Raw genomic sequence first — 55925 nt, forward strand, 5'->3', positions numbered from 1 at the left:
GTTTCAACCGCCACTGTGGTGGAGCTCCGCATCTGCGAGGGCACGACCCGCGGCGTCGCCGATCTCGCGGGAGTCGAGCCAGCCGTCGGGCAGGGCCGGGCGCTTGGGCGTGCCGGCGCGACCTCGCTGGCCCTCGGCGGCCTCGCCGGGGTAAGGCGCGTCGAGGTCCAGCGTGGAGAGCAGGTCGTCGATCTCTTCCAGAGTCGAGGCGGTGGCGAGGCTGGCGCGCAGCTCACCGCCGACCGGGTACCCCTTGAAGTACCAGGCGACGTGCTTGCGGATGTCACGGCATCCGCGACCCTCGTCCTCGAAGAACTCGACCAGCAACTCCGCGTGCCGACGGAACGCGCGCGCGACGAATCCGAGCGTCGCATCGACGGGTTCACCCGACGCGGCACCGGGGCGGCCGAGAGCGCGCGCCAGGTCTCCGAACAGCCACGGGCGGCCGAGGCAGCCGCGGCCGACCACGACGCCGTCGCAGCCGGTCTCGTCCATCATGCGGACCGCATCCGACGCCGACCAGATGTCGCCGTTACCGAGGACCGGAACGCTCGTGACCGTCTCTTTGAGCTTCGTGATCGCGCTCCAGTCGGCGGTCCCGGAGTAGAACTCGGATGCCGTGCGCGCGTGCAGCGCGATCGAGGCGACACCCGCACCCTCCGCGATGCGGCCGGCCTCGAGGTAGGTGAGATGGTCGGCGTCGATGCCCTTGCGCATCTTGATCGTGAGTGGGAGGTCACCCGCGGCGCGCACCGCGCGCTCGACGATCTCGCGGAAGAGAGTGAGCTTCCACGGCAGCGCGGCCCCGCCGCCGCGCCGCGTCACCTTCGGCACGGGGCAGCCGAAATTGAGGTCGATGTGGTCGGCGTGGTCTTCCGCGACGATCATCTGCACGGCGGCCTCGACGGTCGCCGGGTCAACGCCGTACAGCTGGATCGAGCGGGGCGTCTCCGACTCGTGGTGGCGGATCAAGCGCATCGTCGTGTCGTTGCGTTCGACGAGCGCACGCGTCGTGATCATCTCGCTGACATAGAGCCCGGCGCCGTATTCACGGCACAGCCGTCGGAACGCCGTATTGGTGATGCCGGCCATGGGCGCGAGCACGACGGGCGCGTCGAGTTCGATGGGGCCGATGCGCAGCGCACGCGCCGGGGCCAATGCCGTGGTCATCGTTCCATTCTCCCAGACCCCGCGCCCGTGCGGTGTCGCGGCGGGCGCGGGGCGGTCTGGGGAGGAGGGGTCACGCCTGCGCGGTCTCCGGCTCGCTGGCCGCCGCGCGACGCTCGCCCCACACCTGACGGGCGATCTGCGTGAAGGCCTCGACCGGCTGCGCGCCGCTGACGCCGTACTTGCCGTCGATCACGAAGAACGGCACGCCGCTGATGCCGTAGGCCTGCGCCTGTGCCTGGTCGGCGCGCACCGCGTCGCGGAAGCGACCGGACGTGAGCGCCTCACGGGCGAGCTCGGCGTCCAGGCCGATCTCGACCGCGAGCTCGATGAGGTCGTCGTCGCGGCCGACGTGCTTGCCCTCGAGGAAGTACGCCGCCATGAGGCGCTCGGACAGGTCGAGCTGGCGACCCTGCTCCTTGGCGAAGTGGAGGAGCTCGTGCGCCTTCACGGTGTTGGTGTGCTGCAGGATGTCGAAGCGGTACTCGAGACCCGCCTCCGCGGCGACACCGGTCACGCGGTCGAGCATCTCCCGCGCCTGCGAGGGCGAGATGCCCTTGTGCTGCGACAGGTAGTCCACCTCGCCGCCGACGAAGTCGACGGGAGTGTCGGGCGAGAGTTCGAACGAGTGGTACTCGATCTCGACGACGGGCGCGTCGTCGTCATCGGCGGTGGCGGCGAGGCCGTTCTCGAGGTTGCGCTTCCCGATGAAGCACCAGGGGCAGGCGATGTCGCTCCACACGTCGATCTTGATGGCATCCGTCATGTCGTGAGAAACCTTTCGGGTGACGGGCTTATTCCGAAAGCGGCATTCACTTCGTGTCGGGTGTGTCGACGGCGCCGCCGAACCGTCGATCGCGGGAGAGGTACAGGCCGATCGCGTCCCACAGGTGCGTGCGACGGAAGTCGGGCCACAGGGTGTCGAGGAACACCATCTCGGCGTACGCAGACTCCCACAAGAGGAAGTTCGAGGTGCGCTGCTCGCCGCTCGAACGCACGAACAGATCCACGTCGGGCATGTCGGGCTGGTACAGGTTCCGGCGGATCAGCTTCTCGGTGACGGCCGACGGCTTGAGCCTCCCGGCGGCGATCTCCTCGCCGATCCGGCGGACCGCGTCCACGATCTCGACTCGTCCGCCGTAGTTGACGCACATCGTCAGGGTGAGGCCATCGTTGCCCGCGGTGAGTCGCTCGGCCGCCTGCAGCTCGTTGATGACCGAACCCCACAGGCGCGGCCTGCGGCCGGCCCAGCGGATGCGCACGTTCCACTCGTTCAATTGGTCGCGGCGGCGGTGGAGGACCTCGCGGTTGAAACCCATGAGGAAGCGCACCTCGTCGGGCGAGCGCGACCAGTTCTCGGTGGAGAAGGCGTACACGGACAGGTGCTTCACGCCCGCCTGGATGGCTCCGGCAGCGACGTCGAGGAGGGCGGCCTCGCCTTCGCGGTGCCCCTCGATGCGGGTCAAGCCCCGCCGGTTGGCCCACCGGCCGTTGCCGTCCATGACGATCGCGACGTGTTCGGGTACCGAACCCTTGGGGAAGGTCGGGGGGTACTCCCCCGTCCAGTCGAGCGGGCGGTACGGGACGGCGTCGCGGTGCGTGTACGGCTTCGGGGTCATCGACTCGATTCCAGGTGCGAGAGGGAGCGGATACCCCGCTCCAGATGGAATTGGGTGTAGGCCGCGACGAGACCGGAGGCGGAGGCCGTGGTGCGGTCGGGGGCGGCATCCACGACGTCCCACTCCCCCGCGATCAACGCGCGCATCAGGTCGACGGTCTCGCGGGCGACGCGCGGCGAACCCGCCGGCGCGCACGCGGAGCACACGACACCGCCGAGCTGGGCGAGGAAGTAGGCGTGGTCGCCCACCGTGCCGCAGCGCGCGCACTCGCCCAGGCCGGGCGCCCACCCCGACAGCGCCATCGCGCGCAGAAGGTAGGAGTCGAGCACGCTGCGCGCGGCGTGATCGCCGCGCGCGAGGGCGCGGAGTCCCCCGACCAGGAGCAGATACTGCTGCGGGGTCGCCTCGGCCTCGTTCAGTCGGTCTGCCGTCTCGACCATCGCACTGGCGGTGGTGTAGCGGTCGTAATGCTGCGCGATCTCGGCACCGTACGCCCCGAGGGACTCGGCCTGCTGGACGATGTCGAGGGTACGGCCCTGGTAGAGCTGCACGTCGGCGACCATGAACGGCTCGAGCCGCGACCCGAACCGCGATGAGGTGCGCCGGACGCCCTTCGCCACCGCGCGGATCTTGCCGTGGCGACGGCTGAGGAGGGTGACGATGCGGTCCGCCTCCCCGAGTTTGTGGGTACGCAGGACCACGACTTCGTCGCGGTAGGTGGGCACAGTCCATTATCGTCCCGCGACCCCGGGAGTCGGCGGTGCGCCGCGCGCGGGCCTGCGCCGGCGGGGCGGGAGAATGGATGCCGTGAACCCGCCCGTCTTCATCATCCCGCTGTGGGCCGACCTCACCGCCGTGGCCCTGGGCGGAGTGCAGGGCGCGCTCTTCGCCTCCGGCTTCCAGGGACAGCGCCGCCTCGATCTCCTCGGCGTGGCGATCATCGGCATCCTGCTCGGGATGGGCGGCGGACTCATCCGCGATCTCCTTCTCGGGCTGACCCCCGCGACCCTGCAGAACAACTGGTATCTGCTCACGGCGATCGCCGCATCGCTCGTGGGCATGTTGCTGTCGGGGATCTTCCAGCGCCTGAACCGCGCGATCATCATGCTCGACGCCGTCGTGATCGGCCTGTTCGGAGCGTTCGGCACGTCGAAGGCGCTCGCGCTCGGTCTTCCCGCGGTGCCCGCGGTGTTCGTCGGCGTCGTGGCGGCGGCGGGTGGGAGCGTGTTGCGCGACGTGCTGATGGGGCTTCCGGTCGCCATCATGCACGTCGGTTCGCTCTACGCGGTCGCGGCCGGTGGTGGATGCGCGGTGCTCGCGACGGCCGCGGCTTTCGGTGTGCCTCTGCCCGTCGCGGCGGTGATCGGTGTCGTGGTCACGACGGTGATCCGCATCCTCGCCGTGCTGTTCGATCTCTCGCTGCCCGAGCAGCGCAAGCTCCACCGCCGCAAGGTCGCGGTCGAGACGACGGGCATCCCGATCATCCGGATCGACGACCCGGACGTGTGAGGGGCCACGCTCTGTCGCTTCGGAGGCCCGCAGATGACCGATAGTGACCTCTCACGCGCGCGGTTCGAGCAGCGCGCCGAGGATGTGCGCGGCCTGATCGCCGTCGACATCGCGGAGCGCGGGAAGGTCGAGGAAGTGGCGTGCGATGGTGACCCCCAGGATGCTCGAGACCAGAATCGCGGCGCGCGTCCGCCCCTCGTCACCACGACCGTCGGCGAGTGCCTCTGCACGGTTTTCGAGGTGGGCGCGCAGAGCCTGAGCCGCGTCCGGCGACGTCAGCATCGATCGCAACAGGGCTCGTGTGGCGGGATCGAGTACGCGGAGGCGCACGTCGAGCACGTCGCTGAGGTGGGACTCGACGTCCCTGTCGCCGAGGTCGGCCACCGGTTCGACCGCGAGCGCGAACAGTGCGGCCTTCGAGCCGTAGTGCTGGAGCACCAGGGACGGGTCGATGCCTGCGCGCGCCGCGATCCCCCGGATCGTCGCGCCCTCCATCCCGCGGTCGCCGAACTCGTCGCGGGCCGCCCGGAGAATGCGTTCCGCCGTCGCCGCCCGCTTCTCGGCGCGTGATCCTGAGACGTTCATGTGTTCACTCTACAACTGATGAGCGAAGGCGTAGAGTTCCACTCATCGCTTGTTGAGTGGAGGATGCCATGACACACACGCCCCTGTTCCACCGGTCGGTTCTCGTGGTCGGTGCCTCGCGCGGTCTCGGCCTCGCGATCGCCCGGGCTTACGTCGATCGCGGCGCACACGTCGTCGCGACCGTGCGCGGCGATGTTCCTGAACCGCTCCGGGCGGTGCGGGATGCCGCGTCCGACCGCGTCGAGTTCGAGCACGTGGACATCGCCGACGGCGCTCAGATCGCCGCTCTGGCGAGCCGTCTGCGCGGCCGCACCTTCGACCTGCTGTTCGTTGTCGCCGGAATCTCGCTCGCGCCTCGAACCCAGGCGGCCGCCGACATCGACGACGACGACTTCGCCCGGACTCTCGCCACCAATGCGCTCGGGGCGATGCGTGTCGTCGAGAGGCTGCACCCGCTGGTCGCTGAGACGGGAACGATCGCGGTCCTGTCGTCGGGCCAGGGCAGCATCACGAACAACACCTCAGGGGGATTCGAGGTCTACCGCGCCTCGAAGGCGGCGTTGAACCAGCTCATGCGCAGTTTCGCCGCCCGTCACGCGGACGACGCGCGCGCCCTGCTGCTCCTCGCCCCCGGTTGGATCCGCACCGACATGGGTGGTGCCGGCGCGGGCCTCGAGATCGACGAGGCGATTCCGCCCCTTATCGACACCGTCGAGGAGCAGCGCGGCACGCCCGGCCTCCGCTTCCTGGATCGAACCGGCACCCCGGTCTCCTGGTGACCGGACGCGCGAGGGGTCACTTTCTGTCGCTTCGAGCGCGCCCAGGCGACAGAAAGTGACCCCCTCAGGCGAGTCAGGAGCGGGCCAGGATCTCGCCGTGGGGCATCAGGAACCAGCCGTCGGGATGCTCGGCCCACTCGCGCCACGCGTCGGAGATGCGCTGAAGCAAGGCGTGGTCGGCGAGACCCAGGCGCAGCGCGTGCCCGGCGAACGCCGAAGCCAGGATGCGGTCCGCCCACATCCCGCCCCACCAGGCGCGCTTCTCCGGCGTGTCGAACACCCACACGCTCGCGCTCGCGTCGATGCGCGTGAAGCCCGCCTCGCGCGCCCACGCCTTGAGCACGCGTCCGGCGTTCGGCTCGCCCGACACCCCGCGGTGCACCGCGTCATAGAGCACGAGCCACTCGTCGAGAGCGGGGATCCGCGGATGCCAGATCACGCCGCCGTAGTCGACGTCGCGCGCCGCGACGAGGCCGTGGGGTCCGGCGACACGTCGGAACTCCCGCAGCGCGTCCACCGGGCGAGCCAGGTGCTGGAGGGTCTGATGCGCGTGGACGATGTCGAACGAGCCGTCCGGAAGGTCCAGCGCGTACGCGTCGCCGACGCGGAACTCGACGTTCGTGCGGTCCCCCACCGCGGCGCGCGCGATCTCGATGACGTCGGGCGCGGCATCCATCCCGACGACGAGTCCCGGGGAGACCCGGTCGGCGATGTCGACGGTGATGGTGCCGGGGCCGGCGCCCACGTCGAGGACGCGGGCGCCGGCGAACAGCGAGGACACCAGGTAGGCCGCCGAATCGGCGACGGTCCGTGCGGCGTGGGAACGCAGCACGCTCTCGTGGTGTCCGTGGGCGTAGGCCACGGCCGGGGGCTCAGACGCCGGCGAGGGCGCCGGAGCGCTGACGCGTGCGGATGGCGCGGTTGACGCCGGACACGATCGCCTTGAGCGACGCGGTGGAGATGTCGTTGTCGATCCCGACACCCCACAGGCGCTGATCGTCGACCTGCAGCTCGACGTAGGCCGCGGCCTGCGCGTCGCCGCCGGAGCTGAGCGCGTGCTCGACGTAGTCGTACAGCGTGACCTCGAAGCCCTGCGCCCGAACGATCTCGAGGAACGCCGCCACGGGGCCGTTGCCGACCGCCGAAGCCGCCTGGATCGACTCACCGTCGCGCAGCGTCACCTCGAGCGAGACATCGCCCGACATGTCGCTCGACGACCGCGTCGAGAGGAGCTCGAAGCGGCCCCAGCGCTGATCGTCGTCGGTGGTGGGCAGGTACTCGTCGGTGAAGATGTCCCAGATCTGCGCGCTCGAGACCTCGCCGCCCTCGGCGTCGGTGCGGGCCTGCACGACGCCGGAGAACTCGATCTGCAGCTTGCGGGGCAGGTCGAGCGCGTGGTCGGCCTTCAGCAGGTAGGCCACGCCACCCTTGCCCGACTGCGAGTTGACGCGGATGACGGCCTCGTAGGAACGTCCGAGGTCCTTCGGATCGATCGGCAGGTACGGCACCGCCCACTCGATCTCGTCGATGGTCTTGCCCTCGGCCTCCGCGCGGGCCTCCATCGCTTCGAAGCCCTTCTTGATGGCATCCTGATGCGATCCGCTGAAGGCGGTGAAGACCAGGTCTCCCGCCCACGGGCTGCGCTCGGGCACGGGCAGCTGGTTGCAGTACTCGACAGTGCGCTTGACCTGGTCGATGTCGCTGAAGTCGATCTGGGGGTCGATGCCCTGCGTCAGCAGGTTCACGCCCAGCGCGACGAGGTCGACGTTGCCGGTCCGCTCGCCGTTGCCGAACAGGCAGCCCTCGATGCGGTCGGCGCCGGCCATGTAGCCGAGCTCCGCCGCCGCGACCGCGGTGCCGCGGTCGTTGTGGGGGTGCAGCGACAGGATGACGTTCTCGCGGTGGTTCAGGTTCCGCGACATCCACTCGATCGAGTCGGCGTAGACGTTGGGCGTCGCCATCTCGACGGTGGCGGGCAGGTTCAGGATGACCTTGCGCTCGGGCGTCGGCTGGAAGACCTCCAGCACCTCGTTGCAGATGCGCAGCGCGAATTCCAGCTCGGTGCCGGTGTAGCTCTCGGGCGAGTACTCGTAGTAGACCTGCGTCTCGGGAATCGTCGCCTCGAACTTCTTGCACAGGCGCGCGCCCTCGAGCGCGATGTCGACGATGCCCTGCTGGTCGGTGCGGAAGACGACCTCGCGCTGGAGCACGGACGTGGAGTTGTACAGGTGGACGATGGCCTGCTTGGCGCCGGCGATCGCCTCGTAGGTGCGGGAGATGAGGTGCTCACGGGCCTGGGTCAGGACCTGGATCGTCACGTCGTCGGGGATGAGGTCTTCCTCGATCAGCTGACGGACGAAGTCGAAATCGGTCTGGCTGGCGCTCGGGAACCCGACCTCGATCTCCTTGTAGCCCATCTGCACGAGCAGGTCGAACATGACCCGCTTGCGCTCGGGGCTCATCGGGTCGATGAGGGCCTGGTTGCCGTCGCGCAGGTCGACCGCGCACCAGCGGGGTGCGGTCTCGATGCGCGTGCTCGGCCACGTGCGGTCGGGCAGATCGACGCGGATCTGCTCGTGGAACGGACGGTACTTGTGGACCGGAGCGGACGTGGGCTTCTGCGTGTTCTTCATGACGGGGTCGCTTCTCTTGTCTGTCTGGAGGGGCCGACGACGAGCTCCGCGACGAGGAAGGCCCTTAGAACGAGGACTCGTCGCGGCAGCTAAGAAGAAGCAGGCCACGGAAGCGCATTCTGCGATGTTAGCACTCGCACGAGCCGCGGCTCACTCCCCCGGCATCCATTCGCGCGCGAGGATGGCGTAGTCGACCTCGTCGCTCCATCGACCCTTGAACCATTCGTTCTCGATCAGGTGCGCTTCCCGACGCATCCCGAGGCGTTCGGCGAGGGCGACCGAGCGGGCGTTGTCGGCGTCGATGCGGGCGACGAGGCGGCGCAGCCCGTACACCGAGAACGCCGTGTCGATCAGTGCGCGAACGGCTTCCGTCGCGAGGCCGCGTCCGGCGGCGACGGGGCTCACGACCCAGCCGATCTCGGCGGAGCCGGCGTCGGCATCCAGGTGAAACAGCACCAGATCGCCGATCACCGTGGCGTCCTCCACCCGCTCCACCGCGAGGACGACGCCTCCGCGCTCCCCCTCGAGGCTCGTCCCGCCGAAGAGGTGGCCGATGCGCTCGCGGATGTCGTCGGCGCTCTGCGGCTCGAACGGCAGGAAACGGCACACCGCGGGATCGCCGCGGTACGTGACCATCGCGCCGAGGTCGGAGTCGACGACGGGGCGCAGTCGGACGCGCTCGCGCACGACGTCCAGACGGGCCGGAGCCGGGGGCAGCACGAACGGCGAATCGCTCACGGAAGCAGCGCGACCTTGCCGCCCGGGTGGCCGTCCATCACGAACTGCACCGCTTCGACCGCGTCGGCGAGAGGGAACGTGCGAGCGATGGGGACCTCGAGCACCCCGGATGCCGCGAGCTCCAGGATGTGCGCGCGAGCGATGTCGCGGAAGCGGGTGCTTTCGGGTCGGGCCCCGGCGATCCAGAGGAACCCGTCGGATTCCGCGCGCTGCGGCGCCACGATCGTGACGATGCGGTCGCGCTCGGCGACGAGCGCGAGCGAGACGTCGATCGCCTCATCGGTTCCGGCCGCGTCCCACGCGGCGACGATCGGTTCACCGCCGGCCGCCTCGATGGCACGTTCGCGCAGGCCATCCCCGTAGGCGACGGGGATGCCGCCGAACCGACGCACGCGCGCGGCGGACTCCTCGCCATCCGGGCCGACGGTGCCGATCACCCGGATGCCGAGCTCGCGGGCCTGCTGCAGCAGGCTCACGCCGACGGCGCCGGAGGCGGCGTGCAGCAGGACGGTCTCGCCGGCCGTTGCACGCGTGACCTGGATCATCTCGGCGGCGGTGGTGCCGGCCAGGAGCAGGTTCGCCGCCTCGGCGTGCGACAGCGTCGCGGGCTTGGCGAACACGTCGCGCGCGGGGACCGTGACGTCGGTGGCGTACGCCCCCTGGACACGGAACGCGACGACCTCGTCCCCCACCGAGAGCGGTCCCGTCCCGCCGAGGGCGTCGGGGCCCACCGCCGTGACCTCGCCCGACAGCTCGTAGCCGATGGGCGTCGGGAACGAGGCACCCGGTCGTGCGGCGGCGACGTGCTTGGCATCCGCGGGGTTGATCCCGGCCGCGTGGACGCGGATCGTCACTTCTCCGGGGCCCGGGGCCGGTACCTCGACGTCGTCGAACGTCCAGTCCTCGACCGGACCGGGCTGATGTGCGCGCCACTGCTTGGCCATGATCGTCGTCCTCTCGTCGCGGTCGGCCGGCTCAGAAACCGAGTCGCCCGAGCTGTTTGGGGTCGCGCTGCCATTCCTTGGCCACGCGCACGTGCAGGGACAGATACACCCGGCCGCCGACGAGGGGCTCGATGCCCTTGCGTGCGCGTGCGCCCACGTCGGCGAGGCGCGAGCCCTTGTGGCCGATGATGATCGCCTTCTGGCTGTCGCGCTCGACGACGATGTTCGCGTACACGTCGGTCAGATCACTGTCTTCACGCGCCGCCACGTCATCGACGGTGACCGCGATCGAGTGCGGCAGCTCGTCGCGGACGCCCGCGAGGGCCGCCTCGCGGATGATCTCGGCGATCCGGTCCTCGAGCGACTCGTCGGTCGCCACGTCGTCGGGGTACAGCGCGGGACCCTCGGGCATGAGCGCGAGGAGTTCATCGCTGAGCACGTCGAGCTGCTCGCGGGTGACCGCGGACAGCGGGATCACGGCCGCCCAGTCCTCGCGCAGCGCGTCGACCTCGATCAGGCGCTCCGTGATCTGCTCGCGCGCGGCCGCATCGGTCTTGGTGACCAGTGCGACCTTCTTCGCACGAGGATAGCCCGAGAGCGACTCCGCGATGCGGCGGTCACCGGGACCGACCTTCTCGTTGGCGGGCACGCAGAACGCGATCACATCGACGTCACCGAGCACTTGCTCGACCAGGTCGTTCAGTCGCTGCCCGAGCAGCGTGCGCGGACGATGGATGCCGGGAGTGTCGACGACGACGAGCTGACCGGCGGGCCGGTTGACGATGCCGCGGATCGCGCGGCGTGTCGTCTGCGGCTTGTCGCTCGTGATGGCGACCTTCTCGCCCACGAGAGCGTTCGTGAGCGTGGACTTCCCCACGTTCGGGCGGCCGACGAAGGTCACGAAGCCGGATCGGTTGTCGCTCATCTGTCGTTCCTCTCGCGGCCGGTGCCCGCGGGCGCCGACTCGTCGTCTTCGTCGTCGTTCGCGGCCCGCTCCACGATCACGGTCGCGATGCCGCGGTTGCGCCCGCGCGACGCTCCCCCGGTCATCACGAGGCCGGAGTGCTCTGCCGTGGCTCCGGGTTGCGGGATGCGACCCAGCGCCTTGCCCAGCAGGCCCCCGATGGAGTCGACGTCCTCGTCATCCAGTTCGAGACCGAACAGGTCGCCGACCTCGTCGAGGCCGAGACGCGCGCTCACGCGGAATCGGCCGTCGTCGAGCGGTACGACCTCCGTCGAGGGGGCGTCGTATTCGTCGGAGATGTCACCGACCAGTTCCTCGATCAGGTCTTCGAGCGTCACGAGCCCCGAGACGCCGCCGTACTCGTCGATCGCGAGGCACACGTGCACGGCATCCCTCTTCATCTGCTGAAGCAGGGTCTCGGCCTTCATCGACTCCGGCACGAAGACCGCGGGACGCGCGATTCGGCGGATCGGCGCGTCGCGCCACCCCTCCTCCTCGCGGAACCCGAACTGCACGAGGTCTTTCAGATACAGCATGCCGACGATGTCGTCGGCATCGTCGTCGGCGAGGGGCACGCGCGACACGCCCTTGTCGAGGAACAGCGCGAGGGCTTCGCGGGTCGTGGCTGCGGCATCCACGGTCACCATGTCGGTCCGGGGGACCATCACCTCGCGCACGTAGCGGTCGGTGAAGTCGAACACGGAGTGGATGAGCTCGCGGTCGTCCTGTTCGATGAGTTCGTTCTCGGCGGCCTCGTCGATGATGCTGAGGAGCTGCTCCTCGGACGCGAACGACGTCGACCGGGCGACGCCGGGGGTGATGCGGTCGCCTACCGCGACCAGTCCGTGGGCGAGCGGTCCGAGCAGGATGCGCATGCCGCTGATCACCGGAGCCCCGCCGCGGAGGAGGCCCGTCGCGTGCTGCCGGCCCACCGACCGGGGACTCGCCCCCACGAGGACGAACGAGATGCCGGTCATGAGGACCGCCGCGGCGATGAGCGCCAGCCAGATGTTGTCGAACAGCAGCATGAACGCCGCCGCCACCAGGACCGCGGCGCTGGTCTCGGCGAGCACGCGGATGAACGTCACGGCCGTGATGTGGGCGCTGGGGTCGTCGGCGATGCGCTGGAGCGAGCGGGCGTTGCGGCCGCTCGTGCCCAGCTCGGCCAGATCGGCGCGCGAGGTGACGCCCAGCGCCGCCTCGGACGCGGCCATGAAGCCGCCGAAGGCGACGAGGAGGAGCGCGAGGACGAGGAGGACGACCGCGGTCATGCGCGGCGGCGACGCTCGACGGCCTGGAAACCGGTGATGAGCTCGCGCTGCAGACCGAACATCTCGCGCTCCTCGTCGGGCTCGGCGTGGTCGAAGCCGAGGAGGTGGAGGAGGCCATGCGTGGTGAGCAGGATCAGCTCGTCCTGCGTCGAGTGCTTCGCGGCGACGGCCTGCGTCTCGGCGACGGCCGGGCACAGCACGATGTCACCCAGCAGGCCCGCCGGGGTGGGCGAGTCCTCGGTCCCGGGGCGCAGCTCGTCCATCGGGAAGCTCAGGACGTCGGTCGGACCGGGCTCGTCCATCCACTGCACGTGGAGGGACTCCATGGCACCCTCGTCGACGAGCACGATGGCGACGTCGGCATCCGCGCTCACGTGCAACTCGGCGAGGTTGTACTCCATCAGTCGCAGGAGGACCTGCTCGTCGACCTCGTGGCCGGATTCGTTGTTGATTTCGATCGTCATGAGCGGTTTCGTCTCGGGAGGTGATCGCGCGGACCCGCAGGACGGGCCGCGCCGCGGCGTTCGGCACGGTTCGAGAGTTCGGAGGCCTCGTCGCGTTCGCGGCGGGCCACGAGACGCTTCTCGTCGTACTCGCTGTACGCATCGACGATACGGCCCACCAGGGTGTGCCGCACGACATCGTCGCTCGTGAGATACGAGAAGTGGATGTCATCGATGTCGCCGAGGACGCGAGTGACCAGGCGAAGCCCCGACGCGCCCTGCGGCAGGTCGATCTGCGTGATGTCGCCGGTGACCACCATGCGCGTGCCGAAGCCGAGACGCGTGAGGAACATCTTCATCTGCTCGGGCGTGGTGTTCTGCGCCTCGTCGAGCACGACGAACGAGTCGTTCAGGGTGCGCCCGCGCATGTAGGCCAGCGGGGCGACCTCGATCGTGCCCGTCGCCATGAGCTTCGGGACGATGTCGGGGTCCATCATCTCGTTGAGCGCGTCGTAGAGGGGGCGCAGGTACGGGTCGATCTTGTCGGTCAGGCTGCCGGGGAGGAATCCCAACCGCTCCCCCGCTTCGACGGCCGGACGCGTGAGGATGATGCGGCTGACCTCTTTGCGCTGCAGTGCCTGCACGGCCTTGGCCATCGCGAGGTACGTCTTTCCGGTACCGGCCGGACCGATGCCGAACACGATCGTGTTCTCCTCGATCGCATCGACATAGGCCTTTTGCCCGAGGGTCTTGGGCCGGATGACCTTGCCGCGGGACGACAGGATCGCTTCGCCGAGCACCTCGGACGGACGAGGGCCGCCGTCCGAACGCAGGATGCGGTTCGAGCTCGACACATCGGCCGGATCGAGACCCTGCCCGTTGCGCGTCATCGTGAGCAGTTCCTCGACGAGGCCTTTCGCCGCGGCCACGGCGGACGCGCCGCCGGAGAGAGTGATCTCGTTGCCGCGCACGTGGACGTCGACGTCGGGGTGCTCCTTCTCGACCACGCGCAGCAGGCGGTCTTGGGGGCCCAGAAGCTGGACCATGGCCACGCCGTCGGCGTACAGACGCTCGACGACGGGTTCTTCGGGGGAATCAGCCACCCGTGCTCTTTTCGTTCAGTCCGCCCGCGAGAACGTGGGCGTGTACATGGAAGACGGTCTGACCGGCACCGGCGCCGGTGTTGAAGACGAGGCGGAAATCGCCGTCCGCGTGCTCGGCGGCGACGGAGTTGGCCAGGCCCACGATCTCGGTGAGGAGATCGGGGTCTCCCGCGGCAAGCTCGACGACGTTGCGGTACTGCTCGGTCTTGGGGATCACGAGCAGATGCACCGGCGCCTGCGGCGCGATGTCGCGGATCGCGAAGGCGTTCTCGGTCTCGGCGACGATCTCGGCGGGGATCTCGCCTTGGAGGATGCGCGTGAAGATCGACGGCTCGGTCATGGCATCCAGTCTATCGACGGGGTCAGACAGGGGGTCGGGCGCGCGTCCTGCGATCTGCGGTCAGGCGCTGCCGAAAGGCCGGTCGGGAGGGGCTACCAACGCCCCGTCGCGGCGGAGAGCACCGAGATCGCCGCAGCTCCCGCGGTCGAGGTGCGCAGGACCGTGTCGCCGAGGCGGACGAGGCGCGCCCCGGCATCGTGCAGTGCCTCGAGCTCGTCCGGCGCGATCCCGCCCTCGGGGCCGACGACGAGGACGACGTCGCGATCATCGGACGGGTCGGATGCCACAGCCGCGAGGCGCTCCTCGGCGGAGGGCTCGAGCACCAGCACGCGCGCCCCGTTCGCGCGAGACACGAGATCGGCGAGGCGTGCCACCCCCTCGACCTCGGGGATCCATGCGCGATGGGCCTGCTTCGCGGCCTCGCGCACGATCGTGCGCCAGCGGGTGAGGCCCTTCTCGGCCTTGGCATCCCACCGCGAGACACTGCGCGCGGCCTGCCACGGGACGATCGCATCGACCCCCAGCTCGGTCGCCGCCTGCACCGCGAGCTCGTCGCGGTCCCCCTTCGCGAGGGCCTGCACCAGGACGATCCGCGGCGAGGGGCCGGGAAGCTCGGCGCGGGCGGTGATCCGCACGTCGACCTGCTTCGGGGCGGCGGCCGTCACGAGGCCCTCGAGCCAGACTCCGTGACCGTCGCCGAGGGTGACGGCCTCGTCGACGCGGACACGGCGAACCGCAGCCGCGTGATGCGCCTCCGGACCGGTCAGCACCACGACGTCGCCGACGCCGGCGGCCGACGCGTCGTCGGTCACGAAATGCAGCGCCACGATCAGTGCCGGAAGCGGTCGCGGAACTTCGAGAACATCCCCTGCTGGTGTTCGGCCAGCCGGGGCGCAGGGGCCTTCGTGCGCTTGGCGAATTCCTCGATGAGCGCGCGTTCCTTGTGATCGAGTCGCGTCGGGGTTACCACGTGCACGCCCACCTTGAGATCACCGCGCTGACTGCCCCGCAGCGGCGTGATGCCGCGGCCCTTGATCGTCAGCACGTCACCGGACTGCACGCCCGGCCGCACCTCGAGGTCGACGCTGCCGTCGAGCGACTCGATCGTCGTGGTCGCGCCGAGGATGGCATCCGGCATCGACACCTCGAGGGTCGCGACGAGGTCGTCGCCCTCGCGGCTGAACGAGTCGTGCGATTCGACGGTGATCTCGAGGTACAGGTCGCCGTTGGGGCCGCCCGCGGGGCCGACCTCGCCCGACCCGGGGAGCTGGAGGCGCAGACCCGTCTCGACGCCCGCGGGGATGTCGACCGACACGGTACGGCGGGCACGGACACGACCCTGGCCCTGGCACGTTCCGCACGGGTACGGGATCGTCGTTCCGTACCCCTGGCACACGCTGCAGGGCTGGCTGGTCACGACGTTGCCGAGGAGGCTGCGGACCGTGCGCTGCACGTGACCGGAGCCGTGACAGATGTCGCAGGTGACTTCGCTCGTGCCCGGCTGCGTGCACGCGCCCTGACACGTCTCGCAGAGGACGGCCGTGTCGACCTCGAGGTCGCGGTGCACGCCGAACACGACGTCGCCGAGCTGCAGCGAGACGCGCACGAGCGCGTCCTGCCCGCGCTCCCGACGCGACCGGGGTCGGGGGCCGCGGCCACCGCCGCCCTGCGCTCCGCCGAAGAACGTCTCGAAGATGTCGCTGAAGCCCCCGAAGCCCGCCGCTCCCCCACCGCCGAATGGGCTCTGGTCGCCGCCCATGTCGTAGCGGCGCCGCTGCTCGGGGTCGCTCAGCACGTCGTAGGCGTGGGTGACGAGCTTGAAGCGCTCGGACGCGTCCGCGCCCGGGTTGACGTCGGGGTGGAGCTCGCGCGCCAGACGCCGGTACGCGCGCTTGATGTCGTCGGGGCTGGCGTCGCGCGCGACGCCGAGGACCTCGTAGTGGTCAGCCACAATCGCCTTCCTGCCCGCTCACGCGGGGTCGATCAGATTCGGTGCGGGTCTCGTCAACGAGCGTTGTCGTCGTCTTCGAGCATCCGGGTCAGATAGTGCGCGACGGCGCGGACCGCCGCGAGGTTGGAGGAGTAGTCCATACGCGTCGGACCCAGAAGGCCCACCCGCGCACCGCCGGCGGTACCGTCGTACCGGCTGGCGAGAACGGATGCCTCGACGAGACCGAACGGTTCGTTCTCGCGGCCGATGCTGGCCGACAGGCCCTGCTCGTCGGCGACCATCTCGCTCATGAGCCGCAGCAGGGTCACCTGCTCCTCGATCGCCTCGAGGAGCGGATAGATGCTGCCGCGGAAGTCGGACTCGCGTTTGGCGAGGGTCGCCGCGCCCGCCATGACGAGGCGGTCCTGGCGGAACTCGTCGAGCTCTTCGCCCACCACCCGGAGGACGGCGTCGGAGATGAGGTCGACGGCGATGCCGGGCCGGGGGCCGTCGACGGTGGCGGCGGCTACCGCCTGCGCGCAGTCCGCGACGCTCCGGCCGACCAAGAGGGCGCCCACGCGGGCGCGCAGCTGCACGATGTCGCCCTCCGTCGGCTCGACGGGCACGAGCGCGATGCGTTGCGAGACACGCCCCGTGTCGGTCACGAGGATGACGAGCACGCGAGGGCCGCCGAGGGCCACGAGTTCCACGTGGGAGAGGTTCGCCCGGGCGAACGAGGGGTACTGCACGATCGCGACCTGACCGGTCAGCTGCGTGAGCGCCCGGACCGTGCGCGCCAGGAGATCGTCGAGGTCACCGGCCTCGTCGAGGAACGAAGTGATCGCGCTGCGCTGGGCCGTCGACAACGGCCTCAACTCGGCCAGGTGGTCGACGAAGACGCGGTACCCCTTGTCGGTCGGCACCCGCCCGGAGGAGGTGTGCGGCGCGATGATCAGGTCTTCGTCTTCGAGCTGTGCCATGTCGTTGCGGATCGTCGCCGCGGAGACCCCGAAGGCGTGCCTCTCGACGATAGCCTTGCTGCCGACGGGTTCGCGCGTGTCGACGTAGTCCTGGACGATGGCGCGGAGCACCTGCAAGCCGCGTTCGGACACCATGGCGGGCTCCCTCCTTCTGGCACTCCGGACTCCTGAGTGCCAATTCTAGAACACCCGCCCGGCGGTGAGTCGGAAGCGCGCTCAGGCGGTGAGGGCCCGGACGACGGCGTCGGCGAGCAGCCGACCCCGGCGGGTCAGCACGATGCGCCCGCGGACGGCATCCGCTCCGTCGACGAGGCCATCGGCGATGAGGGATGCCACGGCCTTCCGGCCCTCGCCGAGCAGTTCGGATACCGGCAGACCGTCGCGGATGCGGCTGCGGAGCAGGACGGACTCGAGGCGTCGCGCGGTGTCATCCGGACGTTCCCGGGCCGCCGCGGGCGACTCGGCCGCCGCCAGACGCTGCGCGTAGGCCGCGGGATGTTTGACGTTCCACCAGCGGAGGCCCGCGACATGGCTGTGCGCGCCGGGTCCGAAACCCCACCAATCGGTGCCGCGCCAGTAGGCGAGGTTGTGGCGCGAGCGGTGCGCGCCGTCGGTCGCCCAGTTGGACACCTCGTACCAGTCGTACCCGGCGCCGGCGAGCAGATCGTCGGCCAACTCGTACATGTCGGCCTGAAGGTCGTCGGAGGGCTCGGCGACGACCCCGGAGCGGATCTGTCGCGCGAGCTTCGTGCCGTCCTCCACGATCAGCGCGTACGCGGAGATGTGGTCCGGGCGCAGAGCGATCGCCGTCTCGAGCGACGCGCGCCAGTCGTCGAGCGACTCCCCCGGTGCCCCGTAGATCAGGTCGAGCGAGACGTCGAGTCCGGCGGTTCGCGCCGACGCCACCGCCGTGGCGACGTTGCGAGGATCGTGCGTGCGGTCGAGCACGGCGAGCACGTGCGGCTGGGCGGACTGCATCCCGATCGACAGGCGGGTCACACCGGCCTCGGCGAGCGTCGCCGCGACGCGGTCGTCCACGGTGTCGGGATTGGCTTCGACCGTCACCTCTGCGCCGTCTCGGATGCCGAACTCGTCGCGCACCGCGTCGAGCATCCGCGCGAGGTCGCCCGGCGGCAGCAAGGTCGGGGTGCCGCCCCCGAAGAAGACGGTGGATGCCGCCCGCCGGGCGCCCGCGGCATCCATGACCGTCCCGGCCAGGCGCACTTCGGCCGCGAGCGTGTCGGCGAAGTCTTCCTGCCGCGCACCGCGCAATTCGCTCGAGGTGTACGTGTTGAAGTCGCAGTAGCCGCAGCGGACCCGGCAGAACGGGACGTGCAGGTAGACGCCGAAATCGGCCGTCGGGTCGATCGGCAGGTCTTCGGGCAGGCGCCCGTCGACGGGCGCCGCATCGCCGAGCGGCAGTGGTCCGCCCATCAGGATGTGTAGAGCGGCGAGATCGCCCGGAGGTAGCGCTGGAAGAGCGCACGGCGGCGCCGGTTCACGAGTCCGATGAACACCCGGTACGACGGGGCGGTGGGTCTGTCGAACGCCCGGACCACGAACCACACCTCGTCGTTGTCGCGCCATTCGACGGCGAACAGTTCCTCGCCGCTGACGATCGAATGACCGACCGTGCCGAGGATGAAGCCGACGCGGCGAGGTTCTTCGAACACCGAGATCACGCGCAGATGCGCGTCGGCGCGGTGACCGTCGACCTTGCCGTGCAGACGCACACTCGACCCGGGGCTGACGAACGGCGTGCCGTCGGCGGCGAATCGCTGCTCCGAGGCGACGCGGCTCGGAGCAATCGGGGCACCCTCGGCGTCGAAGCCGACACCGGAGTATCCCCCGTCGGTCGCCGGACGCACGTCGCTGATGCTCAGCTCCTCCGAGCGCAACGGTGCCCACGACAGCAGCAGTTCGCCGGCGGCGGTGAACCGCTCCTCGCCGCTGCCGATTCGCCAGGAGTCCTCGGCGGGAACCGAATGTTCGGGCGGGTACTGCATGAGGTCGTGCGCCTGAGTGGCGCCGACGGCCGCGTAGTCGACGGTGTTGTCGGTGAAGTTCTGCCGGCGCATAGTTTTCAGTCTCCTCTGCGCGGATGGGAGGACGGTGGGCGTCGTTACTTCTTGGTCTCGACGTCGCCGGAAAGGGCGGCGATGAACGCCTCCTGCGGCACCTCGACCCGGCCCACCATCTTCATGCGCTTCTTGCCCTCTTTCTGCTTCTCGAGCAGCTTGCGCTTGCGGGTGATGTCACCGCCGTAGCACTTGGCGAGGACGTCCTTGCGGATCGCGCGGATGTTCTCGCGCGCGATGATCCGCGCGCCGATCGCGGCCTGGATGGGTACCTCGAACTGCTGGCGCGGGATGAGCTTGCGCAGGCGCTCGGTCATCATCGTGCCGTAGCTGTACGCCTTTTCGCGGTGGACGATCGAGCTGAAGGCATCCACCTTCTCGCCCTGCAGCAGGATATCGACCTTCACCAGATCGGCGGTCTGCTGGCCGGCGGGCTCGTAGTCGAGGCTCGCGTAGCCCTGAGTACGGCTCTTGAGGTGGTCGAAGAAGTCGAAGACGATCTCGCCGAGGGGCATGTTGTAGCGCAGCTCGACGCGGTCTTCACTGAGGTAGTCCATGCCGAGGAGCGTTCCGCGGCGCGACTGGCACAGCTCCATGACCGTGCCGACGTAGTCCTTCGGCAGCAGGATGCCGACCTTGACGATCGGCTCGGACACCTCTGCGACGCGCCCGTCGGGGTACTCGCTCGGGTTGGTGACCGACACGGTCTCACCGGTGTCGGTGGTGACCTCGTAGGTCACCGACGGGGCGGTGGTGATGAGGTCGAGGCCGAACTCGCGCGAGAGGCGCTCGGTGATGATCTCGAGGTGCAGCAGCCCCAGGAAGCCGGCGCGGAAGCCGAAGCCCAGGGCGACCGAGGTCTCGGGCTCGTACTGCAGTGAGGCATCCGAGAGCTTGAGCTTGTCGAGGGCCTCGCGCAGCTCGGCGTAGTCGCTGCCGTCGATCGGGTAGATGCCCGAGAAGACCATGGGCTTCGGGTCGGTGTACCCGGCAAGGGCTTCGGTGGCGGGCTTGCGGTGGTTGGTGATCGTGTCGCCGACCTTGGACTGCCGGACGTCCTTAACGCCGGTGATGAGGTAACCGACCTCGCCGACGCCGAGACCTTTCGTCGGCACCGGCTCGGGGCTTGAGACGCCGATCTCGAGCAGTTCGTGCGTCGCGGTGGTCGACATCATCTGAATCCGCTCGCGCGGCGACAGCGCGCCGTCGACCATGCGGACGTACGTCACGACACCGCGGTACGCGTCGTAGACGGAGTCGAAGATCATGGCGCGGGCGGGAGCGTCGGCCTTGCCCACCGGGGCCGGGATCTTCTCGACGATGAGGTCGAGCAGGTCTTCGACGCCCATACCCGTCTTGCCGCTCACGCGGAGGACGTCTTCCGGCTTGCCGCCGATGAGACCCGCGAGTTCGGCCGCGTACTTGTCGGGGTCGGCCGCCGGAAGGTCGATCTTGTTCAGCACCGGGATGATCGTCAGATCGTTCTCGAGCGCGAGGTAGAGGTTCGCGAGCGTTTGCGCCTCAATGCCCTGCGCGGCGTCGACGAGGAGGATCGCGCCCTCGCAGGCGGCGAGCGATCGGCTGACCTCGTACGTGAAGTCGACGTGACCGGGCGTGTCGATCATGTTGAGCGCGAACGTCTCGCCCCCGACGGCCCACGGCATCCGCACAGCCTGTGACTTGATCGTGATGCCGCGCTCGCGCTCGATGTCCATGCGGTCGAGGTACTGCGCACGCATGTCGCGGTCGGCGACGACGCCGGTGATCTGCAGCATGCGGTCGGCCAACGTCGACTTGCCGTGGTCGATGTGGGCGATGATGCAGAAGTTGCGGATCTGCGCCGGCGGCGTGGCGGACGGCTCGAGGGGCTTCAGGGCGCGCGGTGACATGTTCCGTCGATTCTACGGGCGGCGGCCGACATCGCCGTCCCGGGTGGGTGCACAGGCGGCGTTCGTAGGGTGGATGCCATGACGGTCCAGGTCGTGTTGGTGCACGGCATCCGCACGTCCGCGACGATGTGGCGCGCCCAGGTCGAGCATCTGCGGCAGCGCGGGAACCCCGTCACGGCGGTGGATCTGCCGGGGCACGGGACGCGCCGTGGCGAGACGTTCACCCTCAATGAGGCGTTCGCGACCATCGATCGGGCGGTTCGGGATGCCGCGACCCGCGGTCCCGTGCTGCTCGTCGGGCACTCCATGGGCGGCCTCCTGTCGATCGAGTACGTCGGCCGCGAGGATCCGCCGCCGGTCGCGGCGTTCGTCGCGGCATCCTGCACGTCGATCCCCCGGGGTGCGGGACTCGCCGCGTACCGCTTCTTCGCGCGGCGGCTGAATGCCTTTCCCGACCGCGGCATGCGCGTGACGAACTACGTGCTCGAGCGCACGCTGCCGCCCGAGACCCGCGAAGACTTCGGCGCGGGCGGGTACGCCTTCGACGCGCAGGACACGGCGTTGCGCAGCCTGTCGGTGCTCGACCTGCTCGCGGCGCTCCGGCGCATCGCCGTGCCGATGTGGTTCGTCAACGGGCAGTGGGATCAGCTGCGGGTGAACGAGAAGCTGTTCACCTCGGTCGCGCGCGACGCCGAGCTCATCGTCGTGCCGCGGACGACGCATCTCGTGACGGCGATGCGGCCGCGCGTGTTCAACGCGGTGCTGGACGTGGCGCTCACCACGGTGGAAGCCTCGACCTGATAGACTCGGTCCTTGGCTTGCGTGTGGGGTTTTTCCCGACCTCCACGACCGCCGGTGCAGCGCCCCTCTACCGCTCGCCCGGCATTTCCATACTCACTCAAACGAAAGACCGTCGAACGTGGCGAACATCAAGTCGCAGATCAAGCGCAACAAGACCAACGAGAAGGCGCGCGAGCGCAACAAGGCCGTCAAGAGCGAGCTGAAGACGCACGTGCGTCGCACTCGCGAGGCCGTCCTCGCCGGTGACAAGGAAGCCGCCGAGAAGGCCCTCGTCGTCGCCGGTAAGAAGCTCGACAAGGCCGTGAGCAAGGGTGTCATCCACCAGAACCAGGCCGCGAACCGCAAGTCGGCCATCGCGAAGCAGGTCGCCGCTCTCTGAGCCGCATCCCTTCGACAGCCCGTCCCGCATCGCGGGGCGGGCTTCGTCGTTTCCGGGGGGCGCAGGATCGCGGCGCGGCGGCGCGGCGGCGCATTCCGCCGGCGGACGCGTTCCGGAGCGGAGGAGATTCCGCGGGCGGAGGATGCGTGCGAGGCTTTGGTCCTCCACGCCCCGAATCTCCTCCGCTCCAGGACTCTCGCGCGGAGACGAGGGAGGCGCAAGGCCGATCGCGGCGACGACGCCCGGGCAGCGTGTCCGAGGCGTTCGAGCGCCTCGGCCGGCGTCATGCGGCGGTCGCGAGGTCAGCGGCCGTAGGGCTGGCGGGTGGCGATGATGGTGATCATCCGCTCGAGCGCGAAGACGGCGTCGCGCGAGGCGCCCTTGACCTCGGCGTCCGCCCGGGCCGTGGCATGGATCGCCATGCCCAGGGTCGAGGCGCTCCAGCCGACGAGGTCGCGGCGGGCACGGTCGACCTGCCAGTCCTTCATGCCCAGCCGTTGAGCCAGCGCTGACGACGACTCGCGGTTGCCTGCCACGCGCGCCATCGTCCGCAGCTTCATTGCCACGGCGGCGACGAGCGGGACGGGGTCGGCACCGGATGCCAGGGCGTGACGCAGCGCGAGCAAGGCCTGGCCGTAGTGGCCCGCGATCGCCGTGTCGGCGACCGTGAAGGCGGACGTCTCGACGCGGCCGCCGTAGTAGCGCTCGACCGTGCGCTCGTCGATGTCGCCCGGGACGTCGGCGATGAGCTGCTGGCACGCGGCCGCGAGCTCGGTGAGGTCGTCGGCGAACGCCGAGACGAGGGACCGCAGCGCGACCGGGGCGATGCGCTTCTGTGCGGCCTTGAACTCGCCCACGGCGAAGTCGAAGCGGTCGGAGTCGCGCTTGACGGCGGGGCAGGCGATCTCGATGCCGTTCCCCTGGCCGGCGCGGATGGCATCCAGGAGCTTCTTTCCGCGGACGCTCGCGCCGGTGTGGCGGAGGACGACCGTCGCGCCCTCCTGCGGATGCTCGAGGTAGGCGAGGGCTTCGCTGAGGAAGGTGTCGGAGCACTTCTCGACACCACCGACGCGGACGAGGCGGGGCTCGCCGAACAGCGACGGTGACGTAACGCCGAGCAGGGTGCCCGCGGTGTAGTCGTCGGCGCGGACGTCGGTGACCTCGAGGCTCGGGTCTTCGCTCTTCAGGAACTCACGGATGCCGGCGGTCGCGCGCTCGGCGCAGACCTCTTCAGGCCCGGAGACCAGCACGATCGGCGCGGGCTGCGGGGTACGCCAGCCGATCTGCGGAATGGCCGACTTCGCCTTCGCGGGGGCGGAGCGTCGGGGTGCCGGGGTCACTCCCCCAGCCTACCGACCGGGTCGGACATGGATGCCGAGGATCGGTGGACGCGGTCAGCCGTTCGCCTCCGTGGAGGCGAGTGTCTTCGGTGCGGCGTAACGTGCCCGCATCTGCGGACCCGCGGCCGGTCCGGCGCGGAAGGCGAATCGCGGATCCGAAACGGACAGGCCGGTGTGGGGATCGATCGTCGCCGGCTCCACCTCCTCGCCCGTGGTGACGTCGACGAGGACCATGGCGCGGTCGGCGGGCGCCAGCTGCGCGTTCCGCCATGCCGCCATCGCGACGAGGATCGGCCGAAGCGATCGGCCGAAGTCGGTGAGCACGTACTCGTGCCGAACGGGGCGCTCCTGGTACACGCGCGTCGTAAGGATGCCGTTCTCGACGAGCAGCTTGAGCCGCTTGGTGAGCATGCTCGACGAGAGGCCGATGTTCGCCTCGAACTCATCGAAGCGGGTGTACCCGTCGAAGCAGTCGTGGAGGATCAGCATGGTCCACCACTCGCCCACGTACGACATCGCCGTCGACAGTGGGCACTCGCGGTCTTCGACCCGGATGCGTGCGGACATGAGGGGTTCCTCCGGTGACGCGGATGGGGTGCGGTAGCGACTGCTACTCTAGCAGCCATGGTGACTGTCAATTCAGAAGTAACTCGGTCGGACTCCGATCCCGGACCTGCTCTGCGACGGGCCGTCGTCAGCGGAGGCACGAGGGGCACCGGTGCGGCGGTGGTTCGTCGCCTGCAGGATGCCGGGATGCAGGTCACCGCGATCGGTCGCACGCCCGTCGTGATGGACGACGTCCGCTTCGTGTCCGCGGACGTGACCGACGCTCACGCGGTCCGCGAGGCGGCGCGCACGGTCCTCGAGGAGGGAACCCCCGACGTCCTCGTCCACGTCGCGGGCGGATCCCACTCCCCCTCGGGTGGGTTCGGTGCTCTCGGTGAGGCCGACTGGGCGCGAGAGATCGACCTGAACCTGCTCTCCGCGGTGCGTCTGGACCGTGAGCTCCTCCCCGCCATGGTCGCGTCCGGACGCGGAGCGGTGGTGCATGTGTCCTCGATCCAGGCACGGATGCCGCTGTGGGACGGGACTCTGGCCTACGCCGCGGCGAAGGCGGCGCTGCGCGCCTACAGCAAGGGCCTCGCGGGCCAGCTGGCACCCCTTGGGGTCCGGGTGAACACGGTCTCGCCGGGCGGCATCCAGACCGAGGGAGCCGATGCGCTCGTTCGGCGTCTCGCCGCGAAGTATGACGGCGACGAAGACGCCGCGTGGGACTCGCTGGTCTCCGCCCTCGGCGGCGTTCCCTCCGGGCGCTTCGCAACGCCGGATGAGATCGCAGCAGCGATCGCTTTCCTTGTCTCGGATGCCGCGGCCAACGTCATCGGTGCCGACATCGTCATCGACGGCGGCACCCTGCGAACCATCTGACCCCCGAATGATTCACGAAGAGGAATGACCATGACCGATTTCGCGCCGTACGATCCGAACGTCCTCCCCGCCCCGGTGCTCGCCTATCTCGATGCTCGCGACCAGCAGCGCCACTCGGAGGCCGCTGATGCTTTCACACCGGACGCGGTCGTCCTCGACGACGGCGGCACCTATCGAGGGATCGACGAGATCTCGCGGTGGATCGCGTCCTCGTCGACGGAGTTCACGTACACGAGCACCCGCCTCGGCCAGCGGGTGCTCGACGGCGACCGCGCGGACGTGCAGGTGCGGCTGGACGGTGACTTCCCCGGCGGCACCGTCGTGCTCCGATATCGCTTCGATCTGCGGGACGAACTCATCGCGCGTCTCGTGATCGAGATCTGAGGTCGCACCGCAGCGGCGACGGGTGGCGCAGCGGACAGCCGGACTCACGGCGCCCTCTGCCGCCACAGCGTCAGTCGCCCTTCGCCGTCGTGCCACACCGCGAGGACGCCGTCGAGGTCGGTGCGGGCGGCCACGGTTCCGTTCTGCTGCAGGATGTCGAGCAGACGAGCCGTCGGATGGCCGTAACTGTTGTCCGCACCGACGCCGATGAGTCCCAGGTCGGCGTGGAGTCGGCGGTACAGTTCCGGGTCCTGGTCGGCGCTGCCGTGATGAGAGACCTTGACGACCTCGACGCGTGGAACGTCGATGCGGCGCAGGAGGGCGGCTTGAGGTTCGGCTCCGAGATCGCCGAGCATCACGGTGTGCGGAAATCCCGGACCGGTGACGTCGATCGCGACGCTGGCGTCGTTGCCCGGTTCCATCCCGGGCAGCGGGCCGAGAGCTTGCCAGCGGGTGTCGCCGAGCTCCCCCGTCATCCCGACTGCGGCGGCGATCAGCCGGGCGCCGCCGGCCGCGTATCGCTCCAGCAGTCGCTCGTCGGCGGGCTCTCCGGTCGGACCGTGCACGACGGCATCGGCGCGACCCAGGATCGCGGCCGAGCCGCCGACGTGGTCCTTATCGAAGTGCGTCAGGACCACGAGGTCGAGGCGATCGATCCCGAAGGTGCGGAGGCACTCGGCGAGGGGTTCGGGTTCCGGTCCGGTGTCGACGAGCGCGACAGAGGACCCGGACCGCCACAGCGTTGCATCCCCCTGCCCGACGTCGCACATCGCCACCTGCCACCCGGTCGGCACGGTGAGCGGGCCGGCGAACGTGCGGATCGTGCTCGTTCCACCGATCGCACCGACCGCGCCGGCGACGAAGAGCGTCGCGATGGCGGTCAGCCGTGGCACCCGGCTCGGACGGGCTATCGCTACCGCGATCGCAGCGCCCATCACGGCGAGAAGGCCCGCGCCCGGGAGACCGTCCGGCCAGGGGAGATTCTGCGCCGCGAAGGAGGCCGTCGTCTGCGCGACGCCGGCGATCCAGGCGGCCGGAATCCACGCCAGTGCTGTGAGCCCGTCGCGTAGCCAGGGGAAGGGTGCGACGCACGCGAGCGCCCCCGCAATCGTCGCCGGCGCCGCGGCGGGGTCAGCGAGCAGGTTGGCGGCGATACCGAGCAGAGGCACATGCGGATCGATCAACACGATGAGCGGACCGCACACGAGCTGCGCCGATGTCGGCACCGCCAGGGCGAGAGCGAGGGGTCTCGGCATCCCGCGCGCGAGTCCGTCGGCGAGCGGCCGGGCGAGGACGAGCAACGCCGCGGTGGCGGCGGCCGAGAGCGCGAAGCCCAGGGAGCGGCACAACCAGGGATCCGCGATGAGCAGCCCGGTCACCGCTGCGGACAGTATCGCGATACCAACGAGCGGTCTGCCGAAGCCGAGGGCCAGGATGCCGATCGCACTCATCGCCGCGGCACGCACGACACTCGGTTCCGGTGTGACGAGGATGACGAACCCGGTGAGCACGAGCAGCGCGCCCACGACGCGGACCCATCGCCGAGCACCGCACGCCGCGAGAAGCGCGAACGCTGCACCAACCACGAGGGCACAATTGGCCCCGGACACCGCCGTGAGGTGCGACAGCGAGGACGCGTTCATCGCCTCTTCGGTCGCGGCGTCGAGGCTCGACGTATCACCCACGGCCAACCCCGGGATCAACCCGGCACCCGGCTGCGGCAGCCCGCGTGTGGATGCGACGAGTCCATCCCGCAGGTCTTCGAACACGGCCCACACCCCCTCGGGTGGCGGCGCGCGCTCCACGTCGGTCGCCCGCAGCACCAGAACAGCCCGTTCGGCGGGGTCTGCCGGGATCGCGCGGCCGGCGAGCACCACCTCGCTCCCCTGCCCCACCACGGAGAGGCGCTCGCGGCCTTCGATGTCCACACCGATCCGGGCGGGGATCACCCCGCGTACGGTCGTGTCGCCCGCCGAGACCGCTGACACGGTCGCATCGAACCACGCGCCGCCGTCAGCGCTCCCCGACACGTGGCCTGTCACGGTCGCCGTCACGTGGAGATGGCGACCCCCGTTCACCGCCAGATGGTCGATCGCCTCACGGGTCGGCGCGAGCGAGGCGACGGTGCCTCCCGCCGCGGCCGCGGAAGCCAGTGCGACCGTCGCAACCAGCACGGCGGGATGGCGGAAGCGGGCGAACGCGGCCGCCGCGATCCCGACGGCGACGGCGAGACCGGCCACCCCCATCCACGCCATCGGCACGGCCGTTGCGACGGCAGCGCCGATCCAGGTCGCGGCAGCGACGGCGACCGGGCGCCACGCGCGTCGGCGGAGCCCCTGTCGCTCGCTCACACGCGCACCAGGTCGCGAAGGCTCGCGAGCATCTTGTCACCGATGCCGGGAACCGACCCGAGGTCGTCGACGCTCGTGAAGCGGCCGTTCTGCTCCCGCCACGCGAGGATGCGGTCCGCCAGCGCCGGACCGATCCGAGGGAGCGCGTCGAGTTGCTCCCTCGTCGCAGTGTTGAGGTCGAGGGGGCCGGACGCCGCTCCCCCGCCGACGGTCGCGCCCGGGCCCGCGGTCGCGGGCTCAGCGCCCACGACCGGCACCACGATCTGTTCCCCATCGGTCACCTCGCGGGCGAGGTTCACCCCGTCGCGGGCGGCATCCTCGGCGAACCCGCCCGCGCGGGCGATGGCATCCGCGACTCGATCTCCGACCTCGAGCCGATAGAGGCCGGCCGCACGCACGGCGCCGGCGACGTGCACGTACACCCCCGCGCCGGGAGCGGCGCTCACACGTCCGCTCGGTGTCGGCGACGTCGTCACGGTCTCGGCGCCGGTCGCTCCGCGGAAGATGCCGATCCCGACGGTCACCGCGAACGCGGCCAGCACCAACACGATGATCGCGCCGACGCCGAGGCGTCGGCGCGGATCGAGGCGCGCAACGGCGGTGTCGGGATTCGGAGCCGTGGTCACGCGAGGACGCTACGGAAGGGCGAGCAGGTCGCGCGGGCCACAACGCCCCAACGGTGCACAGCTGAAACGATCCCCTCCGTGGGGAGGACCGGCTGAGCCTGTGGCGATGAACGCGAACGTCTGGCGCGCAACCCTCGCCGCCCTCGCCGACGACGCCGCTCGCGGGGTCAACGCGCGGGCGCGGCTCGGTCCGCCGGTCGCTGCCGTCCTCGCGGCGGTGCCGGCCGCGCGTGGCGGGGACGCGCTCGTCCGCCGGTGAACGACGGATGCCACGCCCCCTCGCTCCGCAGAGCGCCGGGGACGTGGCATCCGGAACGACGAACTACTTCGTCGAGAAGCTGACCACCTTCGGCGGACGCACGACCGCGCGCACGATCTCGCGGTCACCGAGGGCTCGGCGCACCTTCTCGTCGGCGCGGGCGGCGGCCTCGAGGTCGTCGGCACCGATCTTGGCCGAGACCTCGAGCGTGCCACGCACCTTGCCGTCGATCTGCACCACCGCGGTCACGGTGTCTTCGACGAGCAGCGTCGGGTCGGCCTGACGCCAGGTCGCGAGACCGACGAAACCGTTGTAGCCGAGCGTCTGCCACATCTCTTCCGCGGTGTGCGGGGCGAACAGGTCGAGGGTCATCGCGATGACCTCGGCCGCCTCGCGGACGGCGGGGTCGCTCGCGCCGGCCGAACCGTCGATCGCCTTACGCGTGGCGTTGACCAGCTCCATGAGGCGCGCGACGACGACGTTGAACTTCGTCTGTTCGACGAGGTTCGGCGCCTCGGCCAGGAGGCGGTGCGTCACGCGGCGCAGCGCCGTGTCGCCCTCCGCCCACACCACGTCGGTCTCGCTGTCGACGTCGTGCGCGATGCGCAGGGCGCGGGCGAGGAACTTCGCCGCACCCGTGGTCGAGACGTCGTTCCAGTCCTTGTCGTCCTCGACGGGGCCGGCGAACGCCAGTGCCACACGCAGCGCGTCGGCGCCGTGGGCGTCGAGCTCCTCCTGGAAGAGAACGAGGTTTCCCTTGCTCTTCGACATCTTCGAGCCGTCGAGGATGACCATGCCCTGGTTGATCAGGCTCGAGAACGGCTCGGTGAACTCCACCAGGCCCATGTCGAACAGGGCCTTCGTGATGAACCGGGCGTACAGCAGGTGCAGGATCGCGTGCTCGACACCGCCGATGTAGAAGTCGACGGGGCCCCACTTGCGGGCTTCCCCGAGGGAGAACGCCTCGTTCGGGTCGTTCGGCGAAAGGAATCGCAGGAAGTACCACGAGCTGTCGACGAACGTGTCCATCGTGTCGGGGTCGCGCAGCATCGTCTGCCCCGTCTCGGGGTCGGTGACCTCCACCCACTCCGTCGCGGCCCCCAGCGGCGACGACCCCTTGGGCTTGAGATCGAGACCCTCGACCGAGGGCAGCACGACGGGCAGCTCGTCCTCGGGGACGGGCACGATCGTGCCGTCCTCGGCGTGCAGCATCGGGATGGGCGTCCCCCAGTAGCGCTGGCGCGAGATAAGCCAGTCACGGAGGCGGTAGGTCTTGGCCGCCCGTCCGACGCCCCTCGTCTGGAGCTCGTCGATCATCCGCGCGATCGCGTTGCGCTTGGACAGGCCGTTGAGCGATCCCGAGTTGATCATGCGGCCCTCGCCGGTCAGCGCGATGCCGGTCTTGACGGGGTCGAGGTCGTCGACGTCGCCCAGCGGATCGATCGGAACTCCGTCCTCGTCGACCTCGATGACGGGGATGGCGCCCGTGACGGGGGCGTTGGTGTCGACGACGACCTTCACCGGCAGGTCGAACGCCCTCGCGAAGTCGAGGTCGCGCTGGTCGTGGGCGGGAACCGCCATGACGGCGCCGTGACCGTAGTCGGCCAGCACGTAGTCGGCTGCCCAGATCGGCAGCCTTTCGCCGTTGATCGGGTTGATCGCGTAGTGGCCCAGGAACACGCCGGTCTTCGGACGGTCGGTGGCCTGCCGTTCGATGTCGGTCGCGCGCTGCACCTCGGCGAGGTAGGCCTGGAACTTCTGCCGCACCTCGATGTCGGCGGATGCCGCGAGCTCGGCCGCGAGGTCGGACTCGGGGGCCACGACGAAGAACGTCGCGCCGTGCAGGGTGTCGGGGCGGGTGGAGAAGACCGTGATCTTCTCGTCGCGACCCTCGATCTCGAACTCGATGTCGGCGCCGATCGAACGGCCGATCCAGTTGCGCTGCATCTGGATGACCTTGCTCGGCCAGAAGCCCTCGAGCTGGTTGAGGTCGTCGAGCAGGCGGTCGGCGTAGTCGGTGATGCGCAGGAACCACTGCGTCAGCTTCTTCTTCACCACGACGGCGCCGCTGCGCTCGCTCGTGCCGTCCGGCAGCACCTGCTCGTTCGCGAGCACGGTCTGGTCCACAGGGTCCCAGTTGACCAGGGCGTCCTTACGGTACGCCAGCCCCTTCTCGTACAGCTTCTGGAACAGCCACTGGTTCCAGCGGTAGTACTCGGGGTCGCTCGTGTGCAGCACGCGGCTCCAGTCGAACGAGACGCCGTAGTCCTTCAGGCTCTCCTTCTGCTGTGCGATGTTCGCGTAGGTCCACTCGACCGGGTCGGCGCCACGCTTGATCGCGGCGTTCTCGGCGGGCAGGCCGAACGAGTCCCACCCGATCGGGTTGAGCACGTTGTACCCGCGGTGGCGCCAGAAACGGGCGACGATGTCGGAGTAGAGGTAGTTCTCGGCGTGCCCCATGTGGAGGTCGCCCGAGGGGTACGGGAACATCGCGAGCACGTACTTGCGCGGGCGGGTGTCGGCGTCACCACCGGCACGGAACGGGTCTTTCTCGGCCCACGCCTGCTGCCACTTCGCCTGGATCTCGTGAGGGTCGAAGCCTCCGTCGGCGGACGGCGCGGAAGAGGGGTTCTGTGACACGGGTGAGACCAATCGTGAAAGTCGGGAGGCCACGAGGGCCAACGTCCAGGCTACCGGACCACGCGCGGCACCTTCCGGCGGCCCCGGACCCTCACCATCCGGGAGGGACGACGGCGCCCACCGCCGCCAGCGGAGCACGCGCCTTGATCCCCACCTCGGCCACCTCGGATGCCGCCACCGACCGCCACGTGATCCCTCCGCCGGCGCCGACCCAGGTGGCATCCGGTTCCACGACGATGCTGCGGATGACCATCGCGATATCAGCCGCGCCGTCGTCGCCGATCCACCCGAACGCGCCCGAGTAGACGCCGCGCGGGGCGCTCTCCAGGCTCGCCAGGATCTCCATGGCCGACGCCTTGGGGGCACCCGTCATGCTCCCGGCGGGGAAGGCGGCGTCGAGCAGGTCGCGGATCGTCGTTCCGGCCCGCAGGGTCCCCGACACCTCGCTCACGAGCTGGTGCACCGTGGGGTACGTCTCGACCTCGAGCAGACGGTCCACACCGACCGACGACGGTTCGCACACGCGCGAGAGGTCGTTGCGCATGAGGTCGACGATCATGACGTTTTCGGCGCGTTCTTTGGCATCCGTCCGCAGGTCTTCGGCGAGGGCCGTGTCACGAGCGGGATCCGGATGCCGGGGGCGCGTGCCCTTGATCGGGTGCGTGTGCACGCGGCCGTGACGGACCTCGAGGAAGCGCTCGGGCGACGCGCTCACGAGCGCTGTGTCGCCGATGCGGAGGAAGCCGGCGTGATGCGACGAGGCACCCCGGCGGAGCCGACGGAAGGCCGCGAGAGCGTCGGTGGGTCCCGGGAGGGTGAATCGCGTGGTGAGGCAGAGCTGGTACGCGTCGCCATCGGCGATCCGCTCTCGGCAGGCGGCGATGAGCGCGGCGTACTCCCCCGGTGTGTGGCGGGCGGATGCCATCCCCCGCGGCGGCGCTTCGGGCGGGGCCGGGGCAGTCGGCACGTCGGCCGCGGCTGCCGCGAGGGACTCGGCGGAGCCCGTCGCGGAGACGGCCCAGACCCGCCTCGCGGCGTGATCGAACGCGAGCAGCGCATCGACGCGCAGCCACGCGGGGACACCCTCGTAGGAGATCCAGCCCACCCATCCGCCGCGGAACGCGGGCGCGTCGTCGGGGACGGGAGCGGCGGTCGTGGCATCCCTCGCCAAGGGTGCGTCCGCCGCGGCGCGGTGACCCGTCCCGAGGTAGGTCCAGCCGGTCTCGGCGTCGGCGCCGGCGTCGAGCCAGAAGGCGTGCGGGGCGTCCGTGAACAGCGCGGCGAAGACATCGTCGGGCTCCTGCCAGCGCGGCAGGGCGACCGTGGAGACAGAGCGCGGCACGCTCCCAGGCTAGGGCGCGTCGACGGCCCTAGGCTGAGCGAGGTGAACGAGATCCTCACGTGGCTGCTCGACGTCGTCCAGAACGTCGATCCCGTGGTGCGCACGCTCGTGGCCGGACTCGCGATGATGCTCGAGACGAGCGTGCTCGTCGGTCTGATCGTTCCCGGCGACACCGTCGTGATCGTCTCGGGGACCGCGATTTCCTCACCGCTCGACGGGGTTCTGCTCGGCGTGGCCGTCGTGATCGGGTCCCTCGTCGGCGAGAGCCTCGGATTCTGGCTCGGCCGGTACTTCGGGCCGCGCATCCGCGCCTCGCGCCTCGGGCAGAAACTCGGCGACCGCAACTGGGAACGCGCCGACCGCTATCTCCGCCGCCGCGGCGGCCCCGCGATCTTCCTGTCGCGCTTCCTTCCGGTGCTGCACTCCCTGGTGCCGCTCACGGTCGGGATGGCCGGCTACCGCTATCGGCGCTTCCTGGCGTGGACGGCCCCCGCGTGCATCGTCTGGGCGAGCCTCTACATCACGGTCGCCGCCACCGCCGCGGGCACGTACCGCGAGCTCGCCGACCAGATCCACTACGCCGGATACGTCTTCGTCGGGATCATCGTCGTCTTCCTGATCCTGGTGTACGTCGGCAAGAAGGTGCTCGAGCGCATCGAGCGCCGCCACCTCGCCGAAGAACACGACACCCTCGAACCGGCGGGCGACGACGTGAAAGACTGAGGGGGATGCCTCGTTCCCCTCGCGCCAAAGTGCTCTGGTTCGCCCGCCTGGAGTACCGCTTCCACGCCTGGCGTGAGCGTCGAGCGCGGGCCCGCGGTCTGCGCCCCACGGTGACCGGGTTCCCCGGATACGGCACGGAGGAGTGGGTCCGCGTCCTCGGGCGCGTGCTGATCACTCCCCCGGGCAAGCGCACCTCGACCGGCGATTTCGCCAGCCTGCGCGGCTGGCGCAGCTTCGCGGCCGTGCCCGTCGGATTCGCCCAGGTCACCGTCACGATCGAGGGGGTCGCGCACAAGGTCATCGCCGATCGTGGTGGAGTCATCGACGCGAAGCTGCCGGCGACCCTGCCGCCCGGCTGGCAGACGGTGACGACGACCGTCGAGGGCAGCGCGCCGACGGAGACGCGCGTCTTCATCGTGGGTTCCGACGTGCGGTTCGGCGTCGTCAGCGACATCGACGACACCGTCATGGTCACCGCCCTTCCCCGCCCGCTGCTCGCGGCATGGAACTCCTTCGTCGTCGACGAGCACGCTCGCCAGCCCGTGCCGGGAATGGCGGTCATGTTGGAGCGACTGTCGCGTGAGCACCCCGGGACGCCGGTCATCTACCTGTCGACCGGCGCCTGGAACGTCGCTCCGACGCTCACGCGTTTCATGCGCCGACACCTTTTCCCGTCGGGTTCGTTCCTGCTCACCGACTGGGGCCCGACCCACGACCGTTGGTTCCGCAGCGGCCGCGACCACAAGGAGAGCAACCTCCGACGGCTCGCCGGCGAGTTCCCGAACGTGAAGTGGTTGCTGGTGGGTGACGACGGTCAGCACGATGACGCGATCTACACGCAGTTCGCCATCGAGCACCCCGACAGCGTCGCCGCCGTCGCCATCCGCCGTCTGCTCCCCGCGGAGGCGGTGCTCGCCGGTGGTCGCACGGTCGTCGACGACCATTCGGCCGCCGACGTCCCGTGGGTCACCGAGTCCGACGGAGCCGGGCTGCTCGAACGCCTCGAAGACGCCGGCGTCATCTCCCGCGACGCCTGACTCGGACGGCCGTGTCGGTGGGGGTTTGCGCTCCCCCTTTTCGCCGAGACTTCATCGCGCTGACATCTCCCTTGCAGTCCGCAAGGGAGATGTCGGGCGGATGAAGTCTCGCGGTAACCGCGGTCGCGGTAACCGCGGTCGCGGCGAGCGACCGAGCGCGACCCGCGTGTCGGAGGTCCCGCGTACGGTGGAGGCATGTGCGGTCGATTCGTCGTGGCCAATGTGGCATCCGAGCTCGTGGGGGTGCTGCGCGTCGACGTCGAGACCGATGAGCTCCCTCCTCCGTCGTACAACATCGCGCCCACGGCATCCGTGGCCATCGTCCTCGACTCGGTGAAGACCGAACCGCCGGTGCGGCGACTCGAGGTGGCGCGCTGGGGTCTCGTCCCGGGGTGGGCGAGAGACGTCAAGATCGGCGCGCGGGCGTTCAACGCGCGGTCCGAAGAGGTCGAAGACAAGCCGATGTTCCGGAACGCCCTCATCAAGCGCCGCGCCGTCATCCCCGCCTCGGGGTACTACGAGTGGAAGACGACGGAGGCGGGCAAGACCCCGCACTACATCCACCCCGCCGACGGCTCGCCGCTGTTCTTCGCGGGCCTCTACGAGTGGTGGAAGGATCCCGCGAAGGCCGACGACGATCCGGCGCGCTGGGTGCTGAGCTGCACGATCCTCACGCGCGACTCGATCGGGCGACTGGGATCCATCCACGACCGGATGCCGCTGTTCATGGACCCCGACTTCGCCGACGCGTGGCTCGACCCGACGACCGAGAACGTCGGCGACATCCTGGATGCCGCGATCGACGCGGCCCCCGACGTCGCCGAAACTCTCGACGATCATGTCGTGTCGCCGGCGGTCGGAAACGTCCGCAATGACTCGCCCGAGCTCATCGAGCCCGTGGCATGACGGCGCTCCTGGAGACGACCGCGCTGTCGCGATCCGAGTGGATCGCGCGGGCGGAGGCCCACGCCGAGCGGGCCGACGCGCTCACGGCCGCTCATCGTGCCCGCGCGGCGCGGGGCGAGAAGCATCCGGTCGAGGACTTCCTCTTCACCTACTACTCGTACAAGCCCGCAATCCTGCGCCGGTGGCATCCCGGTCCCGGGGTTGTTCTCGCCGACGCCGACGAGCGCGCAACTTGGCGCTGGTACCGCCCCGTCGCCGACGGCGTCGAGGTGGATGCCGACGACTTCCGCCGCGAACGCGGCTCGCTGTACCGCGGCGTGGTGAACCTGCTGCGCGCCACCGCCGCTCGCCCGGCGCAGTTCGGATGCTTCGGCCTGCACGAGTGGGCCATGGCCTATCGCACCGATGAGGTGCGGCACGCGGTGCCGCTGCGTCTCGGATCCGACGGAACGGATGCCGTGGTCGAGTCGCACGACCTCAAGTGCACGCACTTCGATGCGTTCCGGTTCTTCACCCCCGACGCGGTTCCGCGCAACAAGGCGCCGCTCACGCGCGACTCGCAGGCCGACGTCGAACAGCCGGGCTGCCTGCACGCGGGCATGGACGTGTACAAGTGGGCGGTGAAGCTCGGGCCGCTCGTGCCCGGCGAGATTCTGCTCGACGCGTTCGAGCTCGCCCGTGACATCCGGATCCTCGATATGGAGGCGTCGCCCTACGACCTCGCCGACTGGGGCTACTCTCCCGTCGCGATCGAGACGCCCGACGGCAAGGCGCAGTACGTCGCGCGTCAGCGGGCGGTGAGTCTCCGTTCGCAGGCCCTGCGTGCGGCGCTCGTGAGCGCCGTCACGGGAGGGAACGACACGCCCGGTGGAGCCGATTTCTTGCCTCCCGAATCCGTGTAGTAAGCTCATGGAGTTGCCTCGAGAGGGGCGAACAACAGAAAACGGGCCTGTGGCGCAGCTGGTAGCGCACCTGCATGGCATGCAGGGGGTCAGGGGTTCGAGTCCCCTCAGGTCCACCGAAACAGATGCCCCGCGAAGGATTCGCGGGGCATCTTGCGTTTCCGCCTCACCCGAGCAGCACCACGTCGAACTCCCGGACGACCGCCCGCACCTCGTCGAGGTAGCGCCGCGCCTGTTCGGTCAGTGGGATCGCCGAGTGGGCGATCCACCCGATCTCGATGCGCTCGTCGACCTCGAGGGGCACGGCGACGATCTCGGGGTCGAGGTCGTCGCTGATGATGCCGGTCGAGATCGTGTAGCCCCCGAGGCCGATCATGAGGTTGAAGATCGTCGCGCGGTCGGACACGCGGATCTCCTGCGTGCTCGACCGGGTCGAGAGGATCTCCTCGGCGAAATAGAACGAGTTGTTCGTCCCCTGGTCGAACGTCAGGCGCGGCAGCCCTTCGAGGTCCTCGAGGGTCACGCGCTTCCGCGCCGCCAGCGGGTTCTTGCGCGACACGAAGATGTGCGGGTCGGCAAGGAACAGCGGGTGGAACGACAGCCCCGAGTCGCGCAGCAGCTTGTCGATCACATCCCGGTTGAAATCGTTGCGATAGAGGATGCCGAGTTCGCTCCGCAGCGTCCGGACATCCTCGATGATGTCCCACGTCCGCGTCTCGCGCAGCGAGAACTCGTACTGCTCGGCCCCGCTCGCCTTCACCATCCGCACGAACGCGTCAACGGCGAAGGAGTAATGCTGCGCAGACACCCCGAGGAGTCGGCGCGAGGGCGGCCGATCGAGGTAGCGCTGTTCGAGCAGGGCGACCTGTTCGACGACCTGCCGGGCGTACCCGAGGAACTCGACGCCGTCCGAGGTGAGCGTGATGCCACGCGCGGAGCGGACGAGGAGCGACCGCCCGACGCGCGCCTCGAGATCCTTCATCGCCGCGGACATCGTCGGCTGGGACACGTAGAGCAGGTCCGCGGCAGCGGAGATCGAGCCTTCGGCGGCGACCTCGATGAACGACTGGAGCTGCTGCAGCGTCACGCCGCTCGGTCGACGAGCCATAGGCAAAGACTATACGAGCGGATAGTCGCGTCGGATTACCCGATGGATGCCGAACGCGAGCACCATGGAACCACCGATGACCGCGCGGCGGTCTCCCCATGCGCGAGAGGAGCATCTGGCGATGTCCACCGACTTCACGTTCCAGATCTCGACCACCCGATTCGACGAGAACTACTCGCCGTCCGAGAGTTCGCGCGCCACCACGAACTTTGCGAACCTGGCCCGAGGCGAGGATCGCCAGGAGAACCTCCGCAACGCCCTCACGATGATCGACCGCCGGTTCAACGACCTCGCGCGGTGGGACAACCCTGACGGTGACCGCTACACGCTGGAGATCGACATCGTGTCGGTCGACCTCGAGTTCGCGGCATCCGGTGACGACCAGCGTTTCCCGCTCCTCGAGGTCCTCGACCTCGTGATCGTCGATCGGACCACCGGCGCGCGGCATCACGGCATCGTCGGGAACAACTTCTCGTCGTACCTGCGCGACTTCGACTTCAGCGTGTTGCTCCCGGCCGCAAGCGCCGCAGCGGGCGGCTTCACGGTGCCGGACGACTTCGGAGCGCTGCACGGAAAGCTCTTCCAGCATTTCCTGGAGTCGCCCGAGTACCAGCGGCATTTCGCGGTGTCACCGGTGATCTGCATCAGTGTCTCGACGAGCAAGACCTACCGACGCACCGACAACAGGCATCCGGTTCTCGGGGTCGAGTACGTGCAGGACGACTACTCCCTCACCGACGAGTACTTCGGCAAGATGGGCCTCCAGGTCCGCTACTTCCTGCCCGAGGGCAGCTCGGCGCCGCTCGCGTTTTACTTCCGCGGCGATCTGCTCAACGACTACACGAACCTGCAGCTCATCGGGACGATCAGCACGATGGAGACGTTCCAGAAGATCTACCGCCCCGAGATCTACAACGCCAACTCCGCCGCAGCCCACGTGTTCCGCCCGACCCTCGAGAGCAGCGACTTTTCGCGCACACGCGTCGACTACGACCGTGAGGAGCGCTCCCGCCTGGCCGTGACCCAGGGAAAGTACACGGAGGAGCACTTCGTGAAGCCCCACGGCGAGCTGCTCGCCCGCTGGGCCGGCCTCTCCCCCGCCCTCATCCACTGACCCGCCGGAGCCCCGCACGCATGAACGTCCTGATTCCCACCGCCGCCGTCGGCAGCCTCCCCAAGCCCTCGTGGCTGGCCGAACCCGAGAAGCTGTGGTCGCCCTGGGCGCTCGAGGGGGACGCTCTCGTCGAGGGAAAGCACGACGCCCTTCGCGCCGCCGTCCACGAGCAGCAGCGACGCGGGATCGACATCATCAGCGACGGTGAGCAGACGCGCCAGCACTTCGTCACGACCTTCATCGAGCATCTCACCGGCGTCGACTTCGAGAACCGCGAGACGGTCCGCATCCGCATCCGCTACGACGCGAGCGTCCCGACCGTCGTCGGGCCGGTCGCGCGGGAGAGGCCGGTCTTCGTCCAGGATGCCGCCTTCCTCCGCAGACAGACCGATCAGCCGATCAAGTGGGCGCTGCCCGGACCGATGACGATGATCGACACGCTCTCCGACCACTACTACGGGAGCCGCGAGAAGCTCGCGTGGGAGTTCGCCGGAATCCTGAATCAGGAGGCCAAGGAGCTCGAGGCTGCCGGGGTCGACGTCATCCAGTTCGACGAGCCCGCCTTCAACGTCTTCTTCGACGACGTGCGTGACTGGGGAATCGCGACACTCGAGCGCGCCATCGAGGGCCTGCGCGCCGAGACGGTGGTGCACATCTGCTACGGCTACGGCATCAAGGCCAACACGGACTGGAAGGCGACGCTCGGTCCGGAATGGCGCCAGTACGAGCACTCGTTCCCGCTCCTCCAGGCCTCGAGCATCGACACGATCTCACTGGAGTCCCACAATTCCCGCATCCCGCTCGATGTCATCGAGCTGCTCCGCGGCAAGCGGGTCATGCTCGGTGCCGTCGACGTGGCGTCGAACGAGATCGAGCGCCCGGAAGAAGTCGCCGACACGCTCCGGCGGGCTCTGGAGTTCGTGGATGCCGACAAGCTCATCGCGAGTTCGAACTGCGGGATGGCTCCGCTGCCACGCGAGGTGGCGCTCGCCAAGCTCAGCGCCCTCAGCGCGGGCGCCGCGATCCTACGCGCCGAGCTCTCCCCCGCCCTGGTCTGAGCCTGGTCTGAGCGGGGAACGACGAAGGGCCGCCCCTCACGGGGCGGCCCTTCGTCGCGATCGCGTCAGTCGGCGGAGGCCGGAGCCGGCAGCTCGAGCGGCACGACCGGGCAGTCCTTCCACAGGCGCTCGAGGCCGTAGTACACGCGCTCCTGTTCGTGGAACACGTGGACGACGAGGTCGCCGAAGTCCAGCAACACCCAACGCGACTCTTGGCGTCCTTCGCGGCGTAGGCGCTTGTGCCCGGCCTCGAGGAGCTTCTCCTCGACCTCGTCCGCGATCGCGGCGACGTTGCGCTCGTTGCGCCCCGTCACGAGCAGGAAGATGTCGACGAGCGGGAGCGGCTCGGAGACGTCGAGCGCGACGAGATCCTCACCGGCCTTCGAGTCGGCGGCGATGGCGGCGATGCGCGCCATCTCGATTCCGTTGGGGCTGGCTGTCATCCGAAGACTCCTGTCGTGAAGGCGAGGACCAGCGCGACGGCGACCGCGACGGCGAGGGCGCCCGTGGTGATGATGAGACCGACGACGAGCTTGCTGCCCTTCTCGGGCGCCGGGGGGCGAATGATCTCACCGGGTTGCTTGACGGTACTGATGGCGGCGCTGGCCGCGATGGGGGTGGGCGACGAGGCCGGCGGCAGCTCTCCGTCGAGGAGAACGGCGTCGACGTCGCGACCATCCGTGGTTCCGGGGGCGTGACCGGCCGAGCCAAGGCCCTCGGGGAGTTCGAAGGTGCCCGTGATGAGCACTTCGCCGGTCGAGGTGATCGGACCGACCAGCGGCACCCCGGCCGGTGTCTGCGAGAGGATGAGCGCGTTCGGGGTGGATACGGAACCTGTGGCGGGGCTCCGGGAGATCAGCTGATCGAAGGACGGGGGGAGCGAGATCTCCGGCGTCTGACCGCTGAGGAGACCCGAGCCGAACGCCGGATCGATCGTCGAAACGGAAGCGTCGTTCGTGGCGGCGTCGCCGGTGTCGGCAGCCTCATTGGGCGCCGCCGGGCGGAAAATCGCCTGAAGGCCACTGGTCTTCTCGCCGTCATGGGTCTCCGACGAGGGCGCGGCATCGGTCGGTGACGGCTCTTCGGACTCCTGAGCGACCGGCGTTGCCGTCTGCACACGAGGCGCTTCCTCCGCCTCGGCGCGCGGCGCGGGGATTGCCGGCTGGAGGTCGGGCGCGATGATCGGCACCGAGGCGGTGCGGATGCGCTCCTGAGCGCGCGCCTGCCGTCGCGTGAGTCCGGTCACACCCAGATCGCCCCCGTCGGACGGCGGAAAGGATGCCGGAACGATCGGCGGCTCGACGGCGGCGGCGGCAGGAGCTTCGGGCTCGTCAGGAGCGGGCGACGGCTCGTCGACCGGTGCCGGTACATCCACCGGCTCGCCATCCTCGGACTTGTCGGCCTTGCGGCCGAAGAGCCCGCCCAGCACACCCCCCTTCTTCGCGGGGGGTTCGGGCGCCTGCTCTGTTTCCGTGGCCGGATCCTCCACGGTGCGCTCAGGCGCCGCGGCGTCGGTCGCGGGCCCATCCGCCGACGCGACGTCGGCGGGCGTGGGGGGCTGTTCCACGGGCGACGGCTCACCGGCGACGTCGGACGGGACCTCGGGCTGCGGCGTGATGATCGGCGTCGCGCCGGTGTTGCGGAGTTCGCGCAGCTGACGCCGGGTCAGCGGCGGGGTCTCGGGATTCTCGGATGTGCTCATGCAGGGCTCCGGTAGAGGTGATGCTTCGCGATGTACTGCACGACGCCGTCGGGCACGAGGTACCACACGGGGTGTCCTCGGCGCACGCGGGCGCGGCAGTCTGTGGACGAAATGGCCAACGCCGGGATCTCGAGCTGGCTGACGTCGTCGGTGGGGAGTCCCTCAGTCGACAGGACGTGTCCAGGACGGGACACGGCCACGAAGTGGGCGAGGTCCCACAGCTCCCGATGATTGCGCCACCCCAGGATCTGCGCAACGGCGTCCGCCCCGGTGATGAAGAAGAGATCGGCACCGGGACGTTCGCGCTTCAGGTCGCGCAGCGTGTCGATCGTGTAGGTCGGGCCGGCGCGATCGATGTCGACGCGGCTCACCGTGAACTGCGGATTAGACGCGGTCGCGATGACCGTCATGAGGTAGCGGTGCTCGCTCTCGGTGACGTCGGCCTTCTGCCACGGACGCCCCGTCGGCACGAAGACGACCTCGTCGAGGTCGAAGGACTGTGCGACCTCGCTCGCCGCGACCAGGTGACCGTGATGGATGGGATCGAATGTCCCACCCATGACCCCGATTCGAGGGGCGCGCGTCACCGACATACGGTGGGCCTCAGTGGCCGTGCGCCTCGGGGGTGGGCGTCCCGTGCTTCTCGGTGTATGCGGCGGCCTTGTGCGCGTGACGGTTCGACACGTTGCGGTACGACAGCGTGACCAGGCTCAGCGCGATGAACGCGACGAGGGCCAGGGCGCCGATCCACCACGTCTCGGCCTGCGCGTTACCACCGTGGTGGGCGCCCTCTTCGGCGGCGAGGGCGATCAGCGAGGCGAAAGTCATCAGTGCTCCGTTCAAGAAATCTGCGCGACGCGCACCATCATTTTAGCGGTCAGGCCCGGACCTGTCCGTCGCCGCGCCCCAGCCACTTGGTGCTGGTGAGTTCGGCGAGGCCCATCGGGCCGCGGGCGTGCAGTTTTTGCGTCGAGATCCCGACCTCCGCACCGAACCCGAACTCGCCGCCATCGGTGAACCGGGTCGACGCGTTCACGAGCACGACGGCCGAGTCGACCTCCGCGAGGAAGCGGGCGGCTGAAGCCTCGTCGTCGGTGATGATCGACTCGGTGTGATGTGTGGAGTAGCGGCGGATGTGATCGAGCGCCGTGTCGAGGTCATCGACGACGCGGACCGCGAGGTCGAGGCTGAGGTACTCCGTCGCCCAATCGTCGTCAGTGGCGGCCACGACGCGCGGGTCGTAGGCGGCCGCGGTCTCGTCGCCGTGGACACGGACTCCCGCGGCGGAAAGCGAACCGAGCAGATCGGGCAGCAGCCGGTCGGCGGCGTCCCGGTGCACGAGGACGGTCTCGACCGCGTTGCAGACGCTCGGACGCTGCGTCTTCGCGTTCAGCACGATGTCACGGGCCCAGTCGGCGCGTGCCGTGGCATCCAGATACACGTGGACGACGCCGGCACCGGTCTCGATGACCGGCACGGTCGACTCGGTGACGACGGTCTCGATGAGGGCGGCACTCCCCCGCGGCACGAGGACATCGACGAGCCCGCGAGCGTTCATGAGCGCTCGGGCGCCCTCACGACCGAAGTCGTCGACGGTCTGGATCGCCTCGGGCGAGATGCCCTGACTCTGCAGGGCGCCGCGCATGACGTCGACCAGAGCCGCGTTCGAGCTCTGGGCAGCGGAGCCGCCCCGGAGGACCACCGCGTTGCCGGATCGCAGGGCGAGCGCGGCGATGTCGACCGTCACGTTCGGCCGTGCCTCGTAGATCGAGCCCACGACGCCGAACGGGACCGCGACCTTCTCGAGTGCGAGGCCGTTCGGAAGGGTGCGTCGGTCGAGGACGCGACCCACCGGATCGGGTAGCTCGGCCACGTCGCGCACGGCGGTGGAAAGGGCGGCGACCCGGCCCGCGTCGAGCCGGAGGCGGTCGAGCAGGGCCTCGCCGATCTTCGCGTCTCGGCCCCGGGCGAGGTCGTCGGCGTTGGCCGCGACGATGTCGTCGGCGGACGCATCGATCGCGTCGGCGATCGCTCGCAGCATCGCGGTCTTCGTCGCGGAATCGAGGAGCCCGACCTGGCGCGCGGCATCCTTCGCCAGGCGCAGGCGTTCGTCGACCGAAACGGCGGTGAGGGTCATCGCGTCAGTCTATCGCCGCCCGCACCGCTCCCACGGGTCCCGTGGCAAGGGTGACAGGATCAGGGTTCGGGGCGAACCAGGTGCCCACGGGGGCACCGGTGAGCGCCTCCGACACGAGGTCGGCGCTCGTGACGAGGACCCCCACTCCGGCCGCGGACGCGAGCTTGGCGGCCGAGGCCTTCGTCGCTGCTCCGCCCGTGCCGACGCCGTTCACGGTGACCGACCCGAACGTGTACTGCGAGAGGTCGTCGCCCCACGACACGTCGGTGATGGGACGCGCGCCCGGCTCGCTCGGGGGTGCCGTGTAAAGGCACTCGATGTCGCTGAGCAGCACGAGCGCATCGGCGCCGATCAGCTGCGCCACGAGGGCGGCCAACCGATCGTTGTCTCCGAAGCGGATCTCATGCGTGGCGACGGTGTCGTTCTCGTTGACGATGGGCAGGATGCCGAGCCCCAGCAGACGCTCCATCGCCCGACGGGCGTTCGAGCGCGGCGTCGCGTTCTCGAGATCGCCCGCGGTGAGGAGCACCTGGCCGGCGAGCAGTCCGAAGCGGTCGAGCGAGGTCTGATAGCGCCACATGAGCACGTTCTGCCCCACGGCGGCAGCGGCCTGCTGCGTCGCGAGGTCGTTGGGGCGTCCCTGCAGGTCGAGCAGGGGCAGCGCCGTCGCGATGGCGCCCGAGGACACCAGCACGACCTCGATCCCACCCTGCCGCGCGCGGGCCAAGGCGTCGACGATGAGGTCGATCCGGAACGCGCCGTCGCCGCTGATCGACGAGGAGCCGACCTTCACGACGACGCGCGACGCGGCGGGCAGGTCGCCCCGGACGCGCGCGGTCACCGCTCGCCCTCGTCGTCTCCCGCCCGGGCGGCGAGACGCTCGGCCTCGAGCTCCGCTCGGGCCTCTGCCTTGGCATCCATGCGCTCGTGGTAGCGCTCGCGACGCTCGTTGCTCGTCCGGCGATTGCTCTGCAGGAGGCGAGGGTCGGTGCCTCGCGGAGCCGTCATGAGCTCCGCCGCCGACGAGAGCGTCGGCTCCCAGTCGAACACGATGCCGTCGCCGGGGCCGATCACGACGGTCGCGCCGGCGACAGCGCCAGCGCGGAACAATTCGTCCTCGACGCCGAGGCGCGCGAGGCGATCGGCGAGGTATCCCACGGCCTCTTCGTTCTGGAAGTCGGTCTGCTGCACCCACTTGACGGGCTTGTCGCCCAGGATGCGATAGAGGGGACCGTACGTGCCGCCCTCCACCTTGATGGTGAAGTCCTTCTCCGAGCCGAGCGGGCGGATCACGATCCGTTCGGCGGGAGCGTCGTCGATCGTGGCCACGCGGTGCTGCTCGACGACCTCGCCGAGGGCGAACGTGAGCTCGCGGAGTCCCGCACGGCTGACCGTGGAGATCTCAAACACGCGGAACCCGCGGGCCTCGAGGTCGGGGCGCACGAGATCGGCGAGATCGCGGGCCTCCGGCACGTCGACCTTGTTGAGCGCGACGATCTGCGGGCGCTCGAGCAACGGCAGCTGCCCCTCGGGAACGGGGTACGCGGCCAGCTCGGCGAGGATGACATCCAGGTCGGTGAGCGGGTCGCGGCCGGGGTCGAGAGTCGCGCAGTCCAGCACGTGCACGAGCGCGGTGCAGCGTTCGACGTGGCGCAGGAACTCGAGACCGAGTCCGCGGCCCTCGCTCGCGCCCTCGATGAGACCGGGGACATCGGCGATCGTGAAGCGCACGTCGCCGGCCTGGACGACCCCGAGGTTCGGGTGCAGCGTTGTGAAGGGGTAGTCGGCGATCTTCGGGCGGGCGGCGGAGACCGCCGCGATCAGGCTCGACTTGCCGGCGGACGGGAAGCCCACCAGTGCGACATCGGCGACGGTCTTCAACTCGAGGACGACATCGCCCTCCCAGCCCGGCGTGCCGAGCAGGGCGAAACCGGGGGCCTTGCGCTTGGGCGAGGCGAGGGCGGCGTTGCCGAGACCGCCGAGGCCGCCGGGAGCGACCACGAAGCGCATCCCGGGGGTGAGCATGTCGACGAGGACGGTGCCGTCGGGATCCTTCACCACCGTGCCGAGCGGCACGGGGAGCTCCTGCTCCTCGCCCGCGGCACCGGATCGGTGGTCGCCCATGCCGAAGCCGCCGTTGCCCGCGGAGCGGTGCGGCGAGTGGTGGTACGACAGCAGCGTCGTCACCTGCGGGTCGGCGACGAGCACGACGTCGCCGCCGTGCCCGCCGTTACCGCCGTCGGGGCCGGCGAGCGGCTTGAACTTCTCGCGGCGCACCGACACGCAGCCGTTGCCGCCCTTGCCCGCACGCAGGTGCAGGGTGACGCGGTCGACGAAGGTGACCATGAGAACTCCTCCCGGAGGGTGCCGGCGGGGCCGGCGTAGAAAAACGACGAGGGGGCGGGCACAGTGCCCACCCCCTCGGGAACGCCGTGAGCTGCGGAATTACTCCGCGGCAGCGGCGACGATGTTGACGACCTTGCGGCCGCCCTTCTGACCGAACTGGACCGAGCCGGCGGCGAGGGCGAACAGCGTGTCGTCGCCACCGCGGCCGACGTTGGCGCCGGGGTGGAAGTGCGTGCCGCGCTGGCGGACGAGGATCTCGCCGGCGAGGACGGTCTGGCCGCCGAAGCGCTTCACGCCGAGGCGCTGTGCGTTGGAGTCACGACCGTTGCGGGTGGAGCTTGCGCCCTTTTTGTGTGCCATCTCTGCGTCTCCTGGCTCTTACTTGATGCCGGTGATCTTGACGCGCGTGAGGTCCTGACGGTGGCCCTGGCGCTTCTTGTAGCCGGTCTTGTTCTTGAACTTCTGGATCACGATCTTCGGACCGCGCTCCTCACCGAGGACCTCGGCCGTGACCGAGACCTTCGCGAGCTTGTCGGCGTCGGTCGTGACCGTCTCGCCGTCGACGAACAGGACGGCGGGCAGCTGGATGCTCTCGCCGACCTTCGCCGCCTGGCGGTCGAGCACGACGATGGTGCCGACCTCGACCTTTTCCTGCCGGCCGCCGGCGCGCACAACTGCGTAAACCACTTCACACCTGTTTCATTCGGGAGCGCACGGCTCCGGTTGTCTGATGACATCGGGAGGACTTGAAGCCCTGAGTCTCGGTGCGATCCAGCCGACCTGAGCCGGCGGGGTCTCGCGTCAATCGCGCGGACACGACGCACCAAAGGACGAGTTTAGCTCACCCGGCGGATTCCGGCAAAAGCATCGGGGACGCGTGTCGGCCATAGGATCGCCGGGTGGCGATTCTCATCGACGACCCGCAGTGGCCGGCGCACGGTCGGCTCTGGGCGCACCTGGTGAGCGACTCGGACCTCGCCGAGCTGCACGCGTTCGCCGCGGCAGCCGGCATCCCCCGTCGAGCCTTCGACCTCGACCACTACGACGTTCCGGACGAGCGCCACGCCGACCTCGTCGCTGCCGGCGCCGAGCACGTCGGCGGACGCGAACTCGTGCGCCGCCTCCGCGCCTCGGGCCTGCGGATCACCGCCCGCGAGAGGCGCGCCACAGGCTCGTGAGGGGTCAAGATCTGTCGCCCGACCGAGGTCGGAAGCGACGAATCTTGACCCCTCACGCGCGGACGTGGGGGCTCAGGCCTCTTCGGCCGGCTGGGCGCTGACCGGCGTGCCGGTGAGCGCCGCGGTGGTCACACGGCGGCGTGAGCGGCCCTGACCCGGCGCCTTCGGCTCGGGGAGCGCCTCGAGCACAGACTCGAGCAGTGCGTCCTTCTCGGTGCGCGGGGCGCGCGGCTCACGCTTCTTACGGGGGCGCTTCTCGCGGGCGGGCGCCTCGGCCTTGGCCTCCAGGGCCGCCTCGACGGACGCCACCACGGCCGCTTCGACCGCGGGATCATCGACGGTGGGGTGGATCGTGGATGCCGCGATCTGAGCGAGTGCCGACTTCACGCCCTCGGTGATCACATGCGTGCCGCCCGTGGGCGCTGCGGGTGCGGCGGTGTTCGCGCCGTTGTTCGTCGGGGCTCCGTTGCCCCCGCGGCTGCCTCCGCGGCGGTTGCCATTGGCGTTTCCGTTGCCGTTGCCGTTCGCGACGGGAGCGGAACGGTGCTTGACGACCGGGTCGTGGTGGACGATCACGCCGCGGCCGGCGCACACCTCGCACGCCTCGCTGAACGTCTCGAGCAGGCCCAGACCCAGCTTCTTGCGTGTCATCTGCACGAGACCGAGCGAGGTCACCTCGGCGACCTGGTGCTTGGTCCGGTCGCGGCTCAGGCACTCGATCAGTCGACGCAGCACGAGGTCGCGGTTGGACTCGAGCACCATGTCGATGAAGTCGACGACGATGATGCCGCCGATGTCGCGCAACCGCAGTTGGCGGACGATCTCTTCCGCCGCCTCGAGGTTGTTCTTCGTGACCGTCTCTTCCAGGTTTCCGCCGGAACCGACGAACTTGCCGGTGTTGACGTCGACGACCGTCATCGCCTCGGTCCGGTCGATCACGAGCGACCCACCCGAAGGGAGCCACACCTTCCGGTCGAGCGCCTTCTCGATCTGCTCGGTGATCCGGAACGCGTCGAACGGGTCCTGCTCGCCCTCGTACTTCTCGACGCGGTCGAGCAGATCGGGAGCGACGCCGGCAAGGTAGTTCGAGATGGTCGTCAGCGCTTCGTCGCCCTGGATGAGCATGCGCGTGAAGTCTTCGTTGAAGACGTCGCGCACGATCTTCACCAGCAGGTCGGGCTCGGAGTGCAGCAGCGCCGGAGCCTGGATGGTCTTCACCTGGGTGCTGATGTGCTCCCACTGCGCGGTCAGGCGCTGCACGTCGCGCGTCAGCTGATCCTCGGTCGCGCCCTCGGCGGCGGTGCGCACGATGACGCCGGACGACTCGGGAAGCACCTCTTTGAGGATCTTCTTCAGGCGCGCACGCTCGGTGTCGGGGAGCTTGCGCGAGATGCCGTTCATGGCGCCGCCGGGCACGTACACGAGGTAACGGCCGGGCAGGGAGATCTGGCTCGTCAGACGCGCACCCTTGTGGCCGACCGGATCCTTTGTGACCTGCACGAGTACGCGGTCGCCCGACTTCAGCGCCAGCTCGATGCGGCGGGGCTGGTTGCCGGTCTCGACACCGTCCCAGTCGACCTCGCCGGAGTAGAGCACGGCGTTGCGTCCACGCCCGATGTCGACGAACGCCGCCTCCATGCTCGGGAGGACGTTCTGCACGCGACCGAGGTAGACGTTGCCGATGAGGGAGGCATCCTGGTTGCGGGCGACGTAGTGCTCGACGAGCACGTTGTCTTCCAGCACGCCGATCTGGATGCGACCGCCCTTCGACCGCACGACCATCACGCGGTCCACGGCCTCGCGGCGAGCGAGGAACTCGGCCTCGGTCACGACGGGGCGTCGACGACCGGCCTCACGACCGTCGCGGCGGCGCTGCTTCTTGGCCTCGAGGCGCGTGGAGCCCTTGATGCGCTGCGGCTCGGTGATGAGCTCGACCGCGCGCTGACGGACCGGTGCGGCCGGGGCCTCGGGCTGCTCGTCGGCACCGGCGGGGGCTGCGCCGCGGCGACGATTGCGGCGGCGGGCGTTGACGGAGGTGCGTTCGGCCGGGCCGTCGTCCTCACGGTCGTCGACGTCGTCGCGGGTCGCCAGGGGCGGGAGCTCGGGGGCGTAGAAGTGCAGCTGCGTCGACACGGCCGAGACGAACACCTCGGGGAGCAGACCGAGCGACACCGCCGTGGGGATGGCGGGTGTCGTCGGCTCGGTCGGAGCCTCGGGCTCGGCCTGCGCTTCGGGCTGAGTCTGCACGGGAGCCTCGGGCTCGGCCGGCGCTTCGGGCTGAGTCTGCACGGGAGTCTCGGGCTCGGCCTGCGCTTCGGGCTGCGTGGATGCCTCGGGCTCGGGCTCCGTGACCGCGGGGGTCTCTTCGGCCTCGGGCTCCACGGCGTCCGTCGCCGTCACCGCGGCGGAGTCGGCGGCATCCGCTTCGAGGACGGCAGGCTCGCCGGCGTCGACCGCCGCTGCGGTCTCGGCGTCCTCGACCGCGGCCTCGTCGTCGGGATCGCTGTCCGTCGAAGGAGCGTCGGCCGCCGAGATGTCGTCCTGGACATCTTCGGCGGGGGTGTCGATCGCCGAAGTCTCGGCGGGGGGCTGTTCTGTTGCGTCGGCCATATCGGGCGTACTCCCTAGCGGGCGACACCGCGCGTCGCCCGGCGAAATCTCGTGCGGCGCCGCACCCGGCGGGGCCGCGAACTCACTCGGTCTGCAGCAGGCCTGCGGCTCGTGCTGCGAAGGGCGGTCATCGCCCGAAGTCTTCTGGTGATTCGCCTGCGGCGCGGCCGCGGCTCATCGAAACTCCATTATCGCACGGTCGGCGCGATTCGCTCACAGGTGCGGCGCGAGTCATTCCCCGTTCTCGCTCGCATCAACGCTCGGGCTCGGCAGAAACGCCCGGTAACGGCGTTTCCGCGGAGCCGGGGCGTTTATGTCGGCGGCCGAACGGAGCGGCATCTCGACGGCGAGGCATCCCACAGGCGCCGCATCGGACGACGGTGGAAGAATCGCGAACATGAGTGAAAGCGTCACCCCGCGTCGGCCCGTCGTCCTCGCGGTGTGGTTGATCATCGCCGGAGCGGTCGGATGGTGGGCGGCGTTCTCGCTCACGATGGAGCGGTTCCACCAGCTCATGGACGGTGGCGCCGCGGCATCCTGTGACTTCAGCGTTCTGGTGCAGTGCACCGCGAACCTCAAGTCGTGGCAGGGCAGCGTGTTCGGCTTTCCGAACCCCATCATCGGTCTCGCGGCGTGGATCGCCCCGATCGTCGTGGGCTTCGCGATCCTCGCGGGCGCCCGCTTCGCGCGCTGGTTCTGGATCCTGTTCTGGCTCGGCATCGCCGGCGCGCTGACGTTCGTCATCTGGCTCATCTCGCAGAGCATCTTCGTGCTCGGCACCCTGTGCCCGTGGTGCATGGTCACGTGGTCGGTGACGATCCCGACGTTCTTCGTGGTCACGCTCCATCTGCTGCGCGAAGGCATCTTCCCCGTCGGGCCGAAGGTGCGAGAGATCGCGTCGTCGCTCATGGCGTGGGTGCCGCTCATGGCGTTCGGCGCCTACGTCGTCGTCGCGGTCATCGCGCAGCTGCGTCTGGACGTGCTGTCGCAGATCTGACGCAGCCCGCGCTCGACATAGCCTCAGCGATTTGCGGAATGTGAGCGGGTTCGGGGCGGATGCCGCTGAGATTGTGCGGATCGCGGAGTCGGCGCCCCGCAGCCGCCACCGCACACGACGACGGCCGCCGTCCCTCGCGGGAACGGCGGCCGTCGTGGCATCCGGGATCAGTCGAACCAGATGGAGAGCTCGCGCGCGGCCGACTCGGGGCTGTCACTGCCGTGCACGAGGTTCTGCTGAACCTTCAGGCCCCAGTCGCGACCGAAGTCGCCGCGGATCGTGCCGGGGGCCGCGGTCGTGGGGTCGGTGGTGCCGGCGAGTGAGCGGAAGCCCTCGATCACACGGTTGCCCGCGAGGCGGATCGCGACCGACGGGCCGGAGAGCATGAACTCCAGCAGCGGCTCGTAGAACGGCTTGCCCTCGTGTTCGGCGTAGTGCTCGGCGAGCCGCTCACGGTCGGGCTCGACGAGGCGGATGTCGACGAGGGCGTAGCCCTTCGCCTCGATGCGCGAAAGGATCGCGCCGGTCAGGCCGCGGGCGACGCCATCGGGCTTGACCAGGACGAGGGTCTCTTCGGTGGCCATGGGTCATTCTCCGTTCGAGAGGTCGGGGTCGGCGGCGCGTCGTGCGTTCTGCCGGTCCAGCGCCGCTCCCTTGATCGTCGCATACGCCCACATGCCACCGAAAATGAGAGCGACGACAGCGAGGGCCGGAACGAGGATGCCGCCGAGAGCGAGGATCACCTGGAGCGCCCAGCCGACGACGATGGCCCATCGGTGCCGCAGCAGACCCGAGATCGCGACCATGGCCGCGGCCATGAGCGCTCCCCCGACGATCCCCCACCACGGCTCGATGCCCCACGGGAGCGCCTTGAGGCCGTACACGACGAGACCACCGAGGAAGACGACGATCGACTCGAAGCCGAGAACGACCGCCCCGAGCGACTCCTGGGCGCCGCGGACGCGACGGGGGCGACGCTCGCGGGGGCTCATGCCTGCCACCCCGCCTTCCAGTCCTCGAGCTCGGACAGGCGGATCGCTTCGCCGGCGAGCACGACCGAGCCGGCGATCACAACGGCACGCCGGTCGGACTCTGCGGCCCACTCGCGTGCCGCGTCGGCCGCGTCCTCGAGGGTGCGGTGCACGGTGACGGGGACGTCGGCGGAATCGGCGACGTCGGCGATCGTGTCGGGGTCGGCGGCCCGCTCACTGTCCGGTGCGGTCGCGAAGATGCGGGCGACGGCGGGGGCGAGCGTCGAGACGATGCCCGCGGTGTCCTTGCCGGACAGGATGCCGACGACGGCCCCCCATTCGTCGATGTCGAACGCCTCGTCGAGAGCCGCGACGAGCGCACGGGCCCCGTGCGGGTTGTGGGCGGCGTCGACGAGCACGGTCGGCGCCGTGCCGAGCAGCTGCAGACGGCCCGGGGAGGTCGCGGCGCCGAGGCCGTCGGTCACGACGTCGGAGGCGAGCGGCTGGGTGCCACCGCCGATCAGGGATTCCACGGCAGCGATCGCCAGCGCCGCGTTGGCCCCCTGGTGGGCGCCGTAGAGCGGCAGGTACAGCTCGGAGTAGGTGCCGGCGATGCCGCGGACGGTGAGGAGCTGACCGCCCACGGCGAGCGTCTGCGTCTCGAGCGCGAAGCCCTCTCCGGCGAACGCGACCGAGGCGTGCATCTTCTCGGCGCGGGCGACGATGGCCCGCCGCGCCTCCTCCGGCTGCGCGGCAGAGACGACCGCCGCGCCCTCCTTGATGATGCCGGCCTTGACGGACGCGATCGCGGCGATGGTCGAGCCCAGGCGGTCGGTGTGGTCGATGTCGATCGGCGTGAAGACCGCGACGTCGCCGTCGGCGGTGTTCGTCGAGTCCCACTCCCCGCCCATGCCGACCTCCAGCACGAGGACGTCGATCGGGGCATCCGCGCACGCGACGAACGCCAGCGCGGTCAGCAGCTCGAAGAAGGTCAGCGGCGCGTCGCCGGACGCCTCGAGCTCGGCATCCACGATCTGCACGAAAGGCTGGATCTCGTCCCACGCGTCCGCGATCGCGGCGTCGGCCACCGGCTCTCCGTCGATGAGGATGCGCTCGGTGAAGCGTTCGAGATGCGGGCTGGTGAACAGGCCGGTCCGCAGCCCGAGAGCCCGGAGCAGGGTCTCGATGATGCGGCTCGTGGACGTCTTGCCGTTCGTGCCGGTCACGTGGATGACGCGGTAGGTGCGCTGCGGGTCGTCGAGCAGTTCGAGCAGCCGGCGCGTGCGCTCGACGCGCGGCTGCACCCACTGCTCGCCCTGGCGCTCGAGGAGCGCGGCGTAGACGGCATCGGCGCGGGAACGGTCGCTCATGCGGTGCCTCCGGTCGAGATGCGGGCGACGGCCACGGTGACCGCCCCGGCGTTGGCGTACGTCTTCGCCGCGACGATGGCCTCGAACTCGGGCGCGAGGACCGTGCCGCGCTCGATGAGGCGCTCGTTGCGGGTGGCGAGTAGGACGCCTTCGGCGAGGGTCTCGGATGCCACGCCCGCGAGGTCGAACGCCTGGGCGACGGCGCGCGCGTCCGCGTCGTCGTCGAACGTCAATGCGAGCGAGATGCGGTCGCTCACGTCGAAGCCCGCGGCCTTACGGGTGTCCTGGATCGCGCGGATCATGTCGCGCGCCAGGCCCTCGGCCTCGAGCTCGGGCGTCGTGACGGTGTCGAGCAGCACGAAACCGCCCGACGACAGCACCGCGAGAGCCTCCCCGGCGGGCCGTCCAGCGGTCTCGACGACGAGGTCGTACTCGGTCGGCTCCAGCGGGATGCCGCCGGCGACCACGCGGCCGTCGGCCTCGCTCCAGTCGCCGGCGCGGGCGGCCTGGATCGCCTGCTGCACCTGCTTGCCGAGGCGGGGACCGGCGGCCCGGGCGTTCACCGACAGGCGGTGGGTGATGCCGTAGGCGGCGGCCGTGTCGTCCTCGAGCGGGATCTGCTCGACGCTCTTCACGTTGAGCTCGTCGCGGAGGATGTCGTCGAACTGCGCCAGCCCGGCGGCATCCGGGGTCACCACCGTCAGACGCGGCAGCGGCAGGCGCACGCGCTTGCCCTCGCGCTTGCGGAGGGCGTTGGCGACGCTCGAGACCTCGCGGACGGTGTCCATCGCGGTCCGGATGTCGGCCGCGGCCGGGAAGGCCCCGGCATCCGGCCAGTCCTGCAGGTGCACGCTGCGACCGCCGGTGAGTCCCTGCCACACGCGCTCGGTCACGAGGGGCAGGAGCGGGGCGGCGACGCGCGTGAGCGTTTCGAGCACCGTGTAGAGCGTGTCGAAGGCTTCACGACTCGTCGGGTCTTCGGTCACGCCCACCCAGAACCGGTCGCGCGAGCGCCGGATGTACCAGTTCGTCAGGACCTCGGCGAAGTCGCGAAGGCGCTCGGCCGCAGTCGTGGAGTCGAGCCCCTCGAGGTCGGCCGCGACGTCGCGAACGAGATCGCCGGTGAGGGCGAGGATGTAGCGGTCGAGCACGTCGGTCGAGTCCGTGCGCCATTCGGCCGTGTACCCGTCGCCGGACGCGTTGGCGTAGGTCGCGAAGAAGTACCACGCGTTCCACAGCGGCAGCAGGAACTCGCGGACGCCGGAGCGGATGCCTTCCTCGGTCACGACGAGGTTGCCTCCCCGCAGCACCGAACTCGACATGAGGAACCAGCGCATGGCATCCGAGCCGTCGCGGTCGAAGACCTCGTTCACGTCGGGGTAGTTGCGCAACGACTTGGACATCTTCTGTCCGTCGTTGCCGAGGACGATGCCGTGGCACGAGACGCCCGTGAAAGCGGGGCGATCGAACAGCGCCGTCGATAGCACGTGCATGACGTAGAACCAGCCGCGGGTCTGCCCGATGTACTCGACGATGAAGTCGGCCGGCGAGTGCTCGTCGAACCACTCGTGGTTCTCGAACGGGTAGTGCACCTGCGCGAACGGCATGGAGCCGGAGTCGAACCACACGTCCAGCACGTCCTCGATGCGACGCATCGTCGAGCGACCGGTCGGGTCGTCGGGGTTCGGGCGCGTGAGGTCGTCGATGTAGGGACGGTGGAGGTCCACTTCGTCATCCGCGTTGCGCGGCAGGCGGCCGAAGTCGGCCTCGATCTCGGCGAGCGAGCCGTAGACGTCGACGCGCGGGTAGTTCGGGTCGTCGCTCTTCCACACCGGGATCGGCGATCCCCAATACCGGTTCCGGCTGATCGACCAGTCGCGCGCGCCCTCGAGCCACTTGCCGAACTGGCCCTCCTTGACGTTCTCGGGCACCCAGGTGATCTGCTCGTTGTTTTCGAGCAGGCGGTCCTTCACGTCGGTGACGCGCACGAACCAGCTCGACACCGCCTTGTAGATCAGGGGGTTCCGGCAGCGCCAGCAGTGCGGGTACGAGTGCTCGTACGACGCCTCGCGGAGAAGGCGCCCCTCCTGCTTCAGCAGGCGGATGAGCGGCCGGTTGGCATCCATCCACAGCTCGCCGGCCACGTCGGTGACGGTCGACAGGAACCGGCCGCCGTCGTCGAGCGAGATGATCGTGGGTAGGCCCGCGGCATCCGCGAGGCGCTTGTCATCCTCACCATATGCGGGGGCCTGGTGCACGATTCCGGTGCCGTCGCTGACGGTGACGTAGTCGTCGACGAGGATCTTCCAGGCGTTGCCCGTCCCCCAGGTCTCGGCGTCCGCGTAGTAGTCGAACAGGCGGTCGTATGACACGCCCTCGAGCTCGGAGCCCAGGATCGTCGTCTGCACGGCCTGGCGCGCGGCATCCGGGGTCTCGTACCCGAGGTCCTTCGCGTAGCCGGGCAGCAGGTCTTCGGCCAGGAGGTAGCGGTGCGCGGTGGCCTCGATCGCCTCGTCGGGCGTGCCGTCGGGCGCGCGGTGCACGTCGGCCGCACCGTGGGGTCCGCCCTCGATCACGGCATAGCGGATGCCGGGACCCACCGCGAGGGCGAGGTTGGTCGGCAGGGTCCACGGCGTCGTCGTCCACGCGAGTGCACGTACACCGGTGAGGCCGAGGGCTTCGGCCTTCGCACCGACGAGCGGGAACGTCACGGTGACCGACGGGTCCTGGCGCATCTTGTAGACGTCGTCGTCCATGCGCAGTTCGTGGCTCGACAGCGGCGTCTCGTCGCGCCAGCAGTACGGCAGCACGCGGTAACCCTCGTACGCGAGGCCCTTGTCGTGCAGGGTCTTGAACGCCCACAGGACGCTCTCCATGTACGACGTGTCGAGCGTCTTGTAGCCGCGCTCGAAGTCGACCCAGCGCGCCTGGCGGGTGACGTAGTCCTGCCAGTCGCGCGTGTACTCGAGCACCGATTCGCGGGCCTTGCCGTTGAACACGGCGACACCCATGCGCTCGATCTCGTCCTTCTCGGTGATGCCGAGCTGCTTCATCGCCTCGAGCTCGGCGGGAAGGCCGTGCGTGTCCCACCCGAAGACGCGGTCGACCTTCTTGCCCCGCATCGTCTGGAAGCGCGGGAAGAGGTCCTTCGCGTAGCCGGTGAGGAGGTGCCCGTAGTGCGGCAGGCCGTTGGCGAAGGGCGGGCCGTCGTAGAACACCCATTCCTCGGCGCCCTCGCGCTGCT

57 protein-coding genes and 1 tRNA gene (2 of these 58 only partly in view) are annotated in these 55925 nt (G+C 69.7%); 16 read left to right on the plus strand and 42 right to left on the minus strand.

The genetic code is table 11. The annotated features are described in order from the left end of the window. The 5 genes from ABC271_RS09065 to recO all read right to left on the minus strand — a co-directional run. A protein-coding gene (locus ABC271_RS09065; RefSeq protein ID WP_412924555.1) for a deoxyguanosinetriphosphate triphosphohydrolase crosses the window boundary here: on the minus strand, window positions 1-32 show its 5' portion. It extends 1321 nt beyond the left edge of the window; the window shows 32 of its 1353 coding nt (coding positions 1-32); the start codon lies at window positions 30-32; its stop codon lies beyond the left edge, outside the window. Next, complete coding sequence (gene dusB / locus ABC271_RS09070) at window positions 4-1170, minus strand: tRNA dihydrouridine synthase DusB (RefSeq protein WP_412924556.1); 1167 nt, start codon at window positions 1168-1170, stop codon at window positions 4-6. The genes ABC271_RS09065 and dusB overlap by 29 nt, the downstream gene beginning before the upstream one ends. Window positions 1171-1240: 70 nt before the next feature. Then, the gene (locus ABC271_RS09075; RefSeq protein WP_412924557.1) at window positions 1241-1933 is read right to left on the minus strand and encodes a DsbA family oxidoreductase; all 693 of its coding nucleotides are present in this window, start codon (window positions 1931-1933) and stop codon (window positions 1241-1243) included. A 46-nt stretch (window positions 1934-1979) separates the two neighbouring features. After that, entirely contained in the window at window positions 1980-2786 is an 807-nt protein-coding gene (locus ABC271_RS09080) for an isoprenyl transferase (RefSeq protein WP_412924558.1), read from the minus strand. Beyond that, a complete protein-coding gene (gene recO, locus ABC271_RS09085) occupies window positions 2783-3511 on the minus strand; it encodes a DNA repair protein RecO (protein ID WP_412924559.1) in 729 nt (242 codons plus the stop codon). Before recO ends, ABC271_RS09080 begins: the two co-directional genes overlap by 4 nt. 73 nt (window positions 3512-3584) lie before the next feature. On the opposite strand from recO, the gene ABC271_RS09090 reads away from it, so the two are divergent. Next, complete coding sequence (locus ABC271_RS09090) at window positions 3585-4295, plus strand: trimeric intracellular cation channel family protein (RefSeq protein ID WP_412924560.1); 711 nt, start codon at window positions 3585-3587, stop codon at window positions 4293-4295. Window positions 4296-4346: 51 nt separating this feature from the next. Here ABC271_RS09090 and ABC271_RS09095 read toward each other — a convergent pair whose 3' ends face one another. Beyond that, window positions 4347-4880: a TetR/AcrR family transcriptional regulator gene (locus ABC271_RS09095; RefSeq protein ID WP_412924561.1), complete on the minus strand. Its 534-nt coding sequence runs from the start codon at window positions 4878-4880 to the stop codon at window positions 4347-4349. A gap of 68 nt (window positions 4881-4948) precedes the next feature. Between ABC271_RS09095 and ABC271_RS09100 the strand changes: the two genes are divergently transcribed. Further along, window positions 4949-5659 carry an SDR family NAD(P)-dependent oxidoreductase gene (locus ABC271_RS09100; RefSeq protein ID WP_412924562.1) on the plus strand — a complete coding sequence of 237 codons (711 nt, stop codon included), beginning with the start codon at window positions 4949-4951 and terminating at the stop codon, window positions 5657-5659. A gap of 73 nt (window positions 5660-5732) precedes the next feature. On the opposite strand, the gene ABC271_RS09105 is transcribed toward ABC271_RS09100, so the two are convergent. From ABC271_RS09105 to lepA, 15 genes are all read right to left on the minus strand, one after another. Beyond that, window positions 5733-6521: a methyltransferase domain-containing protein gene (locus ABC271_RS09105; protein ID WP_412924563.1), complete on the minus strand. Its 789-nt coding sequence runs from the start codon at window positions 6519-6521 to the stop codon at window positions 5733-5735. 10 nt (window positions 6522-6531) lie between these two features. Beyond that, window positions 6532-8292, minus strand: coding sequence for a 2-isopropylmalate synthase (gene leuA / locus ABC271_RS09110; protein WP_412924564.1), 1761 nt, complete (start codon window positions 8290-8292; stop codon window positions 6532-6534). A 150-nt stretch (window positions 8293-8442) separates the two neighbouring features. Further along, window positions 8443-9030, minus strand: coding sequence for a GNAT family N-acetyltransferase (locus tag ABC271_RS09115; protein WP_412924565.1), 588 nt, complete (start codon window positions 9028-9030; stop codon window positions 8443-8445). Then, the gene (locus ABC271_RS09120) at window positions 9027-9974 is read right to left on the minus strand and encodes a quinone oxidoreductase family protein (RefSeq protein WP_412924566.1); all 948 of its coding nucleotides are present in this window, start codon (window positions 9972-9974) and stop codon (window positions 9027-9029) included. The genes ABC271_RS09115 and ABC271_RS09120 overlap by 4 nt, the downstream gene beginning before the upstream one ends. Before the next feature lie 31 nt (window positions 9975-10005). After that, window positions 10006-10899: a GTPase Era gene (gene era / locus ABC271_RS09125; RefSeq protein WP_412924567.1), complete on the minus strand. Its 894-nt coding sequence runs from the start codon at window positions 10897-10899 to the stop codon at window positions 10006-10008. Further along, window positions 10896-12209 carry a hemolysin family protein gene (locus ABC271_RS09130; RefSeq protein WP_412924568.1) on the minus strand — a complete coding sequence of 438 codons (1314 nt, stop codon included), beginning with the start codon at window positions 12207-12209 and terminating at the stop codon, window positions 10896-10898. Before ABC271_RS09130 ends, era begins: the two co-directional genes overlap by 4 nt. Continuing rightward, complete coding sequence (gene ybeY, locus ABC271_RS09135; RefSeq protein ID WP_412924569.1) at window positions 12206-12673, minus strand: rRNA maturation RNase YbeY; 468 nt, start codon at window positions 12671-12673, stop codon at window positions 12206-12208. The genes ABC271_RS09130 and ybeY overlap by 4 nt, the downstream gene beginning before the upstream one ends. Continuing rightward, a complete protein-coding gene (locus ABC271_RS09140; protein ID WP_412926128.1) occupies window positions 12670-13698 on the minus strand; it encodes a PhoH family protein in 1029 nt (342 codons plus the stop codon). The genes ybeY and ABC271_RS09140 overlap by 4 nt, the downstream gene beginning before the upstream one ends. A 49-nt stretch (window positions 13699-13747) precedes the next feature. Beyond that, a complete protein-coding gene (locus tag ABC271_RS09145; protein ID WP_077051528.1) occupies window positions 13748-14095 on the minus strand; it encodes an HIT domain-containing protein in 348 nt (115 codons plus the stop codon). Between the two features lie 92 nt (window positions 14096-14187). Next, entirely contained in the window at window positions 14188-14922 is a 735-nt protein-coding gene (locus tag ABC271_RS09150) for a 16S rRNA (uracil(1498)-N(3))-methyltransferase (RefSeq protein ID WP_412924570.1), read from the minus strand. Window positions 14923-14924: 2 nt separating this feature from the next. Continuing rightward, on the minus strand, window positions 14925-16046 hold the full coding sequence (dnaJ, locus tag ABC271_RS09155) for a molecular chaperone DnaJ (RefSeq protein ID WP_412924571.1): 1122 nt from the start codon (window positions 16044-16046) through the stop codon (window positions 14925-14927). Between the two features lie 53 nt (window positions 16047-16099). Further along, window positions 16100-17140 carry a heat-inducible transcriptional repressor HrcA gene (hrcA, locus tag ABC271_RS09160; RefSeq protein WP_412924572.1) on the minus strand — a complete coding sequence of 347 codons (1041 nt, stop codon included), beginning with the start codon at window positions 17138-17140 and terminating at the stop codon, window positions 16100-16102. Window positions 17141-17221: 81 nt separating this feature from the next. Continuing rightward, entirely contained in the window at window positions 17222-18439 is a 1218-nt protein-coding gene (gene hemW / locus ABC271_RS09165) for a radical SAM family heme chaperone HemW (RefSeq protein ID WP_412924573.1), read from the minus strand. Continuing rightward, entirely contained in the window at window positions 18439-19083 is a 645-nt protein-coding gene (locus ABC271_RS09170) for a DUF1990 domain-containing protein (RefSeq protein WP_412924574.1), read from the minus strand. Before ABC271_RS09170 ends, hemW begins: the two co-directional genes overlap by 1 nt. Before the next feature lie 44 nt (window positions 19084-19127). Next, window positions 19128-20972, minus strand: coding sequence for a translation elongation factor 4 (gene lepA / locus ABC271_RS09175; protein ID WP_412924575.1), 1845 nt, complete (start codon window positions 20970-20972; stop codon window positions 19128-19130). Between the two features lie 78 nt (window positions 20973-21050). Between lepA and ABC271_RS09180 the strand changes: the two genes are divergently transcribed. Both ABC271_RS09180 and rpsT read left to right on the plus strand, forming a co-directional pair. Then, complete coding sequence (locus tag ABC271_RS09180; protein WP_412924577.1) at window positions 21051-21773, plus strand: alpha/beta fold hydrolase; 723 nt, start codon at window positions 21051-21053, stop codon at window positions 21771-21773. 118 nt (window positions 21774-21891) lie between these two features. Further along, the gene (gene rpsT / locus ABC271_RS09185) at window positions 21892-22152 is read left to right on the plus strand and encodes a 30S ribosomal protein S20 (RefSeq protein ID WP_412924578.1); all 261 of its coding nucleotides are present in this window, start codon (window positions 21892-21894) and stop codon (window positions 22150-22152) included. Window positions 22153-22454: 302 nt separating this feature from the next. Here the strand turns inward: rpsT and holA are convergent, their stop codons facing one another. Both holA and ABC271_RS09195 read right to left on the minus strand, forming a co-directional pair. After that, on the minus strand, window positions 22455-23492 hold the full coding sequence (holA, locus tag ABC271_RS09190; RefSeq protein ID WP_412924579.1) for a DNA polymerase III subunit delta: 1038 nt from the start codon (window positions 23490-23492) through the stop codon (window positions 22455-22457). A gap of 54 nt (window positions 23493-23546) precedes the next feature. Continuing rightward, the gene (locus ABC271_RS09195) at window positions 23547-24059 is read right to left on the minus strand and encodes a winged helix-turn-helix transcriptional regulator (protein WP_412924580.1); all 513 of its coding nucleotides are present in this window, start codon (window positions 24057-24059) and stop codon (window positions 23547-23549) included. Between the two features lie 57 nt (window positions 24060-24116). On the opposite strand from ABC271_RS09195, the gene ABC271_RS09200 reads away from it, so the two are divergent. Together ABC271_RS09200 and ABC271_RS09205 are read left to right on the plus strand one after the other, a co-directional pair. Continuing rightward, window positions 24117-24920, plus strand: a complete 804-nt coding sequence (locus ABC271_RS09200) for an oxidoreductase (RefSeq protein ID WP_412924581.1) — start codon at window positions 24117-24119, stop codon at window positions 24918-24920. Window positions 24921-24950: 30 nt separating this feature from the next. Further along, entirely contained in the window at window positions 24951-25304 is a 354-nt protein-coding gene (locus tag ABC271_RS09205; RefSeq protein WP_412924582.1) for a nuclear transport factor 2 family protein, read from the plus strand. 44 nt (window positions 25305-25348) lie between these two features. Here ABC271_RS09205 and ABC271_RS09210 read toward each other — a convergent pair whose 3' ends face one another. Together ABC271_RS09210 and ABC271_RS09215 are read right to left on the minus strand one after the other, a co-directional pair. Continuing rightward, window positions 25349-27655 carry a ComEC/Rec2 family competence protein gene (locus tag ABC271_RS09210; protein WP_412924583.1) on the minus strand — a complete coding sequence of 769 codons (2307 nt, stop codon included), beginning with the start codon at window positions 27653-27655 and terminating at the stop codon, window positions 25349-25351. Continuing rightward, window positions 27652-28281 carry a helix-hairpin-helix domain-containing protein gene (locus ABC271_RS09215; protein WP_412924584.1) on the minus strand — a complete coding sequence of 210 codons (630 nt, stop codon included), beginning with the start codon at window positions 28279-28281 and terminating at the stop codon, window positions 27652-27654. The genes ABC271_RS09210 and ABC271_RS09215 overlap by 4 nt, the downstream gene beginning before the upstream one ends. A gap of 106 nt (window positions 28282-28387) precedes the next feature. Between ABC271_RS09215 and ABC271_RS09220 the strand changes: the two genes are divergently transcribed. Then, entirely contained in the window at window positions 28388-28540 is a 153-nt protein-coding gene (locus ABC271_RS09220; protein ID WP_412924585.1) for a hypothetical protein, read from the plus strand. A gap of 63 nt (window positions 28541-28603) precedes the next feature. Here the strand turns inward: ABC271_RS09220 and leuS are convergent, their stop codons facing one another. Both leuS and pabB read right to left on the minus strand, forming a co-directional pair. Further along, on the minus strand, window positions 28604-31180 hold the full coding sequence (gene leuS, locus ABC271_RS09225; protein ID WP_412924586.1) for a leucine--tRNA ligase: 2577 nt from the start codon (window positions 31178-31180) through the stop codon (window positions 28604-28606). A gap of 91 nt (window positions 31181-31271) precedes the next feature. Beyond that, complete coding sequence (gene pabB, locus ABC271_RS09230) at window positions 31272-32522, minus strand: aminodeoxychorismate synthase component I (protein WP_412924587.1); 1251 nt, start codon at window positions 32520-32522, stop codon at window positions 31272-31274. 42 nt (window positions 32523-32564) lie between these two features. Between pabB and ABC271_RS09235 the strand changes: the two genes are divergently transcribed. The 5 genes from ABC271_RS09235 to ABC271_RS09255 all read left to right on the plus strand — a co-directional run bounded on the left by ABC271_RS09235 (window position 32565) and on the right by ABC271_RS09255 (window position 36206). Further along, complete coding sequence (locus ABC271_RS09235; RefSeq protein ID WP_412924588.1) at window positions 32565-33245, plus strand: DedA family protein; 681 nt, start codon at window positions 32565-32567, stop codon at window positions 33243-33245. Window positions 33246-33250: 5 nt separating this feature from the next. Next, on the plus strand, window positions 33251-34282 hold the full coding sequence (locus ABC271_RS09240; RefSeq protein WP_412924589.1) for an App1 family protein phosphatidate phosphatase: 1032 nt from the start codon (window positions 33251-33253) through the stop codon (window positions 34280-34282). Between the two features lie 195 nt (window positions 34283-34477). Further along, complete coding sequence (locus tag ABC271_RS09245) at window positions 34478-35188, plus strand: SOS response-associated peptidase (protein ID WP_412924590.1); 711 nt, start codon at window positions 34478-34480, stop codon at window positions 35186-35188. Further along, window positions 35185-36090: a 3-methyladenine DNA glycosylase gene (locus ABC271_RS09250; protein WP_412924591.1), complete on the plus strand. Its 906-nt coding sequence runs from the start codon at window positions 35185-35187 to the stop codon at window positions 36088-36090. Before ABC271_RS09245 ends, ABC271_RS09250 begins: the two co-directional genes overlap by 4 nt. Before the next feature lie 43 nt (window positions 36091-36133). Beyond that, window positions 36134-36206 (plus strand) — tRNA-Ala (locus ABC271_RS09255). A gap of 50 nt (window positions 36207-36256) precedes the next feature. Here the strand turns inward: ABC271_RS09255 and ABC271_RS09260 are convergent. Further along, window positions 36257-37198, minus strand: coding sequence for a LysR family transcriptional regulator (locus ABC271_RS09260; protein ID WP_412924592.1), 942 nt, complete (start codon window positions 37196-37198; stop codon window positions 36257-36259). A gap of 121 nt (window positions 37199-37319) precedes the next feature. Between ABC271_RS09260 and ABC271_RS09265 the strand changes: the two genes are divergently transcribed. After that, window positions 37320-38312, plus strand: a complete 993-nt coding sequence (locus tag ABC271_RS09265) for a putative oxygenase MesX (RefSeq protein ID WP_412924593.1) — start codon at window positions 37320-37322, stop codon at window positions 38310-38312. A 20-nt stretch (window positions 38313-38332) separates the two neighbouring features. Next, window positions 38333-39370 (plus strand): methionine synthase, encoded by a 1038-nt coding sequence (locus ABC271_RS09270; RefSeq protein WP_412924594.1) that lies wholly within the window; start codon window positions 38333-38335, stop codon window positions 39368-39370. Between the two features lie 65 nt (window positions 39371-39435). Here the strand turns inward: ABC271_RS09270 and rsfS are convergent, their stop codons facing one another. The 9 genes from rsfS to rplU all read right to left on the minus strand — a co-directional run bounded on the left by rsfS (window position 39436) and on the right by rplU (window position 46242). Then, on the minus strand, window positions 39436-39813 hold the full coding sequence (rsfS, locus tag ABC271_RS09275) for a ribosome silencing factor (protein ID WP_063257675.1): 378 nt from the start codon (window positions 39811-39813) through the stop codon (window positions 39436-39438). Beyond that, window positions 39810-41072, minus strand: a complete 1263-nt coding sequence (locus tag ABC271_RS09280; protein ID WP_412924595.1) for a ribonuclease E domain-containing protein — start codon at window positions 41070-41072, stop codon at window positions 39810-39812. Before ABC271_RS09280 ends, rsfS begins: the two co-directional genes overlap by 4 nt. Then, on the minus strand, window positions 41069-41665 hold the full coding sequence (gene nadD, locus ABC271_RS09285) for a nicotinate-nucleotide adenylyltransferase (RefSeq protein ID WP_412924596.1): 597 nt from the start codon (window positions 41663-41665) through the stop codon (window positions 41069-41071). The genes ABC271_RS09280 and nadD overlap by 4 nt, the downstream gene beginning before the upstream one ends. A 10-nt stretch (window positions 41666-41675) precedes the next feature. Further along, window positions 41676-41900, minus strand: coding sequence for a hypothetical protein (locus ABC271_RS09290; RefSeq protein WP_412924597.1), 225 nt, complete (start codon window positions 41898-41900; stop codon window positions 41676-41678). A gap of 49 nt (window positions 41901-41949) precedes the next feature. Beyond that, a complete protein-coding gene (locus tag ABC271_RS09295; RefSeq protein WP_412924598.1) occupies window positions 41950-43209 on the minus strand; it encodes a glutamate-5-semialdehyde dehydrogenase in 1260 nt (419 codons plus the stop codon). A gap of 4 nt (window positions 43210-43213) precedes the next feature. Next, the gene (proB, locus tag ABC271_RS09300; RefSeq protein WP_412924599.1) at window positions 43214-44050 is read right to left on the minus strand and encodes a glutamate 5-kinase; all 837 of its coding nucleotides are present in this window, start codon (window positions 44048-44050) and stop codon (window positions 43214-43216) included. Beyond that, entirely contained in the window at window positions 44047-45555 is a 1509-nt protein-coding gene (gene obgE, locus ABC271_RS09305) for a GTPase ObgE (protein ID WP_412924600.1), read from the minus strand. Before obgE ends, proB begins: the two co-directional genes overlap by 4 nt. Window positions 45556-45654: 99 nt before the next feature. Continuing rightward, window positions 45655-45915, minus strand: coding sequence for a 50S ribosomal protein L27 (gene rpmA, locus ABC271_RS09310; protein WP_412924601.1), 261 nt, complete (start codon window positions 45913-45915; stop codon window positions 45655-45657). An 18-nt stretch (window positions 45916-45933) separates the two neighbouring features. Further along, window positions 45934-46242, minus strand: a complete 309-nt coding sequence (gene rplU / locus ABC271_RS09315; RefSeq protein ID WP_022878253.1) for a 50S ribosomal protein L21 — start codon at window positions 46240-46242, stop codon at window positions 45934-45936. 212 nt (window positions 46243-46454) lie between these two features. On the opposite strand from rplU, the gene ABC271_RS09320 reads away from it, so the two are divergent. Next, a complete protein-coding gene (locus ABC271_RS09320) occupies window positions 46455-46733 on the plus strand; it encodes a DUF4031 domain-containing protein (RefSeq protein WP_412924602.1) in 279 nt (92 codons plus the stop codon). A gap of 72 nt (window positions 46734-46805) precedes the next feature. Here ABC271_RS09320 and ABC271_RS09325 read toward each other — a convergent pair whose 3' ends face one another. Beyond that, window positions 46806-49343, minus strand: a complete 2538-nt coding sequence (locus ABC271_RS09325; RefSeq protein WP_412924603.1) for an Rne/Rng family ribonuclease — start codon at window positions 49341-49343, stop codon at window positions 46806-46808. A gap of 397 nt (window positions 49344-49740) precedes the next feature. Between ABC271_RS09325 and ABC271_RS09330 the strand changes: the two genes are divergently transcribed. After that, window positions 49741-50340: a vitamin K epoxide reductase family protein gene (locus ABC271_RS09330; RefSeq protein ID WP_412924604.1), complete on the plus strand. Its 600-nt coding sequence runs from the start codon at window positions 49741-49743 to the stop codon at window positions 50338-50340. A 167-nt stretch (window positions 50341-50507) separates the two neighbouring features. Here the strand turns inward: ABC271_RS09330 and ndk are convergent, their stop codons facing one another. The 4 genes in view from ndk to ileS are tightly spaced (at most 3 nt apart) and all read right to left on the minus strand, a layout consistent with a single transcriptional unit that may run on beyond the window. After that, the gene (gene ndk / locus ABC271_RS09335; protein ID WP_412924605.1) at window positions 50508-50924 is read right to left on the minus strand and encodes a nucleoside-diphosphate kinase; all 417 of its coding nucleotides are present in this window, start codon (window positions 50922-50924) and stop codon (window positions 50508-50510) included. A 3-nt stretch (window positions 50925-50927) separates the two neighbouring features. Next, window positions 50928-51332, minus strand: coding sequence for a DUF4233 domain-containing protein (locus ABC271_RS09340; RefSeq protein ID WP_412924606.1), 405 nt, complete (start codon window positions 51330-51332; stop codon window positions 50928-50930). Then, window positions 51329-52681, minus strand: a complete 1353-nt coding sequence (locus ABC271_RS09345; protein WP_412924607.1) for a bifunctional folylpolyglutamate synthase/dihydrofolate synthase — start codon at window positions 52679-52681, stop codon at window positions 51329-51331. Before ABC271_RS09345 ends, ABC271_RS09340 begins: the two co-directional genes overlap by 4 nt. Next, a protein-coding gene (gene ileS, locus ABC271_RS09350) for an isoleucine--tRNA ligase (protein WP_412924608.1) crosses the window boundary here: on the minus strand, window positions 52678-55925 show its 3' portion. Its footprint extends 139 nt past the window's final position; only the last 3248 of its 3387 coding nucleotides appear in the window; its start codon lies beyond the right edge, outside the window — the gene reads right to left on this strand; it ends in the stop codon at window positions 52678-52680. The genes ABC271_RS09345 and ileS overlap by 4 nt, the downstream gene beginning before the upstream one ends.

This window comes from Microbacterium canaveralium, from assembly GCF_047238045.1.
Classification (GTDB): Bacteria; Actinomycetota; Actinomycetes; order Actinomycetales; family Microbacteriaceae; genus Microbacterium.

Excerpts from the sequence above, each read along its gene's own strand:
- ABC271_RS09220 (WP_412924585.1), top strand. The coding sequence starts at position 28,388 with ATGAACGCGAACGTCTGGCGCGCAACCCTCGCCGCCCTCGCCGACGAC.
- nadD (WP_412924596.1), bottom strand. The coding sequence starts at position 41,665 with ATGTCGGTGACGCGCGCCCCTCGAATCGGGGTCATGGGTGGGACATTC.
- hemW (WP_412924573.1), bottom strand. The coding sequence starts at position 18,439 with ATGGGCGGACCACTGCCGCTCGGCGATGCGGCGCCCGTCGACGGGCGC.
- ybeY (WP_412924569.1), bottom strand. The coding sequence starts at position 12,673 with ATGACGATCGAAATCAACAACGAATCCGGCCACGAGGTCGACGAGCAG.
- ABC271_RS09290 (WP_412924597.1), bottom strand. The coding sequence starts at position 41,900 with ATGACTTTCGCCTCGCTGATCGCCCTCGCCGCCGAAGAGGGCGCCCAC.
- ABC271_RS09265 (WP_412924593.1), top strand. The coding sequence starts at position 37,320 with ATGTCCACCGACTTCACGTTCCAGATCTCGACCACCCGATTCGACGAG.
- rpmA (WP_412924601.1), bottom strand. The coding sequence starts at position 45,915 with ATGGCACACAAAAAGGGCGCAAGCTCCACCCGCAACGGTCGTGACTCC.
- dusB (WP_412924556.1), bottom strand. The coding sequence starts at position 1,170 with ATGACCACGGCATTGGCCCCGGCGCGTGCGCTGCGCATCGGCCCCATC.
- ABC271_RS09205 (WP_412924582.1), top strand. The coding sequence starts at position 24,951 with ATGACCGATTTCGCGCCGTACGATCCGAACGTCCTCCCCGCCCCGGTG.
- ndk (WP_412924605.1), bottom strand. The coding sequence starts at position 50,924 with ATGGCCACCGAAGAGACCCTCGTCCTGGTCAAGCCCGATGGCGTCGCC.
- ABC271_RS09240 (WP_412924589.1), top strand. The coding sequence starts at position 33,251 with ATGCCTCGTTCCCCTCGCGCCAAAGTGCTCTGGTTCGCCCGCCTGGAG.
- ABC271_RS09170 (WP_412924574.1), bottom strand. The coding sequence starts at position 19,083 with ATGCGCCGGCAGAACTTCACCGACAACACCGTCGACTACGCGGCCGTC.
- ABC271_RS09075 (WP_412924557.1), bottom strand. The coding sequence starts at position 1,933 with ATGACGGATGCCATCAAGATCGACGTGTGGAGCGACATCGCCTGCCCC.
- leuA (WP_412924564.1), bottom strand. The coding sequence starts at position 8,292 with ATGAAGAACACGCAGAAGCCCACGTCCGCTCCGGTCCACAAGTACCGT.
- ABC271_RS09270 (WP_412924594.1), top strand. The coding sequence starts at position 38,333 with ATGAACGTCCTGATTCCCACCGCCGCCGTCGGCAGCCTCCCCAAGCCC.
- ABC271_RS09330 (WP_412924604.1), top strand. The coding sequence starts at position 49,741 with ATGAGTGAAAGCGTCACCCCGCGTCGGCCCGTCGTCCTCGCGGTGTGG.
- ABC271_RS09260 (WP_412924592.1), bottom strand. The coding sequence starts at position 37,198 with ATGGCTCGTCGACCGAGCGGCGTGACGCTGCAGCAGCTCCAGTCGTTC.
- ABC271_RS09295 (WP_412924598.1), bottom strand. The coding sequence starts at position 43,209 with ATGACCCTCACCGCCGTTTCGGTCGACGAACGCCTGCGCCTGGCGAAG.
- ABC271_RS09090 (WP_412924560.1), top strand. The coding sequence starts at position 3,585 with ATGGATGCCGTGAACCCGCCCGTCTTCATCATCCCGCTGTGGGCCGAC.
- ABC271_RS09325 (WP_412924603.1), bottom strand. The coding sequence starts at position 49,343 with ATGGCCGACGCAACAGAACAGCCCCCCGCCGAGACTTCGGCGATCGAC.
- era (WP_412924567.1), bottom strand. The coding sequence starts at position 10,899 with ATGAGCGACAACCGATCCGGCTTCGTGACCTTCGTCGGCCGCCCGAAC.
- ABC271_RS09095 (WP_412924561.1), bottom strand. The coding sequence starts at position 4,880 with ATGAACGTCTCAGGATCACGCGCCGAGAAGCGGGCGGCGACGGCGGAA.
- ABC271_RS09195 (WP_412924580.1), bottom strand. The coding sequence starts at position 24,059 with ATGTCCGCACGCATCCGGGTCGAAGACCGCGAGTGCCCACTGTCGACG.
- ABC271_RS09280 (WP_412924595.1), bottom strand. The coding sequence starts at position 41,072 with ATGAGCACATCCGAGAATCCCGAGACCCCGCCGCTGACCCGGCGTCAG.
- hrcA (WP_412924572.1), bottom strand. The coding sequence starts at position 17,140 with ATGGTGTCCGAACGCGGCTTGCAGGTGCTCCGCGCCATCGTCCAGGAC.
- ABC271_RS09080 (WP_412924558.1), bottom strand. The coding sequence starts at position 2,786 with ATGACCCCGAAGCCGTACACGCACCGCGACGCCGTCCCGTACCGCCCG.
- ABC271_RS09100 (WP_412924562.1), top strand. The coding sequence starts at position 4,949 with ATGACACACACGCCCCTGTTCCACCGGTCGGTTCTCGTGGTCGGTGCC.
- ABC271_RS09130 (WP_412924568.1), bottom strand. The coding sequence starts at position 12,209 with ATGACCGCGGTCGTCCTCCTCGTCCTCGCGCTCCTCCTCGTCGCCTTC.
- ABC271_RS09120 (WP_412924566.1), bottom strand. The coding sequence starts at position 9,974 with ATGGCCAAGCAGTGGCGCGCACATCAGCCCGGTCCGGTCGAGGACTGG.
- ABC271_RS09145 (WP_077051528.1), bottom strand. The coding sequence starts at position 14,095 with ATGACCGAGCCGTCGATCTTCACGCGCATCCTCCAAGGCGAGATCCCC.
- ABC271_RS09140 (WP_412926128.1), bottom strand. The coding sequence starts at position 13,698 with ATGGTCCAGCTTCTGGGCCCCCAAGACCGCCTGCTGCGCGTGGTCGAG.
- ABC271_RS09340 (WP_412924606.1), bottom strand. The coding sequence starts at position 51,332 with ATGAGCCCCCGCGAGCGTCGCCCCCGTCGCGTCCGCGGCGCCCAGGAG.
- ABC271_RS09345 (WP_412924607.1), bottom strand. The coding sequence starts at position 52,681 with ATGAGCGACCGTTCCCGCGCCGATGCCGTCTACGCCGCGCTCCTCGAG.
- rsfS (WP_063257675.1), bottom strand. The coding sequence starts at position 39,813 with ATGACAGCCAGCCCCAACGGAATCGAGATGGCGCGCATCGCCGCCATC.
- ABC271_RS09200 (WP_412924581.1), top strand. The coding sequence starts at position 24,117 with ATGGTGACTGTCAATTCAGAAGTAACTCGGTCGGACTCCGATCCCGGA.
- obgE (WP_412924600.1), bottom strand. The coding sequence starts at position 45,555 with ATGGTCACCTTCGTCGACCGCGTCACCCTGCACCTGCGTGCGGGCAAG.
- ABC271_RS09180 (WP_412924577.1), top strand. The coding sequence starts at position 21,051 with ATGACGGTCCAGGTCGTGTTGGTGCACGGCATCCGCACGTCCGCGACG.
- ABC271_RS09245 (WP_412924590.1), top strand. The coding sequence starts at position 34,478 with ATGTGCGGTCGATTCGTCGTGGCCAATGTGGCATCCGAGCTCGTGGGG.
- lepA (WP_412924575.1), bottom strand. The coding sequence starts at position 20,972 with ATGTCACCGCGCGCCCTGAAGCCCCTCGAGCCGTCCGCCACGCCGCCG.
- ABC271_RS09250 (WP_412924591.1), top strand. The coding sequence starts at position 35,185 with ATGACGGCGCTCCTGGAGACGACCGCGCTGTCGCGATCCGAGTGGATC.